Source organism: Tropicimonas aquimaris (assembly GCF_042676185.1).
GTDB lineage: Bacteria > Pseudomonadota > Alphaproteobacteria > Rhodobacterales > Rhodobacteraceae > Tropicimonas > Tropicimonas aquimaris.
This window is the reverse complement of record NZ_JBHTJT010000012.1, coordinates 169,600-226,276: the sequence shown is the minus strand read 5'-3', so window position 1 is coordinate 226,276 and position 56,677 is coordinate 169,600. Positions and strand designations below refer to the sequence as shown.

Sequence of the window (56,677 nt, the reverse complement as noted above, 5' to 3'; positions counted from 1 at the left end):
AACGAGATCGGGCTGCCGGAGGGCGACATTCCCGCGGCGCTTCTGGCCTTCAACCTCGGGGTGGAAGCCGGCCAGATCGCCTTTGTCGCGGGCATCCTGATGGCGATCACGTTCCTGCGGTTGGCGCTGCCGCGTCTGCTGGAGGCCGCCCGCGCCCCGCATTCCGTCACCACGAATGCCATGGGCTATGCAATCGGCTGCGTGGCCACGATCTGGCTCGCGCAGCGGGTCGCGGCTTTCTGATCCACGCAAAAGGGCGCCCGAAGCCGGGCGCCCTGATGCTCAAGCAGCGTAAGCTCAGCCCTCGGGCGTGAACCAGATCGGCGAGGTATAGGCGCGCTCCTGGTGCACGGTCTCGGCCCCTTCCGGGATCTCCACGCCGAACCGCACGGCGTCATAGACCACCCAGCGGGGCGTCGGGATTTCCAGCACACGCGCGTAGTAGAACGCCTTCTGCAACGGATCGAACTCCGGGTCGGTCCAGACAGCCGCAAGCTCCGCCGCGCCGATGGTATTGCTGTAGCCGGCCGCTTCAAGATCCACCGTATTGCCGACATCGGGCAGCTTGCCGTCATCGCCCGGTGCACGGTCGCCGGACCAGGCGACGTCAAACACCTTCTCGTTCAGCGAACCATCGGCATTCATCCAGCCCTTGACGATCTGGATGCGGTCGAGGTTTGCGCCGATCGGGTCGCGCAAGGCATAGGCCATGAAGGTCGGCGCCGTCGCGCCATCCGGCGCGGCCCGCAGGTCGCCGCCCATCGGCACGCCGCGCCCGTAGCCGGCAAAGGCCGGTTGACGGGAGCGCAGGTCGTTCTCGGTGAAGTCCCAGCCACCGAAGAACCGCACCATCATGCGTGGACCAGTGGTGGCATAGGTCTCGCGCCGCTGCATCGCATCCCAGAGGGCATGGCGGGTGTTCTCTTCGGCCCAGACACCGGTATAGCCGGAGGCCACCAGCTGGTATCCCTCGAAGGCGCCGATGTCGGTCTTTGTAAACGGATGCGACATCCGCGTCGGCGAGGGTTCGGCATTGGTTGCCTTGCCGAAGAAATTATCGGAATCGGCCGTCGCCAGCGACGTGTGGCTGTCGGTCGAGCCGATAGCGCCGAACTTGTAGGGGTTGATGCCGAGCTTGGTCTCGAGCGCCATCCCCTGTTTCAGCGCCTCGCGGGCGTATTCGTGCTTGAGCATGTCCGGCGTCTTGGCCTCGGTCAGATCTAGGTTGCCGACGTCCCAGGTCTCGTAATCGGCGAATTCATCGTCGGGGCTCAGCGCGGGGTGCGTCTCGCCGTCGCCCTTGATCTGGGTGTATTCGTAGAGCGGCTCCCATCGCGCGCGCAGGTTAACGTAGTTCTGGTCAACCGGCGCGCCGGTATACTGCTGCTCGGTCGGGAACATCAGTCCGTTGGACAGGTTGCCGTTGTGTGCAATCGCAAAGGCCCGGCCGCCTGTCTTGTCCTCGTAGGTTTGCAGCCACGAGTATAGATCTAGCGGGTCGGTCGACCCGATGGGTGCCTGCGTGACCATCGGTTCGACCATCAGCGCCCGGTCGCCATTGTCGCGCATGACCACGTTGCGGTGCAGGTTGTTGCCCTTGACAAGTGAGGTCCACTCGTACCCGATAAAGGCGGTGAAGGTGCCCGGATCGTTGTATTCCTCGGCCTTCTGGACCACCGTCTCCCAGATCGAGGCATAGATCGTGGAGCCGGGCGAATACTGCGCCATCAGCTCGGGGTCTATCGCGGCCTGAGAGAATGTGGTGATCAGGTCGAGCGCTGCGGCGGCACTGGCCTCGCCCCCTTCGGCCAACCCCTCGGCCCAACGGCGGCTCTGGTCGAAGCCCATGATGTTGGGCTTCTGTTCCTTGATGTCGAAGATCATGCCCATGCCGTCGGAATGGTCGGCCAGCACCAGCCAGTCGAGCGGCCGGGCAAGCTTCACCGGTTGGCCGGAGGCTGCCATCACCTGCTCGCCGCGGGCAAAGCGGTAGGCGGTGTCATGGCCGGTGGTGTTTCCGAAGAGGCCGGCATCCACCGAGTAGCCCGTGTGCAAATGGGTATCGCCCCAGAAAACCCGGCTCGGGAAGGCCCGCTCGGCATAGGGCGAATAGACCTTTCCGGGATACAGTCCTTCTATGGAAGCCTCTGATGGAATGAACTGGGCGGCCGCTGGCAATGCCGTGAAGGCGAGACAGACGGCGGCAGATGCGCGAAATAACATGAACTCCTCCCGATTAGCTCATACTCAGGCTACGAAGAAGACTCACGCCTAACCCCGGGACCATCCATAGCTTATCATGGACTCAGCAGTCTGTCGGCCCCGGCAATCGGGACCGACCGTCGCGCTACGGCGGAGACAATGGATGTCTGGGATCAGCCCAGGTGGCTGGCCACAGCTCGTGCGATCACGCGCTCCTCGTCCGTCTGGACCACCAGCACCTTGACCGGGCCGGTGCCGATGCTCTCGGTCCCCCGGGTCTGGTTCGCGCCGGCGTCGATGGTCACGCCGAGGAACTCAAGCCCTTCGCAGACGCGCTCGCGGATCTGCCAGGCGTTCTCGCCAATGCCGCCGGTAAAGACCAGCGCGTCGATGCCGCCGCCCATGGCGGCAAGGGCGCCGATCTCGCGCTTCACGCGGGCGACGAAATAATCCACCGCCTCCTTTGCGCTCTCGGCGTCGGATTCCAGCAGCGTCCGCATGTCGTTGGAGATACCCGACATGCCCAGCAGGCCGGATTTCTTGTAGATCAGGTCCGAGATGTCCTTGCTCGCCATCCCGTGGTTGTCCATCAGGTAGAGGATCACCGACGGGTCGATCTGGCCGGTGCGGGTGCCCATGGGCAGGCCGTCGACCGCCGAGAAGCCCATCGAGGAGGCGATGGAGCGGCGTCCCTTGACGCAGCACATCGAGGCCCCGTTGCCGAGGTGGGCGATCACGACGCGGGCGTCCTGCAGGTCCGGGTAGGTCTCCTCGACATAGCCCGAGACGTAATCGTAGCTCAGACCGTGGAAGCCGTAGCGGCGCACACCCTCTTCGAAGAACTTCCGCGGGAGCGCATAAGTGTCGTTCACGAAGGGATGGGAGCGGTGGAAGGCGGTGTCGAAACAGCCGACCTGGATCGCATCCGGAAAGGCCTCCATGGCCGCGCGGATCCCGGCGAGGTTGTGCGGCTGGTGCAGCGGCGCCAGCGGCTCGAGCCCGGCAAGTTCCGTCAGGATCTCGTCGTTGAGCACCGCGGGGGCGAGGTGCCCTGTGCCGCCATGCACGACGCGGTGCCCGACGCCGGTGACCGCATTGTCCCCCAGGATCGGCTGGATCGCATCGAGGATCGCCTTGAGACCGGCCTTGTGGTCGGCCTGGCCAAGATCCGTCACGGCCTTGGTGCCGTCATGCTTGAGGATCAACTTCGCTTCGGGACCGAGGCCGTCGATCTGACCGACAGCGACTTCCTCCGGCTCTCCGCCACCATCGCCCTCTCCGCGCAGATAGACGGAAAACTTGATGGAACTGGACCCGGCATTCAGGGTCAGGATTGCGGACATCGGCTGTCTCCTTTGCGGCGGCTCGCGCGGCAAACATACCCGGCGAACACGAAAATCCTCCCCTGCCCTCCGATTACTGTGCCCCACCCTGGACGGCAACGCCGCCGGGGCCGGATCGGATGCGTTGCATCATCGCACGTGCGGCCCGCCGCTAGCCGGCTGTCGGGTGCTCCAGCGCGAGATTGAGGAACTTGTTCTCGGCGGTGATCGGGCGAGACCAGAGCCAAGCGAAGGTCTGTCGCAGGTCGGCCCCGGCGTGCAGGATGTCGTGCACCGCGCGGCTCACCGGCATCGCGACGCCGATCCGGTCGGCGAGGTCGATCACCGAGATCGCGTTCACTTCGCCCTCCACCACCACCGGATTGCCTTCGAACACGTTCTCCCGCGCGATCCCCTCCCCGAGCTGCACGCCGAAATGCATGTTGCGCGACGTCGTCGAGGAGCAGGTCAGCGTCAGGTCGCCGATGCCCGAAAGGCCGGCGATAGTCTCGCGCCGCCCGCCAAGCGCCTCGGCCATAGTCTTCATCTCGTCGATCCCCCAGGTGATGAGCGCGGCACGGGTGTTCTCGGCAAAGCCCGCGCCGGTCATCATCCCACAGGCGATGGCGATCACGTTCTTGACCGCGCCGGCCACCTCCACGCCCACGAGATCGTCGCTCACATAGGGCCGGAACGCGTCCGAGCCGAGCGACAGGGCCAGTCGGGAGGCCGGCGCGGCATGGGGCGCGCGCCGGTCGGCCTGCGCGAAGGGAAAGGCGAGGGTCACTGCGGTGGGATAGTTGAGCGCGGTCTCCCGCGCAAAGGTCGGCCCGGAAAGAGCGCCGATCGCGTGCCGGGGCAGTTCCTCGCTCGCCACCTCGCTCAGGAGCTTGCCGGAGCCCGTCTCGATCCCCTTGGCGCAGAGCACCACCGGCGCGGCAGGCTCGATATGCGGCGCGACCTGGCGGCAGATCTCGCGCAGGGTCACCGAGGGCGTGACCAGCAGCACGCAATCGGCGCCCCTCAGCGCTTCGGCCATGTCGGACGTGGCCACGATCCCGTCCGGCAGGTGGATGCCGGGCAGGTAGCGCAGGTTGACCCCGGTCTTGCTGATCGTGGCGATATCCTCGGGATTGCGTCCCCAGAGCCGGACGCGGCGCCCCGCCCGCGCGGCCACCAGCGCAAGCGCCGTGCCCCAGGCGCCGGCTCCGATCACGGCAATTGTGCCGTAGGGGCCGGTCGCGGCATCCCCTGCCGGGGTCTCGCCAGCTGCGACGCGCGATATCATGGCCACACTCCTTGCTTGCGTAAGCTCCTGATCTTCCCTTCTTGCGCGGCTTGCGGCGCTCCGCAAGCGTGGCCGGTCCGCCCCTTTCCGAAAGCGTCCCGAATGCTATGGTGCCACCAGCCCCTATCGAGGGCGACACACGCCCGAGGGGCAGACCGCTCACCACGCCCGTATCCAAACCCGCCGGAGGCCGCTTCCCCGTGTTTCAACGCCTGCGCAAGACCCTGTCGCTCCTCGGAGCCATCTTCAACGGGATCGGCACCCGCCACCTCGGCTTGATCGCGGCGGGGGTGGCCTTCTATGGGCTGCTCGCGATCTTCCCGGCGATCACCTCCATCGTCACGCTCTGGGGCTTCTTCGCCGATCCGGACCTCGTCGAGCAGGAGCTCGCGACCTACCGGGAGGTGATCCCGGAAGCCGCCTTCGGGATCATCGACGCGCAGGTCAGCGCCATCGCCTCCGGGCCGAAGGAGGTGCTGGGCTGGGCTTCCGCAGTGTCGATCGGCGCCGCTCTCTGGGCCAGCCGGGCCGGCGTCGCCGCGATGATCGGCGGGCTCAATGCTGTCTACCAGACCCCGCCGCGCGGCGGGCTACGCTCGATGGCCTTTGCGCTGCTGCTGACCGTGGTGCTGATCGCCGTTGCGCTCGTCGCGATGGCGACCGTGGTCGTCACCCCCGTCCTGCTCGCCTTCCTGCCGCTCGGGCCGTTCACCGGGCTGGTGCTGGAAATCCTGCGCTGGCTGATCGGCGGCGGGGTGGTTCTGCTGGGCATCGGGCTGCTCTACCGGCTCGGACCAAACCGCGACGGCCGGCGCAGCGACCTGCTCTCCCCCGGCTCGATGCTGGCGGTCGTGCTTTGGGCGCTCGTCTCCTGGGGGTTCTCGACCTACCTGGAGAACTTCAACCGCTACAACGAGATCTACGGCTCGCTCGGCGCGGTGGTGGCGATGCTGATGTGGTTCTATCTCAGCGCCTTTGTCGTCCTCCTCGGCGGGCTGACCAACGCCGAGATGGAGGCACGGGTGATAGAGGCGTCTCCGGAAGCCGCGCCCGGGGAGCCGTCGGAACCCGCTCCGCAAACAGCTCCGCTCGAAATCGACGAAGACCGCAGGACCGACAGCCAGCCGGCAGAGGCAACTTCCTGACACGCCCTTGCCCGAGGGATGCAGAGCGCGTAAGCCGCGCCCGACCGACCGACGGAGCCCAGAATTGGTGTTCACCTATCGCCTCGCCCTGACCCTCGCGGCCCCGCTCGCCGCGGGATATTTCGCGCTCCGGCTGGCCCGCGGCCGCGAGACGCTGGCCGACCTCCGCGAGAGGCTTGGCCGCGGCGCATCCGGCGAGGCCGCGGCCGGCCCGTTGATCTGGCTGCACGGCGCCTCCAATGGCGAGCTGACCTCCGCCCGCGACCTGATCGAGACGCTTCTGCGCGAGGCGCCGGATTGCCGGATGGTCGTCACCTCCAACAGCCTCACGGGGCGCGACATGGTGCGGGGATGGGGGCTGGACCGGCTCGAGGCGCGGCTCGCGCCGCTCGACTACCGCCCCTGCCTCGCGGCCTTCCTCGACAACGAACGCCCGTCGCTCCTGATCCTGCTGGAGGGCGATCTCTGGCCGAACCGCATGGAGATGGCCGCAAAGAGGGGGATCCCCGTGGCGATGATCTCGGCCCGCATCTCCGAACGCAGCGCCGCGAAATGGCATCGCCGTCCCGGCATGGTCAGGCGCCTGTTCGAGCCGGTCCGGCTGTTCTCGGCGCAGGACGCGGCCTCAGAGAGCAAGTTCCGGGAGCTTGGCCTGCCGCCCGAGCGCATTGTCGCGCCGGTGACGCTGAAGGCCTCTGTCCAGTTGCCCGCGCCGGACGCAGACCTGATGACACAATACCGGGAGGTGTTCCCGCGGGAGGATACCTGGCTCGCGGCCTCGACCCACGAGGGCGAGGAAGGACAGGTGCTGGCCGCCTTCGAAATCGCCCGCCGCGCCCGGCCGTCGCTGCGGATGATCCTCGCCCCGCGGCACCCCGCACGCAGCGCCGAGGTCCGGGCGCTGCTCGAGCGCACAGGGCTGCGCTTCCGCACCCGTTCCGCCGGAGACGCCCCCGACAAGGGGAGCGACGTCTACCTCGCCGACACCCTTGGCGAGATGCCGCTGTGGTATGCCCTCAGCGGCCAATGCTTCGTCGGGGGATCGCTCGTGGCGAAGGGCGGGCATACGCCCTATGAGCCGGCCCAGTTCGGCAGCGCGATCCTGCACGGACCGGACCTGCGCAATTTCGCCGAAACCTACGCCGCGCTCGATGCGGCCGGCGGCGCCATCAAGGTCGCCGATGGACCAGCCCTGGGCGAGGCGCTCGCCCGGCTCGATCCACCGGCGCTGGATTCGCTCGCGGAAAGGGCGACGGCCGCCTTGGCAGGCGGTACCGGAAAGGGAATGGACAGCCTTGTCGAAAAGACGCTGCGCCTTGCCGGGATCGACCGCCGTAATTGACGGGCGTTCCGGAAGGACGCCGCGCGGCCCGTATCAGGGCGCGTTCACATCGGACAGCACGGCCAGCACGCCCAGCAATACGAGAATGCAGATGGCCAGCGCCGTCATCCAGTTGCCTATCGCGATGGTCAGAACTTCGGCACCTGCGCCAAACTGGTAGACAGCGATCCCGATGAGCGCGGCGAGAAAGCTCGCAAGCGCCACCAGCAGCGGAATAAGGGTTTTCTCGATCAGGTTGCGTCCAACCAGGCGCGGCCCGAGGCGCTCGGCCCCCGAGTCCCTTTCGTCGAGCGGCCGGCGAAATGCGCCGTCTGCTCCGGTGGGGCCGGCATCACGGCCGGCAATCCCTTGAAATCGGTTAGTCATCTATCAAACGTCCTTGGCATTCTGCGAACACGAGGGCCGCACGTCTCTCATCGGTCAAACGCTGCTCAACGCTCGACCGGTGGTGTAAGGCGACAGACTTGGTCTTGCTCGCTCCTATGTAGACGAAGGATTGGCGGCGGATACGTCCGCCGCGCACCGACCGCACAACTGATGCATGTTCGCATCTGTTAACGGACAAGATGTAGCGGGATTCCGCCGGGTCAGCGAAAGATCAGCAGGTTTCCACCCAAACTGCCCATGCTCGGATTCCGGGCTTTGCACAGCGACAAGGCAGACGGTCGACAAAGGCTTCGAAATCGACGTTCGACGAGAGGGGATACAAGCGCTTCGGTGTCAAGCGCGCGACGGACGCAGGGCACGGTGCGAAAGGCAAGCCGGGCGCTGATGCGGGAACTTCGGGGCCGGCCGGGGCTGCTGGCCCGTCCCTCCGCCGGGTGTTCCGGCGCGCACCGGGCGGGAAAAACGGAACTGCCGGCCAGTGGCCGGCAGGTCAGGAGACGGAATATCTTGTCCCGTTCCAGAGCCCCCGGCCAACGCCGGGGGTCGGACGGCTCAGAGCTGCGCTGCAACCTCGTCGGAGACCTCGAGGTTGGCGGTGACCCGCTGAACGTCGTCGTCGTCCTCGAGCGCCTCGATCAGGCGCATCAGTTTCTGCGCGGTCTCGAGGTCCAGTTCGGTGGTGGTGGTCGGTTTCCAGACCAGCTTGGTCGATTCGGATTCGCCCAGCGAGGCTTCCAGCGCGGTGGAGACCTCGTTCAGGTCGGTATCGGCACAATAGATGATGTGCTCGTTCTCGTCGGATTCCACGTCCTCGGCACCGGCCTCGATCGCGGCTTCCATCACGGTGTCCGCGTCGCCGGCGGAGGCGGGATAGGTGATCTCGCCCTTGCGCTCGAACATGAAACCCACCGAGCCGGTCTCGCCGAGGTTGCCACCGTTCTTGGAAAAGGTGGAACGCACGTTGGAGGCGGTGCGGTTGCGGTTGTCGGTCATCGCCTCGACAATGACGGCCACGCCGCCGGGCCCGTAGCCTTCGTAGCGGATCTCTTCGTAATCGTCCCCGTCACCCGCCACGGATTTCTTGATCGCGCGGTCGATCACGTCCTTGGGGACGGAGTTCGACTTGGCTTCCTTCACCGCCAGGCGCAGGCGGGGGTTCTTTTCGGGGTCCGGGTCGCCCATCTTTGCGGCGACGGTGATTTCCTTCGAGAGCTTGGAAAACAGTTTGGAGCGGGCAGCGTCCTGACGCCCCTTGCGGTGCTGGATGTTCGCCCATTTTGAATGGCCGGCCATGGGTCTTCTCCGTTCGGATCAATGCTTGGATCGGTTTGCGCGTCCATAGCCCATTGGCCCCACCGGGGGCAATCCCATGGTATGTGCTCCCGGCTTCGGCTCGCCGCTCAGAGCGGCCAAAGCAACGGGATCAGGAAGGAGGTCATGAGACCCATCGAGAGGTTGAGCGGGATGCCGACCTTGAGGAAGTCCGCGAAGCGGTAGCCTCCGGGGCCGTAGACCATCATGTTGGTCTGGTAGCCGATGGGCGTCGCGAAACTGGCCGAGGCCGCGATCATGACGGCGATCACCAGCGGGCGCGGATCATAGCCGAGCGCCGCCGCCATGCCAATTGCGACCGGGGTCACCACCACCGCCACGGCGTTGTTCGACACCAGTTCAGTCATGATCGAGGTCAGCAGGTAGATCGCCCAGACCACGAGAAACGGCGGCAGCGAGGCGAGCGCCGGCGACACCGCCTGCACAACCAGCTCGACCGCGCCCGAGGCATCGAGGGCTGCGCCAACGGCGAGCATCGAAAAGATCAGCGCCAGCAGCCGCCCGTCGACAAAGGAAAACGCCTCGTCGGCGTCGATGCAGCGGGTAATGAAAACCAGCGCCACGGCGAGGAAGGACAGCAGCAGTATCGGCGCCACGCCAAGCGCCGCCAGCAACACGATCGCGATCAGCGCCGCGATGGCGACCGGCGCACGGTCGCGGCGGAAGGCACGGGCCGACGGGCGGGCGATGTCGACCAGCCCCATGTCCTGCGCCAGCCGCCGGATATCCTCCGGCGCGCCTTCGAGCAGCAGCGTGTCGCCCACGCGCACCACGAGATCGTCGAGCTGGCGGCCGATGTTCTGGTTCCGGCGATGCACCGCCAGCGGGTAGACACCGTAGCGGCGGCGCAGGCGGAGTTGGCCGAGGGTGCGGCCCACCATGCGGGCGCCGGGGGAGATCAGCACCTCCACCGTCTCGGTCCGCACCGAGCTCAGCTTGTCCACGGTGCGCAGGTTCTTGTTTTCTTGGAGGCTCAGCAGCTCGCTCATCTGGGTCCGCAGAACCACCCGGTCCCCCGGCTCCAGCTCCACCGACCGCAGATCGCGCCGGAGCGAGGCATCGCCGCGCAGCACGTCGATCACACGCACGCCCTCGCGCTTGAAAAGGTCGATCTCCATCACCTTCTGGCCGATCAGCCCGCTGTCCTCGGGCACCGCCAGTTCGGTGAAGAACTTCATCCGCGTCTTGTCGGAGAGCACGTCCGCCATGCTGTCGCGGTCCGGCAGCAGCCGGGGCGCGATGAAACGCAGGTAGATCATGCCCCAGGCGACGACGAAAACCGCCAGTGGGGTAACCTCGAAGATGCCGAATGGGGCCATGCCGTTGGCGCGGGCCACACCGTCGACCAGCAGGTTGGTCGAGGTGCCGATCAGCGTCAGCGTGCCCCCCATGATCGCGGCATACGAGAGCGGGATCAGCATCTTGGAGGCCGGCCGCTTCAAGGTGCGCGCGATCTGGACCACGACGGGGATCATCACCACGACGACGGGCGTGTTCGAGACGAAGGCCGAGGCCGTCACCACGAAGCCCATCAACGTGCCGATCGCGAGCTTCGGGTTCTGCTCCGCCTGCCGTTGAGCGATCTGGGTAAACCAGTCGAGCGCCCCGGTCCGCACCAGCGCGCCCATAACCAGAAACATCATGGCGATGGTCCAGGGGGCCGGGTTGGACAGCACGGTGAGCGCATCATCGTAGGGCAGGATGCCGGTGACCAGCATCACCGCTGCACCGATGATGGCGACGACCTCGGCGGGGAAGACCTCGCGCGCGAAGAGCAGGAACATCACCGCCACGACCATCAGCGCCAGCACTGCCTGTCCCGTTGCCCCGAGGAGAAAGAGTTCCATTCACCGCCCTGCGATTGCCACGCGCGCCATCCTTAGCGCCGCAATCCCCCGGTGCAAGGGATCATTGCCCCCCTGCCCGTCCGGGACCGGCAGCACGCGGACCTGCCCGGCTTTGCGGCAGATGCGCGCAAATCGCATTCCGAAAAGACGGTTTTCCTGCTGACGAAGAGTTCATGGGGGCGCAATTGGCGGATCGTGGCATGATGCTCCCATTGCCTGACGTTCCCGAAACCACCGAGGAGACTTTGATGCGCAATTTCGTCCGCCACATTGCCCGGCTCGCCCTCGCCTGCCTGCTCCTGCCCGGCATGGCAATCGCCCAGTCCGAGGCCGACCGGCGCCCCTCCCACTGCATCGCGCTGGTGGAGAACGTCCCGGGGCTCGAGGTGATCTGGCGCGCCGGCTACCGCGACCCGCTGCCGGAACATACGGTGCGGCTGAACTACATCGACCACTCGATGTACCTGCTCCAGACCCCGGGCGGCCTGAACGTGATCACCGATTACAACGGATTCACCGGCCCTGCCGCGCTGATCCCGGACGTGGTGACCATGAACCATTCGCACACGACCCACTGGACGGCCAACCCCGACCCGGCCATCCCGCACGTGCTGCAGGGATGGGACGACACCGGCGCGCCGGCCGATCACCACCTCGATCTCGGCGAGATGCTGGTGCGCAACGTGCCGACCGACATCCGCTCGCGTTACGGCAGCGGGGTGGAGCCCGACGGCAATTCGATCTTCATCTTCGAGGTCGCCGGGCTTTGCATCGGGCATCTCGGCCACTTGCATCATGAACCCAACCCGGAGCAATACGCCGCCATCGGGCGACTCGACGTGGTGATGGCGCCGATCGACGGCGGGATGACCTTGCCGACGGAGGTGATGATCCGGGTCCTGCAGCGGTTCCGCGCCTCGATCGTGCTACCGATGCACTGGCATTCGGGCAACTCATTGGACCGCTTCCTCGCCGGTGTCGCGAATGATTTCCGGATCGAACGTCGCGAGGAGCGGATGCTGGAGGTATCGCTTCGCGACCTGCCCTCCGAGCCGACGGTCATCGTCCTGCAGCCGCGTTTCCTCGGATTCAACGACGAGGGCCAGTGACTTGCGCCACTGAGCGACGCGCCCCACCTTGCACCGACCTGCCTCGCGTGATTGATCGACGCAGGAGGTGACAGGATGCTGAACCCGGTATCTGCCGAAATCGAGGCCGCGCTGCACGCCGAACTGCCCCGTTCCGCGTTCCGGCCGCTGGAGCCGCGCTATCTCGAGGAACCGCGCGGGCGGTTCCACGGCGCCGACGCGCTGCTGGTGATCCCCTCCTCGGTCGAGGAGGTCACACAAGTCATCAGAATGGCCGCCGCGCACCGCGTCGGCGTGCTGCCCTATGGCGGCGGCACCGGGCTGGTCGGCGGGCAGGTCGCCGGAGATCTGCCGCGGCCGATCCTGTTGTCGCTGGAACGCATGAACCGGGTCCGTGGCGCCTATCCGGCCGAGAACGTGCTGGTGGTCGAGTCCGGCGCCATCCTTGCCGACGTGCAGCAGGCCGCCCGCGACATCGACCGCATGTTCCCGCTCTCGCTTGCCTCGGAGGGCTCGGCCCAAATCGGCGGGCTGCTCGGGGTCAACGCCGGCGGCGTCAATGTGCTGCGCTACGGCAACAGCCGCGACTTGTGCCTTGGGCTGGAGGCGGTCCTGCCGGACGGGTCGATCCTGCGCGGGCTGAAACGCCTGAGGAAGGACAACACCGGCTACGATCTCCGCAACCTGCTGATCGGCTCGGAAGGCACGCTTGGCGTGATCACCGCCGCCAGCCTGCGTCTCTACCCCCGCCCGGCCGAAAAGGGCGCGGCCTTCCTGGTGGTGGACACGCCGGCCGCGGCCGTGCAGCTTCTGGCAATGGCGCAGCGGCGCATGGGCGATGCTGTCTCCGCTTTCGAACTGATCAGCGGCATGGGGCTCGAATTCCTGCATCAGAAGATGCCCGACGTGCGCCAGCCCTTTGCCCCCCGTCCCGCCTGGATGGTGCTGATCGGGCTCGGTGTGACCGGCGGCCAGACCGCCGAAGCGGAGTTCGAAGGGCTATTCGAAGAGGCCGCCGAGGCCGGGCTCGTCCGGGACGGCGTGATCGCGCAGAACGAGACGCAGCGGCTGGCCTTCTGGCATGTTCGGGAATCCATTCCGGAGGCGAACCGCCGTATCGGCGCGGTCTCTTCGCACGACATTTCAGTGCCGATTTCCGCGATCCCCGATTTCATTGCGCGTGGGCGCGAGGTGGTTGCTGACCTCGGGGATTTCCGGATCAACTGCTTCGGCCACCTCGGCGACGGCAACCTGCATTACAATGTCTTTCCGCCCGACGGGGCGGCCGCCAGCGACTTCGCCGCTCAACGTGGGGCCGTCACCGCTGCGCTGCACGACCTGGTGGAAGAATTCGAGGGCTCGGTCAGCGCCGAACACGGGATCGGACGGCTCAAGGTGGGGGATCTCGAGCGCTACGGCGACCCCACGAAACTGGCCGCGATGCGCGCCATCAAGGCAGCCCTCGACCCGCACGGCATCATGAACCCCGGCGCGGTCCTGCGCATGGGGTGAGCCGGCTCACGGCTCCGCAGGTTTATTCCCTGTGTCGAAGGGCGGACCGGGGCGCTGCCCCGGACCCCGAGGTATTTGGCTTCCAGGAGAAGCTGGGCGCGTCGTGACCCTCAGGCGCCCTCGAATTCGCAGAGCGCATGGACGTCCATGCCGAGCGCCTCGAGGCGTTTGCGGCCGCCAAGCTCCGGCAGGTCGATCACGAAGGCGCAGCCGACGACATCGCCGCCCAGCCGTTCGACCAGCCGGATACCGGCCTCCGCGGTGCCGCCCGTCGCCAGCAGGTCGTCGACCACCAGGACGCGGGCACCGGGCTCGATGGCGTCGTCGTGGATCTCCACCACCGCCTCGCCGTATTCCAGCGTGTAGGCCTCCGAGATCACCGGACCGGGCAGCTTGCCCTTCTTGCGGATCGGCACGAAACCGACCGAGAGCTGGTGCGCCACCGCACCCCCGAGGATGAAGCCCCGCGCCTCCAGCCCGACGACGCAATCGATTGGCGTGCCGGCATAGGGGTGCAGAAGCTGGTCGACCGCGATCCGCAGGCCGCGGGGATCGGCAAAGAGCGTGGTCACGTCGCGGAACATGATCCCTTCATGGGGAAAATCGGCGATGGTGCGGATATAGTCCTTGACCGTCTTGTGGCGCGCCATGGGTGTTTCCTTCTGACTGTCGACATTTCCCGAAGTGCAGTTCGCACCTCACCCGATCGATCATGGCCGGGGCAAGGCCGGCGTGGCGCCAAACCACGCGGACGTGCCATCTTGCCGCGTCCGATCCGCTGCAAGGGCTAGATTCCGAGCAGCCGCGCGCCCCGCGCGCGGCCGCGCCCAACGGGAGGAGGCGCATCTGCGATGCGTCGACGACGGGCGGGAGCCCATGGCCTAACGCACTTCCGTCCGACCCCGGCGATCCGCCCGGAGGTTGGAATAGAGCACGTGGTTCCGCCAACGGCCCGCGATCTGCAGGTAGCTCTGCGCCACCCCCTCGTACTTGAAGCCGCATTTCTCCAGGCAGCCCCGCGACGCCGCGTTTTCCGGCAGGCAGGCGGCCTCGATCCGGCTCAGGTCCAGCGTCTCGAACGCGTGATGCGTCAGCGCGGTGATCGCCTCCCGCATGTACCCGCGCCGGGCGAAGGGTTCGCCGATCCAGTAGCCGAAGGTGCCGGCCTGGGCCGGTCCACGGCGAATGTGGTCGAGCGTGATGGCTCCCATCAGCGCATCGTCGTCACGCCGGACCAGGAAAAGCGGCAGCGCCGTGCCCGCACCGAGCGACCGCTGCGCCCAGTAGACCCGGTTGGTGAACGCCTTCCGGCTGAGGTGATCGGGCGCCCAGAGCGGCTCCCACTTTTCCAGAAAGGCGCGCGAGTCCCGCCGCAGGCAGCTCCAGGCCCGGAAATCGCCGTGCATCGGCGGGCGCAGGACCATCCGCTCGGTCACGATACGCACCTTTTTCCGGCCAAGCCGCATCAGGCCGCAAGCCTCTCCTGTAACTCCGCCAGTTCCGGGGCGCTTTGCGCCGGACCGTAGAGCGCAAGCGCGGTGCGTCCGGCGCCTGCGAGATCGGCGGCAAAGCGGGCGATGCTGGCGCGGTCGACGGCTTCGATCCGTTCCACCGTCTCGTCGAGCGGGGGCACCCTGTCCCAGATCGCAACCATACGGGCGAGGCGCTCAGCCCGTGCCGAAGGGCTCTCCAGCCCCATCAGCAGCCCGGCCTTCATCTGCGCCCGGGCGCGATTGACCTCTTCCTCGCTCACATCGTCCGCCACGCGGCGCAACTCGTCGATGGTCAGCTTCGCGAGCTGGCCGATCTCCTCGGCGGACGTGCCGGCGTAGATCGTCATCATGCCGGTGTCGGCATAGGCGCCCGCTTGCGCGAAGATCGTATAGCAGAGCCCGCGCTTCTCCCGCACCTCCTGAAACAGGCGGGAAGACATGCCGCCTCCGAGGAGGGTCGAATAGACCTGCGCGGTGTAGACATCGGGATGCGAGTAGAACGGGCTCTCCAGGGCCAGCGCGAAATGCACTTGCTCGAGCTTGCGAAGCTCGCGCCGCTCACCACCGTGGAAAACGGCCACGTCATGTGTGCTGAGCTGGACCGGCGAGAGATGGCCGAAGAGCTTCTCGGCGAGCCGGACGATCTCGTCGTGGTCCACGGCGCCGGCGGCAGAGAGAACCATTTGCCCCGGCCCGTAATGCTCTGCCACGAAACCGGCGAGGTCCTCGCGCTCGAAGCCGCTGACCCGTTCCGTGGGCCCAAGGATCGTGCGGCCGAGCGCCTGGCCCGGATAGGCGGCCTCCTGCAGCCAGTCGAAGATCACGTCATCCGGCGTGTCGAGCGCCTGGCCGATCTCTTGCAGGATCACCCCGCGCTCGACCTCGATCTCCTTCTGCTCGAAGACCGGGTTCAGCACGATGTCGGACACCACGTCGAGCGCCAGTGGCACGTCAGCCTTCAGGACCCGCGCGTAATAGGCCGTGGCCTCGCGCGAGGTGTAGGCGTTGATGAACCCGCCGACATCCTCGATCTCCTCGGCGATCTGCAGCGCGCTGCGCCGCTTCGTCCCCTTGAAGGCCATGTGCTCCAGGAAATGGGCAATGCCGTTCTGCTCGATCCGCTCGTGCCGTCCGCCAGCATTGACCCAAAGCCCGACGGCCGCGCTCTCCAGCCCGGGCACCGTCTCCGTGACGACGCGCAAGCCATTGGCAAGTCTCTCAAGATTCACGCTCAACCGGCGCGCCTTTCCCGTATCAGATCTTCGATGGCGCCAAGGTCGTTGGCGACCCGCGACACCCGTTCCGATCGCTCATACAGGTCCGCCATGCGATTGGGAAGAGGCGGGCGGAGACCTGTGGCGGCCTCGACCGCGTCGGGGAACTTGGCCGGATGGGCGGTCGCGAGCGTGATCATCGGCGCAGTCCCGAGGTGTTCTTCGGCCACTTTCACCCCCACGGCGCTGTGCGGGCAGAGGATCTCGCCGGTCTCCGCGAAGAGGCGCGCGATGGTGGCGGAGGTCTCGTCCTCCGAGGCGCGTCCGGAGGCAAATGTCTCCTGCAAGGTCTGCAGCGCGCCCTGGCTGATGTGGAAGCCGCCGTCGGACTTCAACTCGTCCATCAGTTGCGCCACGGCGGCACCATCGCGGCCGTAGGCGTCGAACAGCGCGCGTTCGAAATTCGAGCTGACCTGGATGTCCATCGAGGGACTGATCGAGGGGGCGACCTCGCTGGTCATGTAGCCGCCGGTGCTCAGCGCCCTGTGCAGGATGTCGTTCTGGTTGGTGGCGACCACCAGCCGCTCGATCGGCAGCCCCATGCGGCGCGCGATATAGCCGGCGAAGATATCGCCGAAATTGCCGGTGGGCACGGTGAAGGAGACCGCGCGATGCGGCGCGCCGAGCGCCGTGGCGGCACTGAAGTAATAGACGACCTGCGCCAGCACGCGCGCCCAGTTGATCGAGTTCACGCCTGCGAGCGCGACCGCGTCCCGGAAGGCGAAGTCGTTGAACATGTCCTTCACCCGGGCCTGGCAATCGTCAAAATGGCCATCGAGCGCGAGGGCGTGGACATTGGCCTCGGACGGCGTGGTCATCTGACGGCGCTGCACCTCGGAGACGCGGCCATGCGGGAACAGGATAAAGACATCCACCGCGTCGAGCCCGCGGAACGCCTCTATCGCCGCGGAACCGGTGTCGCCCGAAGTCGCGCCGACGATCGTGACCCGCTCGCCGCGCCGCTTCAAAGCCAACTGGAAGAGCTGGCCGATGAGCTGCATCGCGAAGTCCTTGAAGGCCAGTGTGGGCCCGTGGAACAGCTCGAGCAGGAAATGGTTGGGGGCGAGTTGCACCAGCGGCGCGCGGGCGGCATGGCCGAAGCCCTCGTAGGCGCGTGCGATGATCTCGCGGAACTCTTCATCGGTGAAGCTCTCGCCGAGGAACGGCTGCATCACCCGAAAGGCGATCTCCTCGTAAGGAAGGCCGGCGAGCGCGGCGATGGCCTCGGGGGGCATCTGCGGAATGTTCTCGGGCACGTAGAGTCCGCCGTCACGGGCGAGCCCAGTGAGCATGGCCTCCTCAAAGGACAGAACGGGCGCCTTGCCGCGGGTGGAGATGTATTTCATTGCGCCTCTCTCGTGTCTGCGGAGCGCCTGGGCCCGGCGATGCACCGATGGCGCTTGCGGGAGCCTCCGGCGGGGATATTTCTGGACAGGTGATGAGAGCGGTTACCCTTTCCCATCAGCGCTGCGACGGTCGCCGCGTGAGATACGCCAGAGTTGCAGCGCTGTCATCCCCAACCACACAAGCGCGAGGCCGAACCACGTCACGGCATAGCCGAGGTGGTCATTCGGGATGCCGGAGCTGTCCACCGGCAGCGGGGTGATCGAGGCGTCGGAGCCGGAGCTCATGCGGGCGATCACGAGGATCGGCTCGGTGCCCAACTCGTCGGCCATCACGTCGACTTCGCGGGCGTACCAGTAATTCGTCGCCGGATCGTTCTCCGGCGTATAGCGGTCGCGCTCGTCAGGCCAGTGCAGGTTGCCGGTGATCATGAGCGTGGCCGCCGGCCGTCCCGCGTCCTTCCGGTCCGCAGCCACGAAGCCCCTGTCGAGCAGGATTCGACGCCCCTCTTCGGTGGTGAAGCCAGTGATGATCCGGAAGCCGGCTCCGAGCTGACGGGTCGAAACCAGGACATGCAACTCGCGCGGGTCGGTGCGCCCAGAGACCTCGACTGGCAGGAACCGGTCCTGCTCGGGATCGGGCGTGGCCGGCAGCGGAACGGGATCGGCCGCGATGCGCTGGTCGATCTCCTCCAGGATCGCTTCCTTCCACTCCAGGCGCTGAAGCTGCCAGACGCCAAGCCAGATCAGGATCGCCGCGCCGACCAGTCCGATTGCCAGCGGTGCCAGATAGCGTCGCACCTGCGCGCCCTCCTTCAATGAGAACGGGGCCCGGTCAGTCCCGCGCCCCGCTTCTTCTTGGATCAAATACCCCCGCCGGAGGCAAGCGGCCTTCCGGCTCAGCCGCCCCAGATGTAAACGGCGGTGAACAGGAACAGCCAGACGACGTCCACGAAGTGCCAGTACCAGGCGGCGGCCTCGAAGCCGAGGTGGCTTTCCTGGGTGAAGTGGCCGGCCCGCACCCGCAGGTAGCAGACAAACAGGAAGATGGTGCCGATGATCACGTGCGCTCCGTGGAAGCCGGTCGCCATGAAGAAGTTGGCGCCATAGATGTTGCCGGAGAAGCCGAAGGCGGCGTGGCTGTACTCATAGGCCTGGAAGAAGGTGAACAGCAGACCGAGTGCCACGGCGAGGATGAGGCCGGTGGCCATGTCCTTGCGGTTGTTCTCGTGGACGAGGGCGTGGTGTGCCCAGGTGGCTGCGCACCCCGAGAGCAACAGGATCAGCGTGTTGATCAGCGGCAGGTGCCAGGGATCGAACGTCTCGATGCCCACCGGCGGCCAGACGCCGTCTACGGCCGGGCTTTCGGGGCCCATCGGGTACATGGCGTGCTTGAAGAACGACCAGAACCAGGCGGCGAAGAACATCACCTCGGACATGATGAAGAGGATGAAGCCGTAGCGCAGTCCGATCAGCACCACCGGCGTGTGATCGCCTGCATGCTCCTCGGCGATCGTCTCGGCCCACCACGCGTACATGGTGTAGAGCACCAGCACGAGGCCGATGAAGAACAGGAACGGGGTGATGGAGTGCATCCACAACACCGCGCCGAACAGCATGATGAAGGCCCCCACCGCGCCCAGGAACGGCCAGATGGACGGCTGCAGGATATGGTAGTCGTGGTTCTTTTCGTGAGCCATTGGAAGTCCCTTGCGCGTTATTCGTCGGCGATCACAAGCGCCGCCTGCTCTTCGGGCAGGTCAATCTCGTAGAAGGTGTAGGAAAGGGTGATCTGCGGCGTGTGCTTCGCGTCGCGATCCTCGAGGATCTCCGGATCGACGTAGAAACTGACCGGCATCTGCACCGTCTCGCCCGGCTGCAGGACCTGCTGCTCGAAGCAGAAGCAGTCGATCTTGACGAAGTAGTTCCCGGCGTCGAACGGAGCGACATTGTAGCTGGCCGAGCCCGCCACGGGGCGATCGGTGGGATTATGGGCCTCGTAGAAGGCCAGACCGGTCTCGCCGAGGCGGATGGTCATTTCCCGCTGCATCGGCTTGAAGCTCCAGGGCATGCCCCGCTCGAGCGAACCGTCGAAGCGCACCTTGATCGTCTCGTTCAGGACAACATCGGAGCCCGCGTCGGCGGTGTTCGTCGTGCCGCCGTAGCCGGTGACCTTGCAGAACATGTCGTAAAGCGGCACCGACGCCCAGGCGAGCGAGCCCATGACAAAGACCACGCTCAGGGTCTGGGCGAGCGTCCGCTTCGGGCCTGTGAGGTTGCGAAAGATCACTGTGACACCTCCCCCGCGACCATACCCGTTCCCAGCACGTCCTCGCCATTGCCGATCTTGACGATGGTCATGCCAAAGACGATGCCGACAAAGGCGAGCAGCAGGATCCCGAGCCCGAGATTGCGCCCCTTGCGGCGCTCGTGCAGTTCATGGGTCGCCCGGATCATGCCCAGCCTCCAAACACTCCGAGGGCGCGCAGCGTGGCGTCGGCCAGCAGCGCCGAGAAGTGGAGGAAGAGATACCACAGCGACAGCTTGAAGAACCGCTTTTCTTCGCCATAGGCGTCTGCCTCGGCTTGCGGCGTGTTGCGCTTCCAGATTTTCCAGGCGCCCACCAGGAACCGGAAGTTCAGCACCAGCGCGGCGACGAGATAGACCGGACCGCCGATCGAGGTGACGGCGAGGCCCAGCGAACAGGCGGCCAGCAGCACCGTGTAGGCGAGGATGTGGCGGCGGGTGGCGTCGTGGCCGTGGGTCACGGTCAGCATCGGCACGCCGGCATCGTCGTAGTCGGACTTCATGAACAGCGCCAGCGCCCAGAAGTGTGGCGGCGTCCAGATGAAGATCAGCGCGAACATCAGCACCGATTCGACCGAGATCCCGCCCGTGGCGACCGCCCAGCCGATCATCGGAGGGAACGCACCGGCTGCACCGCCGATGACGATGTTCTGCGGCGTCCAGCGCTTGAGCCACATCGTGTAGATCACGACATAGAAGAAGATGGTGAAGGCCAGCAGGCCGGCGGCGAAGAGGTTGGCTGAAAGCGCCAGCATCATCACCGATAGGCCGGACAGCGCGACTCCGAGGCCGAGCGCCTCGCCTTCGGTCACCTTGCCAGCCGGGATCGGACGCTTCGCCGTACGGCGCATCACCCGGTCGATGTCGGCATCCCACCACATGTTCAGCGCCCCGGATGCCCCGCCGCCGATGGCGATGAACAGGACCGAGGTGAAAATGATGAAGGGATGCACAGGCACCGGCGCAACGAGCAGCCCGACCAGCGCCGTGAAGACCACCAGGGACATCACCCGCGGCTTGAGCAGGGCGAAGTAGTCCTTCAGCTCCGGCTCGGCGCTGCGGGGGACGCTGTGCAGGCTCGTGTCAGACATGGTTCACCTGTCGGCTCCTAGAGACCCGGGGCCTTACTCGGCCGAAGCCACGTCGAGGGTGCGCGGCTTGCCGGCATATTCCTCGATGGCGCTGTCGAGCCAGGCTTCGTAGGCCTCCTCGCTGACCACCTTCACTGTGATCGGCATGTAGGCGTGGGCGATGCCGCAAAGCTCGGAGCACTGACCGAAGTAGACACCTTCTTCCTCTGCCTTGAACCACAGCTCGGCAAGCCGGCCCGGCACCGCGTCCTGCTTCACACCAAAGGCCGGGATGGTCCAGGAGTGGATCACGTCGGCCGCCGTCACCTGAACGACGATGGTCTTGTTCACCGGAACCACCACCGCGGTATCGGTCGCGAGCAGGAAGTGCTCCTTCTCGTAGCCGGCCTCGATCAGCTGCGCCTCGACCTCGGGGGTCAGCTTGTTCTGGGCATCGGCGCCGATCATGTAGCTGTCGAAGGCGAACTCGTGGTCGGGGTACTCGTAGGACCAGTACCACTGGTTGCCGATCGCCTTGATGGTGACGTCGCCCTCGGGGATGATCTGCTGCTTGAAGAGCACCGGCAGCGAGAACGAGCCGATGAAGATAAGTATGATGATCGGCACCACCGTCCAGGCAATCTCGAGCGGCGAGTTGTGGGTGAAGCCCGCGGGCTCGGGGTTGCTCTTGCGGTTGAACCGAACGACGACCCAGCCCATCAGCGCGATCACGAAAAGCACGATGGCGGCGATGATCACGTTGATCATCCCGTCCAGCCACTGCAGGTCGCGCGCCAGTTCGGTCACCGCCGGCTGGAAGCCCAGCCCGCCCGGCGTCGGCGCGCCCTTCACCTCGAGATCGCCAAGCGCGTCCTGCGCAAGTGCGGCGCCGGATACAGTCAGACCGGCAAGGGCAGCCGGCAGGCCGCTCTTCAGCGTCGAAAATCGCATCAGTTATATGTCCCGTTCGCTAGTCGGCCGAAGCCGTAACGGACTCCCCCCCTGGCGGCCGCAGCCTCCGGGCGAAAGAGCCCGTTGTGTCCTGCGGTCTAGAGACCATATTACGAAAAACTGCACAACCCGGTGATTTGCGTCATCAAGTCACTTGCGAATATGTCGACAGACAGGAGCATCGCCTTGACCTCCACCGAAAATGCGCCTTTTCGCCCCTTCGAGACTCTTCTCGACAGGGAGTCCGCCCTCCGTACGCTTCAGGAAGCAACGCTCGGCGCCGACGACGGCGAAATCTTCCTGGAGCGTCGGCGGTCGGAGGCGCTGGTCTTCGATGACGGCCGCCTGAAAACGGCGAGCTACGATGCCTCCGAGGGGTTCGGGCTGCGTGCGGTGCGTGGCGAAACCGCCGGCTACGCGCATTCCACCGAAATCTCCGAGGCGGCGCTGCAGCGCGCCGCCGGAACGGCCAGGCTGGCCGTCGGCGCGGGCGGCGGCACGCTGGCAGAGGGGCCCGCGGCGACGAATCAACGGCTCTATCGCGATGACAACCCGATCTCGGACGCCGAATTTCCTTTAAAGATCCAGACCTTGCGCGAGATCGACGCCTTCGCCCGCGCCCTCGACCCGCGTGTCGTGCAGGTCTCTGCCACCCTCGCCGCCTCCTTGCAGGAAGTCACCATCCTGCGCCCCGACGGCACCATCGTGGCCGACAGCCGCCCGATGAGCCGGCTGAACGTGAGCGTGATCGTCGAGCAGGACGGGCGGCGCGAACAGGGCGGAACCGGCGGCGGCGGGCGTGCGGGCCTCGATGGCCTGCTCGACCGCACCCACTGGGAGGGCGTGACCCGCGAAGCCCTGCGCATCGCGCTGGTCAATCTCGAGGCGGAACCCGCCCCTGCCGGGGTGATGGACGTGGTGCTCGGCCCCGGCTGGCCCGGCATCCTGCTGCATGAGGCCATCGGTCACGGCCTGGAGGGAGACGCGAATCGCAAGGGCACCTCCGCCTTCGCCGGTCTGATGGGGCAGCGAATCGCCTCGCCCGGCGTCACCGTACTCGACGACGGCACGATCCCGGACCGCCGCGGCTCGATCACCGTCGATGACGAGGGCACCCCCTCGCACCGCAACGTGCTGATCGAGGACGGCATCCTCGTGGGCTACATGCAGGACCGCCAGAATGCTCGGCTTATGGGCGTCGCGCCCACCGGCAACGGCCGCCGCGAGAGCTATGCCCACGCCCCGATGCCGCGGATGACCAACACCTACATGCTCGCCGGCGACGCCTCGCCTGAGGAGATATTGTCCGAGCTGAAGGACGGTCTCTATGCCGTCGGCTTCGGCGGCGGCCAGGTCGATATCACGAACGGCAAATTCGTCTTTTCCTGCACCGAGGCCTACCGGGTGAAGGACGGAAAGGTCGGCGCGCCGGTCAAGGGCGCCACCCTGATCGGCGACGGTCCGACCGCCCTGTCGCGAATCACCGCCATCGGCAACGACATGTCCCTCGACCCCGGAATCGGCAATTGCGGCAAGGCCGGGCAATGGGTGCCGGTCGGCGTCGGCCAGCCGACCTTGCGCATCGGCGGCCTGACCGTGGGCGGCTCGGCTGCCTGACGGGTTGACGCACTGCCGGTAACGGAGGCGAGTTGGCGGGCCGAACGTTCCGGCTCATCGGCCCCTCTATGATCCGGTCTGGAATTCCGATCCGCGTTTACGAGCGATTAACCGTTTCCCCTGTAGCCATGGTGCCAGCAAGAGACGGAGCGACGACGGTTTGGATTTGTTTTCTTCCCCACCCCCCCTCGCACCACCCACCTCGGAAGGAACCCGACAGTCCTGGCTGCGTCTCTTGCGATCCCATCGGGTCGGCACCGCGACCTTCTACAGGCTCATGGCGGAATACGACGGCGACGCGGAGGCGGCTCTGGAGGCACTGCCCGGAATAGCGGCCGCGGCCGGTGTTGCCGGATACCGCCCCTGCCCCCTGGAGATCGCGGAACGGGAACTGGCCGCAGGCCGCAGCGTCGGGGCGACGCCGGTCTTCGTCGGCGAGCCTCACTACCCGTCGGCCCTTGCAGAGGTCACCGATGCGCCGCCGCTTCTTTGGGTTCGGGGGCAGGTGGCAATGAGCCGACGGGAAGCCGTTGCAATGGTCGGTGCGCGAAACGCTTCCAGCATCGGTCGCCGCACTGCTGCCACCATCGCACGCGGCCTCGGGGAAGCCGGACTTGCAGTCGCCTCCGGCCTCGCCCGCGGTATCGACGCCGAAGCCCATGCCGCAGCGCTTCCGACCGGCACAGTCGCGGTCGTCGCCGGCGGAGTCGACGTCGTCTACCCGAAGGAAAACGCCACACTCACTGCCCGAATCGCGGAGACCGGGCTGATCGTCTCGGAAATGCCGCCAGGAACCCAGCCACAGGCACGCCATTTCCCGCGCCGGAACCGCATCATATCCGGAATCGCCCGTGCCGTGCTGGTGGTGGAGGCGGCGACGAAATCGGGCAGCCTGATCACTGCCCGGGACGCACTCGACCAGGGCCGGGAGGTGCTGGCCGTTCCGGGTCATCCCTTCGATGGCCGCGCGTCGGGCTGCAACCTGCTGATTCGCGACGGCGCGACACTGGTGCGGAATGCCGATGATGTCCTCGACGCCCTCGGAGCCGCGCCTTCCAGCCGGCCTGGGACGCACCGCGCGCCAGTCCGGCGCGGCCCGGGCAGGCGCCTCGACACGGAACCCGCTCCTGCCGCGCCCGACGGCAACAGGCCGCCTCGGCTCAACCGCGACGCGCAGCATGCCGCAGTGCCGGGCGATCCGTTGCGCAACCGGATTCTGTCCTTTCTCGGACTGACGCCTCTTTCCGAGGATCAACTGCTTCGCGATCTTTGCCTGCCGGCGCCCGCCGTGGCTGAAGAACTCCTCGCGCTGGAGATGGACGGTGCCGTTGTGCGTCACCCCGGCGGACTGCTTGCCCGCAGCGCCTGATCGGCGGCGCCATCCAGAAACGGCATGCAATTCGACGCGTCCACGGGACCGCTGCGCCGCCGCATTGACAAGCCCCCGAAGGCACCACATCTTCCGCCGCCAATTGATCGAACCCTTTCAAAAGGCCATCCGTATGCCCGTCGTCGTCGTCGAATCGCCAGCCAAGGCCAAGACAATCAACAAGTATCTGGGCGGCGACTACGTTGTTCTGGCATCTTACGGGCACGTCCGCGATCTGCCTCCCAAGGACGGATCGGTAGATCCTGAGCACGAATTCGAGATGACCTGGGAGGTCGGCAACGATTCTCGCAAGCATGTGAAGGCAATTGCGGATGCTCTGAAGGATGACAACGAGTTGATCCTCGCGACCGACCCCGACCGTGAGGGAGAGGCGATCAGCTGGCACCTGGAGGAGACACTTCGCAAGCGCCGGGCGATCCGAAAGGATACCGCAGTGTCGCGGGTCGTGTTCAACGCCATCACCAAATCCGCCGTGACAGAGGCGATGAAATCGCCCCGCCAGGTCGATCAGCCGCTGGTCGACGCCTATCTTGCCCGCCGGGCGCTGGATTATCTTGTAGGTTTCAACCTCTCCCCGGTGCTCTGGCGCAAGCTGCCCGGATCCCGCTCCGCCGGGCGCGTGCAGTCGGTTTGCCTGCGACTGATCGTAGAGCGGGAGATGGAGATCGAGGCCTTCCGCGCTCAGGAATACTGGACGGTCAAGGCGCTGCTCGAAACGCCGCGTGGCCAGACCTACGAGGCCCGGCTCACCGCGCTTGCCAGCAAGAAGCTCGACAAGTTCGACATCGCCAACGAGACCGCCGCCGAACTGGCCGTGCAGGCGATCACCTCGCGCGATCTGACCGTCTCCGAGGTGGAGGCCCGCCCGGGCAGCCGGAACCCGTCGGCGCCGTTCATGACCTCGACCCTGCAACAGGAGGCGAGCCGCAAGTTCGGCATGGGCGCCCGGCAGACGATGAACGCCGCCCAGCGTCTCTACGAGGCCGGGCTGATCACCTACATGCGGACCGACGGCATCGACATGGCCCCCGAGGCCGTCGCCGCCGCGCGCGACGCAATCAAGGACCGCTACGGCGCCGAATACGTGCCGAGCGCACCGCGGATCTACAAGAACAAGGCCAAGAACGCGCAGGAAGCGCACGAATGCATCCGCCCGACGGACATGACGCGGGACGCCGCGAGCCTGAAGGTCTCGGAAGCCGACCAGCGCAAGCTGTATGACCTGATCTGGAAGCGGACCCTCGCCAGCCAGATGGAAGCGGCCCGCTTGGAACGGACCACCGTGGACATCACCAGCGCCGATGGGCAGGTCGGCCTGCGCGCCACCGGGCAAGTCGTGCTCTTCGACGGATTCCTCAAGGTCTATGAGGAAGGGCGCGACGACGTCGCCGAAGACGAGGACGGCAAGCGCCTGCCCGCGATCATGCAGGGCGAGCCGGCCAGGAAGCACGAGATCACGCCCGAGCAGCATTTCACCCAGCCGCCGCCGCGCTACACCGAGGCCACGCTGGTCAAGCGGATGGAAGAGCTCGGTATCGGCCGGCCCTCGACCTACGCCTCCATCGTCACTACGATCCAGGACCGCGGCTACGTCCGAAAGGACAAGAACCGGCTGTTCCCCGAGGACAAGGGCCGGCTCGTCATCGCCTTCCTGATGAACTACTTCCGCCGCTACGTGAGCTATGACTTCACCGCCGGGCTGGAGGAGGAACTGGACCACGTCTCTGCCGGAGAGGCCGATTACAAGGACGTGCTGGCGCGGTTCTGGCGCGATTTCTCCGCCGCGATCTCCGAGACCTCGGAGCTGCGGATCACTGACGTGCTGGAAAAGATCAACGAGGTGCTGGAGCCGCACCTGTTCCCGCCGACCGAGGATGGCAGCGACCCGCGCGCCTGCCCGAACTGCGGAAACGGCCGGCTCTCGATGCGCACTGCGCGGTCGGGCGGCGCCTTCATCGGCTGCTCGAACTACCCCGAATGCCGCTACACCCGACCCTTCGGCCCGCCGGGCACCGAGGAATCCGGGATAGGGCCGGACGGGAAGCTGCTGGGCTACGACAACGAGGACAAGATCACCCTGCGCGACGGCCGTTTCGGCCCCTACGTGCAGCGTGGCGACGCCACCGAGGAAAATCCCAAGCCGCCGCGATCGAGCCTGCCCAAGGGCTGGCGCGCCGAGGACATTGACCTCGAGAAGGCGCTGACGCTTCTGAGCCTGCCCCGGGAGATCGGCGAGCACCCCGAGGGCGGGATGATCACATCCAACTTCGGCCGCTTCGGCCCTTACATCGCGCACCAGGCGCCGGGCGACGAGAAGCCGGTCTACGCCAACCTCAAGGACCCGGCCGAGGTGTTCGAGGTCGGCATGAACCGGGCCGTGGAGATGCTGGCCGAGAAACGGTCGAACCCGCGCGGCCGGGGCGCGGCGGCCGCCAAGCCGCTCAAGGAGCTGGGCGAGCACCCCGAGGAGGGCGGGCCGATCAATGTCATGGAAGGACGCTACGGGCCTTATGTGAAATGGGGCAAGATCAACGCGACCCTGCCCAAGGACACGGAGCCGCAATCGCTCACCATGGAGCAGGCACTGGCGTTGATTTCCGAGAAGTCTGCCAAGAAGGGCGGTCGCAAGAAGGCCGCGGCCAAGAAACCGGCCGCGAAAAAGACCGCCACCAAGAAGAGCACGGCGAAAAAGGCACCAGCCAGGAAGGCTGCGGCGAAGGCCGAAGACGACGGCGTGATCGAGTGATCCGAAAACGACTGCGCCGGGCCAATCGCCCGGCGCTTTCGTGTTCAGGGGATCCAGAACGGCTTGCGGATTTCCTGATCCGCCATGTCCGGCGTGATCCCGATGTCCTTGAGCTGATGCGCTGTCAGGCGGGTCAAGGCCTGGCGTGACCTGTGGCGGCAGTCCCATTTGACCACGCCCGCCGCCGCCCAGAGCGCGATATCGGCCAGAAGCGGCAGCGATTGGCGGGCGCTCAGGCTTTCCAGCCTGGGGTCGGATGCGGGCGAGATCTGTGCCATGGGACTCTCCTATTGTATTGAAACAATTATAAATAATTCGATACAAATATGGATACATTTGCAATGTACCCTGGTCCAGGAGAGTAATGTGTCGGATACAAAATGGGTGGAGGGAGTGCAGCTCGCGGGCCGGGCCAAGTATAGGGCCCTTGCCGATCACCTCGTGTCCGAAATGGACAAGGGCACCCTGCCCGTCGGCCATCAGCTCCCCCCGGTTCGGCAACTCGCCTGGGCGCTCGGCGTGACCCCGGGCACGGTTGCCCGCGCATGTTCGCAGCTGACCGATGCCGGCCGGCTCGAGGCTGTCGTCGGGCGCGGCACTTTCGTTGCGCCGAAGTTGCGCAACGTCGCCGACGATGTCTGGCCCCGAACGCTTCCGCAGGAGCCGGGCAAGATCAACCTCTACAGCCAGCGCCTGCCGGACATGGGCCAGGTCGCCGCGATACGGCACGGGTTGCGTGCCGTGGCCGAGGGGCCGGAGGAGGATCTCGTGGAATATCCCAACCGCGAGGGGTTCCGGCCCGCCCGGGAGGCGGTGATCGACTGGCTCTCTGACGTCTCTCTCGGCGCGGTCGGGCACAAGGATGTCGTGCTGAGCCACGGCGGGCAGAGCGCCATCTCGCTGGTGCTGCAGTCCGCCCTGCGGGGCGCGCAGCCGGTGATTCTCGTCGAGGAGCTGTCCTATGCAGGTTTCCGGCGTGCCGCCGAGATGCTGCGGATCGAGGTCGTGGGCGTGCCTTCGGATGAGCGGGGGCTGGTTCCGGAAGAACTCGAACGGATCGCGCTGCGGTCCGGGGCGCAGATGCTCTGCACCTCGGCCGAGGTCCACAACCCGACCGGCCTGCATACCCCGCTGGAACGGCGGGAGGAAATTGTGGCCGCCTGCCAGCGCGCCGGTGGCGTGCAGATCCTCGAGGATGATTGCTACCGCATCGGGCCCGCGCGCGCACCGAGCTACCGCGCGCTCTGGCCCGAGGGCGCCTGGTACGTCTCCTCCATTTCCAAGACGCTCACGCCGGCGCTGCGCATCGGCTTTGCGGTCGCCGCAGAGGGCCGCTATGCCGACCTGCGCAGGGCCGCGGAATACGCTTTTTTCGGCCTCGCCCGGCCACTGGCCGAGATGGCACGGCTCACCCTAGGCAACCCGGAGACCCGGCGCATCGCCGGGCAGGTGCGCGATCGCGTGGGCGATTACATTCGTGCCGCGGTGAACGCACTCGGCCGCCACGAGATCGCCTGGCGCGAGGACGTTCCCTTTCTCTGGCTGACCCTGCCGCGCGGCTGGCGGGCCGCCGAATTCGTGCTCGCCGCGGAGCGCCAAGGGATCCAGATCCGGTCCGCCGAGGAATTCACCCTCCGCGAGGACCGCGCGCCCCATTGCATCCGCATCGCAGTCAACGGGCAGGTGCCGCTGAAACGCTTCGAGGCCGCCATGACCACTCTGCGCGAGCTGCTGGACAATCCGCCCGAGGCGATCTCGGCCTGACGTCGGCACCCCGCGGTGGCGCTTTTCCCGGTGCCAGGGCGCCGCGACGCAGCATTCGTTTGACACACGCCTTCCCGAGCGTCAGAAACCTCCCTTAAAGGGTCTATGGGAGGTACTCCATGAAGAAGATTTACGGCAGCGCGGCGGAAGCGCTGGACGGGCTGCTGCACGACGGCATGCTGATTGCCGCGGGCGGCTTCGGCCTCTGCGGCATTCCGGAACTGCTGCTCAACGCGATCAAGGACAGCGGCGTGAAGGACCTGACCTTCGCCTCCAACAACGCCGGGGTCGATGATTTCGGCATCGGAATCCTGCTGCAAACCAAGCAGGTGAAGAAGATGATGTCGTCCTACGTGGGGGAGAACGCCGAGTTCATGCGCCAGTACCTCTCGGGCGAGCTGGAACTCGAGTTCAACCCGCAGGGAACGCTGGCCGAGCGGATGCGCGCCGGCGGCTGCGGCATCCCGGGCTTCTATACCAAGACCGGCGTCGGTACCGTGGTGGCCGAGGGCAAGGAGCACAAGGAGTTCAACGGCGAGACCTACATCCTCGAAGAGGGGATCTTCGCCGACCTGTCGATCGTCAAGGCCTGGAAGGCCGACCCGACCGGCAACCTTGTTTTCCGCAAGACGGCCCGCAACTTCAACCCGCCGGCGGCGATGTGCGGCAAGGTCTGCGTCGTGGAGGTCGAGGAGATCGTCCCCACCGGCTCGCTGGACCCCGACACGATCCACCTGCCCGGCATCTACGTCCACCGCCTGATCCAGGGCGAGCACGAGAAGCGCATCGAACAGCGCACGACCCGCAAGAAGGAGGACGCATAATGCCCTGGGACCGCAACCAGATGGCCGCACGGGCGGCGCAGGAGCTGGAAGACGGAATGTATGTGAACCTCGGCATCGGCATCCCGACGCTGGTGGCCAACTACATTCCCGACGGCGTCGAGGTGACGCTGCAATCCGAGAACGGCATGCTCGGCATGGGCCCCTTCCCCTTCGAGGGCGAAGAGGATCCTGACCTGATCAACGCCGGCAAGCAGACCATCACCGAACTGCCGCAGACCGCCTATTTCGACAGCGCGACCAGCTTCGGCATGATCCGCGGCGGCAAGATCGCCATGGCGATCCTGGGCGCGATGGAAGTGGCCGAGAACGGTGACCTCGCCAATTGGATGATCCCCGGCAAGCTCGTGAAGGGCATGGGCGGCGCGATGGACCTGGTGGCCGGCGTCGGACGCGTGGTCGTGGTGATGGACCACACCAACAAGAAGGGTGAGTCCAAGGTCCTGAAGTCCTGCACCCTGCCGCTCACCGGCACCGGAGTGGTCGACCGGATCATCACCAACCTCGGCGTGCTGGACGTTACCCACAAGGGCCTGCACATCCAGGAACTCGCCCCCGGCGTGACCCGCGAGGAACTGATCGCGTCCACCGAGGCGACGATTGTCTGAACCTTCGGGGGCGCGGCGAAAGCCGCCCCCTTGCCTCCCGCCGGCATGGACCCATGGCCATTTGGCAATGATCGTCGGCTCTCCCTGCGTCACCCCCTCAAACTGGAAACAGTTTCACAATGACGCCCAAATTGGTTGCTAGGCCAGCGCCAATGAAACCCTTGACCCAAGCCCCTCCCCTGGTTGAAGCCCCCCGGCTGCGCTCCCGGCGCCTGCGGGACCTGTTGCTGATCCTGGGCCTCCTGATCCTGTTCCTTGCCGGCATCGGCGTCCTCGCCGCGGCGACCGGCTGGGAGGAAACGCTGCACCAGCTGAGCCGCCTGACGGCGCTGCAGGTTGCGGTGCTGCTGGGGCTTTCGTTGGCGAACTACCTGTGCCGCGGTACCCGGTGGCACCTGTTTGCCCGGACCCTCGGGCTGCCCACCCATTTCCGCCAGGACCTGCGCCATTTCATCGGCGGCTTCGCGATGACCGTCACACCCGGCCGGGTGGGCGAGCTGATCCGAATGCGCTGGCTTCGGCGCGAGACCGGCTGGAGCGTCGATCGCACGGCGCCGCTGGTTCTGGTCGACCGCGCCTCCGACCTCGCCGCCATGGCGATCCTGCTCGGGCTGGCCATCGCGCTCTCCGCCGCCGGCATCAGCGGCGCGATTCCGGTGGCCCTGCTGGCGCTCGGCACGGCCTATGTCGCCACCCACCCGCGCCTGCTTGCCTGGTGCGTGACACAGGCCTACCGCGTCATCGGCCGCTGGCCGCGCCTGTTCGGACGCTTTCGCCAGACCGCGCGTTCGCTGCGCGCCTTCTCTCAGCCCGGCGTCCTGTCGACCGCGCTTGCGCTCGGCGCCTGCGGCTGGCTCGCCGAGGGCTTCGCGCTGCATCTGCTTCTGATCTGGATGGGAGCCGATATCGGCTTCTGGAGCGCCGTCGGCATCTTCCTTTTCTCCACCCTCGCGGGCGGCCTGACCGGCGCTCCCGGGGGCGTCGGCGGCGCCGAGGCCGCGATGATCGCCCTTCTGAAACTGCAAGGCGTTCCGCTTGAGGTTTCCGTGCCCGCCACGGCAGTGATCCGGTTGACCACGCTGTGGTTCGCCATCCTGCTCGGGCTGGCCGTCTTCCCATTTGCGGAACGTTGTTCGAAAAAGGCCGCGCATGACCTGGAAAACCGTTGAATACGCCGGCTGGGGCCGGTTCTACCGAGCAAAGGGCGAACTGGCGCGCCCGGAGCGCGCCAGCACGCTGGACCAGCTCGTCCGCGAAACCCCTTGCCCCGCGATCGGCCGCCGCCGCTCCTATGCGGACGGCTGCCTGAACACTGAGCGGCGCGCCATCGACACGGCGCGGCTCGACAGGATCCTTTCCCTCGATGAGGAGGAAGGCATCCTCGAAGTCGAGGCCGGCTGCCAGCTGGGCGAGATTGTCCGGCATATCGGGCCGAAGGGGTGGTTGCCGATGGTCCTGCCGGGCACGGGCTTTGCCACCGTGGGCGGCGCAATCGGCATGGATGTGCATGGCAAGAACCACCACCACGCCGGCAGCTTCGGCCAGCACGTGGAGGCGATGACCCTTCACCTGCCCGAGGGCCGGCGGAAGGTCACGCCTGCGGACCCGCTCTTCAAAGCCACCGTCGGCGGGATGGGCCAGACCGGTCCGATCGGCACGGCGCGACTCAGGATGCAGCGCACCAAGGGGCCGGTGATGATGGTCACCGAACGCCGGGTGCCGGATCTCGACAGCTATCTCGAGCTCTTCGACAATTCCGAGGCGACATATACCGTCGGCTGGATCGACGCCACAGCGACCGGCGCCTCGCTTGGCCGGGGCATCCTCGAAGAAGGCGAGACCGGCGCAGGCCTCGTGCCGCCGGCCAAGCGCGGCCGGCGCATCCCGATGGACGCCCCGCATTTCGCCCTCTCCGGACCGATCGTGCGCGGCTTCAACGCCACCTATTTCCGCCGCATCCCCGAACGCGGGCGGACCGTGGTGAAACCGCTCGAGGACTTCTTCTTCCCGCTCGACAAGATCCACGAGTGGAACCGGCTCTATGGCAAGCGGGGTTTCCATCAGTTCCAGTGCGTCGTGCCGCTCTCGGCTCGCGAGGTGCTGCGCGACATGCTGAAGGCAGTCGGCGAGTCCGGCCTCGCCTCGCCGCTCGCGGTGCTCAAGCGCATGGGTCCGGGGCGTGGCGGGATGATGTCCTTCCCCACCGACGGCTACACGCTCGCCATCGATTTCCCCGCCCGTGACGAGGCTCCCGCGATGATCCGCCGGCTGATCGCCATGGCAGTCGAGGCCGGCGGCCGGGTCTACCTGGCCAAGGACGCCTTTGCGCAGCCCGAGCAGGTGGACGCCATGTACCCCGAGCGGGAGACCTGGGCCGAGATCTGCAACAGCCTCGATCCGGACGGCGCCTATGCGACCGACCTTGTCCGCCGGCTGAACCTGAGGAACCTGTGATGACCACACCCACCCGGACCGGCGACGCTGGCGAATGCTGGCTGATCCTAGGCGCGACCTCCTCGATGGCGCGCGCTCTCTCCCGCAAGCTTGCCGAGCGTGGCGCCAGCCTGCTGCTGGCAGGGCGCGACATGACCGATCTCGAGGCGAGCGCCGCCGACTGCCGCCTGCGCGGTGCCGCGATGGCCGAGGCCGTGCGCTTCGATGCCCGCGACCCGGACACTTTCGAACCGATCCTCGAGCGCATGGCGGCGACGAGCGGCACCCTGAACGCCGCGGTCTTCGTGGGCTCCATGCCGCCCCAGGCCGAGATCGACGCAGACCCCTCGATGATCGAGGGCGTCGTCTCCGACAGCTTCACCGGCCCCGCCCGACTTCTGCAGGCGCTTGCACCGATGCTGGAGGAACGCGGCAACGGCACCATCGTCGGGGTGGGCTCGGTGGCGGGAGATCGCGGACGGGTCGGCAATTACGTCTACGGCGCAGCAAAGGCGGGCTTCCACACCTATATGTCGGGGCTGCGCAACCGGCTCACGCGCTCCGGCGCCCACGCGATCACGGTCAAGCCCGGCTTTGTCGACACGGCAATGACCTGGGGCCTCGACGGCATGTTCCTGGTCGCGCCGCCCGAGGCCGTGGCCGATGCCATCCTGAAGGCGGAACGCAAGCGGCAGAACGTGATCTACACACCCTTCTTCTGGCGCTACATAATGATGATCATTCGCGCGGTGCCCGAGCCGATCTTCAAGAAACTGTCGATCTGACGGGCGGCGGGGTCAGTTCGCGGCGCTGGCCAGCGTCTGCGAGCCCCTGCGGAACACACATCCGTCCGAGACGAGTTGCGGCGGCGACAGGCAGAGCCCCTTGGCGACGCTCCACGCCGCCACGACCTTTGGCACGTAGTCACGCGTCTCGGCATAGGGCGGGATGCCCTGGTGCTTGCGCACCGCGTTCTCGCCCGCGTTATAGCCGGCGAGCGCCATCAGCGGATCGCGTTCGAAATGATCCAGCAGCCAGTCGAGATAGGCGACGCCCCCTTCTATGTTCTGGACCGGGTCGGTGCGATCGGAGACGCCGAATCGTTCGGCCGTCGCCGGCATGAGCTGCATCAGCCCCGTCGCGCCGGCCGAGCTGACCGCCGCCGTGCGCCCCGCGCTCTCGACCGAGATCACCGCAAGGGCCAGCGCCGGCGACACGCGCGTCCCCACCGTGGCCTTGAGGATCTCGGCGCCGTGGGTGTCGGCGATCTTCTGCAACGTGGCAAGCCGCGGCGCCGTGACCGATTTCCCTCCCGGCCCGTTGCGCAGCGCGGCAACGGCCGTCTCCATCCGCCCGGAGGCGCTGTCCGACAGGCTCGGGGAGATCAGGTCCCAGTACCATGCGTAGTGCGAATCGACCGGCTTGCGCGGACCGGAATCGGCTGGAACATCGCTTTCCTCGCCTGCCTCGCGCGGAGTGTCGGGCCAGGGCACCAGCGGCGCCGGCGGGATCGCGGGGTTCAACGCGAGGATGCGTTCCTGCTCCTTCGGGTCGATCTGTACGAGGATCCGCTTGGCCCCGGTACTGGGCGCACCGACCTTCACACGCTTGAAGGTGAAGTCCTTGGCGGACTGCTCCTGCGCACTCAGCACGACCGGCGCGCATAGCAACGCCGAGGCAACGGCAATGGCTCCCGCCCATGGCCGGGCGCGCCTTCGAAGTATCATTCGCTTGACCTGCTCGATCTGCTTTTTTGAAATCGTTGCAGAATTCCGGCAGCCGGGCCAGCAATCCCGCCCGATTTCGAACGTTTTTTTTCCGACCGGGTTCTGACGCCACAGGTCGAACGTGTGTTGCGCAACAGGCATCAAGACCCCTGAAATGTCATTAACACCCCTTACCGATGCCTCAACACATCGTACGAAAATGGAACTACCTGCGCCCAAGTCTCGCCGCATTCGAAGTGCCTATTCGGGTCATGCCGAACGGGAAACGGTTGTAGATGATCTGCACCCGCGGAAACCGAAGAGGCCGGATCGCAACACGCATTCACCATACCTGGAGCACCACCATGAAACTCTTCACCCTGATCAAGACCTTCCGCAACGACGAAGACGGCGCCGTGACCGTTGACTGGGTCGTGCTGACCGCCGCCATCGTGGGCCTCGGCATCGCCGTTCTCGCTGCTGTTTCCGGCGGTGTGTCCGACCTGTCCAACGACATCTCGAGCCAGCTGGCCCAGTCGCAGATCAAGACGACCTTCTGATCTCTCTGCACACAGTTTGACCGGCCATGGGTCGCGTTCCGAAAGGAACGCGACCTTTTCCTTTGCATCGGCCCCTGCACCGACGAGGCCCGCAGATTTCCTTTCAGAAGTACCGAATTCGTACGATACCCGCCAGAATTCCGCCCGGATCAGGGGGTTATCTCTCACTCAAGCCAAGTCGGACGCCGCTTCAAACAGTGACCCCACCGAAGCAACCGAGGCGGCGACCACTAAACTAGAACCACTCACCTGGAGATCCAAAATGAAACTCTTCACCCTGATCAAGACCTTCCGCAACGACGAAGACGGCGCCGTGACCGTTGACTGGGTCGTGCTGACCGCCGCCATCGTGGGCCTCGGCATCGCCGTTCTCGCTGCTGTTTCCGGCGGTGTGTCCGACCTGTCCAACGACATCTCGAGCCAGCTGGCCCAGTCGCAGATCAAGACGACCTTCTGACCGACCTTTTTTCAGATTACCCTTGGCAATGGGCCGTGTTTCAAAAAAACACGGCCCATTCCATTTTTTAGACAACTGTTCACGCCCGAGAAACTTCCCTAAAGAATCTCCCTTACATCGCTACAGATTCGTTCTTTGAGCGCCCAAATCTCGCCCGTTTCCGAGTTCTTAATTATTTCATGCCGAGACGGGGATCGGGCCATTGAGAGCCGGCCCGAAGCGATCCGAATTGGCCGGACAAACTGAGTGAAACTATCTTTCTGGAGAATACCTATGAAACTGTTCAACCTGATCAAGACTTTCCGCAAAGACGAAGACGGTGCCGTGACTGTTGACTGGGTCGTGCTGACCGCTGCCATCGTGGGCCTGGGCATCGCCACCCTCGCTGCTGTCTCCGGCGGCGTCTCGGATCTGTCGAACGACATTTCCAGCCAGTTGGCTCAATCGCAGATCAAGACGACCTTCTGATCCGAACGAGACCAATTCGGAACAAAAGCCGCGTCCACTCTGTGGGCGCGGCTTCTCGTTTCGCACAAAGGATCATCGGAAAAAGACCGTTTCGGGTCGATGTTAAAGAGTCCGGCGTCCTGGTGGCCGTTTACCACTTTTTCGCCACATTCCTGCTAGAGACACGCGGACACCATTCAAGGTGTCAGGCGTGTTGGTTGCCTGGCGCGGGGATGGAGCGGGAGTGGTATTATGATGCGATTGACACAAAGGTTTCTGAACTCGGAAGACGGCGCCGTTACCCTGGACTGGATTGTTCTGACGGCCGGCGCGATCGCCCTCGCCCTCGGTGCCACCAGCATGATTCTGGACGGTACGCAGACACAGACAGGCACGTTGGCGACGACGATCTCGGAGCGTCCAGTCGGGAACTGAGTTCCCGAAACGGCCGCAACGCCGTAATCGCCCCGACCGTCAAAAAGGCAATGGGTTTCACGCGGGCTCCATGCAGGAGCCTTCCTTATGCCGCATTTCGAGTCGAACATCGAAACAGAAGCGGCGCAGGGATCTTTTGTCGACCTGTGAGAAAGAATGACGGAAAGGGAATGACATGCGGATTGTCTTTGCGCTCGTCCTGATAGTTGGACTGGGACTGGCCGGATTCGCGGTTTACATGGCCCAGGGCTTCATGTCGCGCATGAGCGCGGAACGTGACGAGCTTCTGGCGGCCCAGTTGGCCGCGCCTCCGATGGTAGACGTTGTCGTCGTCACGACGGACAAGGCCTACGGACAAAGCCTGACCAAGGATGATGTGAAGTGGATGCGCTGGCAGAAGGATAGCCTTCCCGTTGGTGCGTTCGTGCGCGACCCGGCGGAGGTTCCGGATGCCGATGTGGCGGACGGATCACAGCTCTTCCCGGAGGGACAGGCGGAACGCTATGTGATCACCGCGATGCAACAATTCGAGCCGTTGCTGGCCTCCAAGGTGACCGAACCGGGTGAGGACGCCGGGATCACCTCGCGACTCGGCAAGGGGATGCGCGCCTATGCAATTCGGGTCGACGTCGCGTCTGGCGTCTCCGGCTTCCTGCGACCGGGCGATCGCGTTGATGTCTATTGGACAGGCGCCTCGGTTGCAGGCTCGGAAACCTTTGGCGACATCACAAAGTTGATCCAGACCAACATCAAGCTGATCGCAGTCGACCAGATCGCGGACAAAGCGCGCCTTGCCCCGGTGATCGCGCGTACGGTGACGATCGAAGCGACGCCGCAGCAAGTGGCCGCCCTCGCCCAGGCGCAGTCCACCGGGCGACTTTCCCTATCGCTGGTCGGCGCCGAGGATGACACCGTGGCCCAGGTCAGCGAGGTCGACCAGCGGTCGCTTCTTGGCGTGGTCGAGCAGGCCCCCGAGATCATCCAGCAGGAACGCATCTGCACGACCAAGATCCGCAGGGGGGCGGAAGTCATCGAACAGGAGATTCCGTGCATCAACTGATGCGTCCATTTTCTCATTGCCTTTCAGAGGCATAGACAACACAAGACCCGCAGCAGCCCCCGACTGTTGCGGGTTCACTACATCAGGAAGCACCGCCAAATCCCTGATTCTTGCAATAAAAAGCAATTGCAGGCAGTGTATCTCAAGATGCGGGCGAAAAGACCCGACCATATATCGTGATCGAGAGGCAGGGTCACCATGACACTCAAGACGCTTGTGCAAGCGGGTCTACTGGGCCTTGCAATTGCGAGTACAGCATACGTTCCCCAGGTTTCCGCCGAAACGCTCCGGGTCTCCGGTGGCACAGTTCAGAGGGCTCTGAAGGTCCCGATGAACCGGGCTGTCGTGGTTGAAAGCGACGTGGCATTCGCGGAACTCTCCATCGCCAACCCCGGAATCGCAGACATCTCGACGTTGTCGGAGCAGTCGATCTATGTGCTCGGCAAGGCGCCGGGCCGGACCACGCTGACGCTGCTGGCTCCGGATGGATCGCTCATCACCAACGTCGAGGTCCAGGTGACCGCCGATGTGGGTGAACTGAAGGAGCGGCTCCGGGAGGTGCTCCCGGGCGAAGCGATCGAGGTTCGCCCGGCCAACGACGGCATCGTGCTCTCCGGCACCGTATCGAGCGCAATGGCGCTGGACCGGGCGCTGGACCTGGCCAACCGTTACGCGCCGGATCGGGTCTCCAACCTGATGATGGTCGGCGGGACGCAACAGGTGATGATGAAGGTCCGCTTTGCGGAGATGAGCCGCTCGGTGCGCAAGTCTCTCGGCTTCTCGGCCGGGGTGCAGGGCACCGGTGACAATGGCAGCATCGGCTTCCAGGGTGGCACCGGCGGCTATATCGGGTCGAGCGTCAGCAACGGCCCGAGCCTCGACACCGATTCTCAGGGCGCCTTCCAGATCGGCTTCGGCTACGGCGATGTCGAGTTCGCCATGCTCATCGAAGCTCTGGAATCCAAGGGCTTCGTGCGAACCCTCGCAGAGCCGAATCTGACCTCGCTGTCGGGCCAGGCCGCGAGCTTCCTCGCCGGTGGTGAATACCCGGTGCCGGTTCGCGACGACGACGGCAACGTCTCGGTGACCTTCAAGCCCTTCGGCATCGTGCTCAACATGACCCCGCGGGTCATCGGCGAGAACATCAACCTGAACCTCAAGGCGGAAGTCAGCCAGATCGACACCTCGATCGGCATCACCGACGCAGGCTTCTCGATCTCGGGCTTCTCGACCCGCAGCACCGAAAGCACCGTGGAGATGCGGGACGGCGAGAGCTTCGCAATCGCCGGCCTGCTTCAGGACGACTTCACCGACCTGAGTTCGCAGGTGCCGTGGCTCGGCGACGTGCCGGTGCTCGGCGCGCTCTTCCGCAGCGCCGATTACCAGCGCGAGCAATCGGAATTGGTGATCATCGTCTCGGCCCACCTTGTGACCCCGACGCGCGGCGATGCTTTGGCATTGCCGACCGACCGGGTCCGCCCGCCGAGCGAGAACCAGCTCTTCTTGCGCGGAATCACCGCCGTGACCGATCGCCCGATTTCCGGCGGTGCGGGTGAGGTTGCCCGGCAGGACTTCACCGGCTCCTACGGCTATGTGATGGAGTGAGACACATGAAAACCCCCCTCACCCTCCTGACGCTCGGAACCGTGATGGCCCTTTCCGGCTGCGCCTACTTCAACGAGGAGGCCGGCGCCTTTCTCGACCAGGGAGAGTTCGGCAACGCGACGATGAACAACCAGCTTGCGCAGACCTGTCGCAAGCTGACCCCGGCGAACGTAACGAAATACGGGACGCCGCTGGCATCGAACTGCCCCGGTCGCCTGCAGGATGGCAAATACGCCATGTTTGCCTACGAAGAGACGATTACCAGCGCCACCGAGCAATCCTCCGCTGCGGTGGAAGGCACCGAAGAGATCAGCGTGGAATAAAAGCCCGCGGCCAATCCTCGCGGAAGACCGACGGCGTCGCCTCTCACAGGCGGCGCCGTTTGCTTTAGGGGCGTCGTGCGAAAGCATCCTTGCCGCTCGTGGCGCAGCGCGAGACGCCCGCCCCGCAGGGAGCGACTAGTTCTCATGGCGAAACAGAACGTCATTCTTGTAGCGACAGGACCGGCATTCCGCACAAATTCGATAATGTGGCCCAATTTTCGCCGGGTTTTCCGAACACACAGGACAACAGGAGTAGTGCGAGCAACAGGTTCGCACGAGCGACGTGATCGACAGACGGTCTCGCGGGGCTATTCCGCTCATGCGGCGGACCGGTCGGACATGTCTTCTGAAGAAGGGCGACGAGAGAATGAGTAGTAGTGTGGCATTGCAACCTGAGCCTGCACCGGTCACCGCCTGCACGGTCAGCCGCGACGTTCAGGCATTCGACCTTCTGATCGAGGATATGGAAACCGAGCTCGGCGAAAGCTGGGGCGATCTTTCCTTCGACGACGCGATCGCATTTCTCGAACAGCCGGACTCCAACGCCTTGGAATTCTTCGCGATTGCCATGGACGCGCAAGACGAAGGTGAGCTGATCCTGATTGGCGAACTGATCGCGCTGTCCAAGGAACGCGGAGTAAAGGTCATCCTGATCGCAGAGGACGTCAGCCCGACGGTCCTGCACCAGTTGCTCAAGACCGGCGCCAACGATTTCCTGCCCTATCCGCTTCCGGAAGGCGCCCTGCACGAGGCGATCGAACGCCTGCGCGCACCGGAACCGGTCGCGCCGCTTCTCGCCGAGACCGGGCATGCGGCCCCCGCACACGGATCACGTGGCAAGCATGACGGCGCGATTCTCGCTGTGCACGGCCTGGCCGGCGGCGTCGGTGCGACCACTTTTGCGGTGAACCTGGCTTGGGAACTCGCCATCAAGGACAAGAAGGACGGGCCGCGGGTCTGCCTGCTGGATCTCGACTTCCAGACCGGCTCCACCTCGACCTATCTCGACCTGCCGCGGCGCGAGGTCGTCTACGAATTGCTGTCGGACACCTCTTCGATGGACAACGACAGCTTCCTGCAGGCGCTTCAGACCTTCAACGACAAGCTGCATGTCCTCACGGCCCCGGCCGACATGCTGCCGCTCGACATCGTCGGGCCGGACGACATCACCACCCTGCTGAACACCGCGCGCGCCAATTTCGACGTGGTCGTGGTCGACATGCCCAAGACGCTGGTGGCCTGGACCGAAACGGTGTTGAGCAACTCCCATGTCTATTTCTCGGTGATCGAGCTCGACATGCGATCAGCCCAGAACGCCCTCCGATTCGTCCGCCTGCTCAAGAGCGAGGACCTGCCCTACGAAAAGCTGCGCTTTGCCCTCAACCGGGCGCCGCGCTTCACGGACCTTCAGGGCAAGGCTCGCGTCAAGCGAATGGCGGAGAGCCTGGACATCGACATCGAACTGATGCTGCCCGACGGCCAGCGCCAGGTGACGCAGGCCTGCGACCACGGTCTGCCCCTGTCGGAAACCGCCGGCAAGAACCCGCTCCGCAAGGAGATCGCAAAGCTTGCAGCGTCGCTGCACGATCTGATCGCAACCGAAGTCGAAGACGGCTGATACGAAACCGGCACGAGTGAAAGGCTTTTCAGGATGTTTTCGAGATACAAGAAACCAGGCGGCTCCGGCACGGGAACTCCGGCTCCACGCCCCGAGATCGCCTCGCACGCGCCGACAGAGCGTGCCGCCCGAAAGGCTCCCAGCGCTCCCAAGCCCAAGGCCGCGGCACAGCCGGCCCCGGTCGACAAGGAAGCCAAGCGCAAGGAACGGCTCGCGGAGATCAAGGTCGAACTGCACAAGCTGCTGCTCGACAATCTGAACCTCTCGGCGCTGGAATCCGCGAGTGATCAGGACCTCAAGCAGGAGATTGCTTCGATCGCCGCTGAGGGGTTGGAGGAGATGTCGGTCGTCCTCAACAAGGACGAGCGCTCAAAGCTCAATCAGGAACTCTATGACGAAGTGAAGGGCCTCGGCCCGCTCGAGCCGCTGCTGCAGGACGAGACCATCAACGATATTCTCGTCAACGGCCCCAAGCAGATCTTCATCGAACGCTCCGGCAAGCTGGAACTCTCGACGATAACCTTCAAGGACGAGCGCCACCTTCTGCGGATTATCGACAAGATCGTCTCCGCCGTGGGCCGCCGCGTCGACGAATCGAACCCCTATGTCGACGCCCGCCTCGCCGACGGCTCCCGTTTCAACGCGATGGTGCCGCCGATCGCGGTGGACGGCTCGCTGGTCTCCATTCGTAAGTTCAAGAAGGACAAGCTCGGCGTCGACGACCTCGTGAAATTCGGCGCCTTTACCGAGGAGATGGCCGCCTACCTGCAGGCAGCCGTGGCCTGCCGGCTCAACGTCATCGTCTCCGGCGGTACCGGTTCCGGCAAGACCACCACGCTCAACGCCCTCTCGAGTTTCATCGACAACTCCGAGCGCATCCTGACCATCGAGGACACCGCGGAACTCCAGCTCCAGCAGACGCATGTCGGCCGGATGGAGAGCCGTCCGGCCAACGTAGAAGGCAAGGGCCGCGTCAGCCAGCGGGATTGTCTGAAGAACGCCCTGCGGATGCGTCCGGACCGGATCATCGTGGGTGAGACCCGCGGCGAGGAGGTCATCGACATGCTGCAGGCCATGAACACCGGCCACGACGGCTCGATGACCACGATCCACGCCAACTCCGCCCGCGACGCCGTTTCCCGTCTGGAAAACATGATCGCCATGGCCGGCATCGAGATGCCGCTCAAGGCCGTCCGCAGCCAGATCGCCTCGGCGGTGAACCTGATCGTTCAGGCCAGCCGCTTGCAGGACGGTTCGCGCCGTATGGTCTCGATCACCGAGATCACCGGCATGGAGGGCGAGGTGATCTCGATGCAGGAGGTCTTCCGCTACGAACGTCTGGGCGTACAGCCCGACGGCAAGATCATCGGCCGCTTCAACGCGAACGGTGTCCGTTCCTACTATTCCGACCGGTTCAAGCAGTGGGGCTACGATCTGCCAGCCGCCATCTACGAACCGATCGCTGCGGAGTAAACGCACATGGAAATCTCTGCCGAGCCGCTCATATACGGACTGATCTTCGTCGCCGTCCTGGTGCTGGTCGAGGGCATCTACCTCACCGCCTTCGGCAAGTCGATCAGCCTTAACAACAAGGTGAACCGCCGCCTGGAATTGCTCGAGAAGGGCGGCGGGCGCGAAGAAGTGCTGGAACAGCTCCGCAAGGAGATGACACAGCACATGAACTCGGGGGGCATCCCGCTCTACTCGATCCTCGCCGACAAGGCGCAGAAGGCGAACATCGCGTTCTCGCCGTCTCAGTTGGTGATGATCATGTTCGTCCTGTCCGGGGTCGCCTTTGCCGGCCTGACGGTGGCGACGGAAGCCGGCCTCGCGGTTCGGATCGTGGTCGCCGTGGCGATGGGTGTGGGCGGCGTCTACATGTGGGTCAATTCCAAGGCCAAGAAGCGCCTCGCCCTGATCGAGGAGCAGCTTCCCGACGCCGTGGAACTGATGGTGCGCTCGCTGCGCGTCGGTCACCCGTTCTCCTCGGCCGTGAACATCGTGGCCCGCGAGGTCCCCGACCCGCTCGGTTCCGAATTCGGCGTGATCGCGGATGAAAGCGCCTATGGCCGCGACATCTCCGACAGCCTGAAATCGCTCGCCGAGCGGATGGACATGCAGGATCTTCGCTTCCTCGCCGTCGCCGTAACGATCCAGCAGCAGTCGGGCGGCAACCTCGCCGAGATCCTGGACGGACTGGCAAAGGTCATTCGCGCCCGCTTCAAGCTGTTCCGCCGCGTCAAGGCGATCACCGCGGAAGCCAAGTGGTCGGGCATGTTCCTGTCGGTCTTCCCGATCCTTGCCCTCGTCGGGATCAACGTGATCCAGCCAGACTACTACGAAGACGTCAAGGAAACGGCAGCTTTCATCCCGGCCTGTCTCGTGGTCGGCACCTTCCTCGCTGTGAACGTGGTCTTCATGAAGATCATGGTCAACATCAAGGTCTGAGAGGCGAACATGGAACTCCTTCTTTCCGCCAACGACTGGTTGATCGAGAACTTCGGCGAACTCGGGCCGCTCTACGCGGTCGGCGTTCTCGGCATCCTGCTGATCGCCCTGACGCTGCCGGTCTTGATGAAGCGGCGTGCCGATCCGTTGGATAAGCTGAAAAAGCAGACCTCCAGCAACTTCGGCAAGGGCAAGACCGAGAAGGCTGCGCTGCGCTACGACAGCGGCCGCGCGGACAAGCTCAACAAGTTCGCCAACTTCCTCGAACCCCAGGACGAGGAGGAGATGTCGTCGGCTCGGCTCAAGATGCTCCGGGCCGGGTATCGCTCCAAGTCAGCGGTGCGGACATACCACTTCGCGCAGTTTGCGCTCGGGATCGGCTTCCTGATCCTCGGCATTCTCTACGCGATCGTCACGTCCGCCACCGGCGAGGTCACAACCCAGGCCCTGGTTCTCTCGATCATCATTCCGGGCGCCGTAGGTTACTACATCCCGAAATACTGGGTGAACCGCCGGCTTCAGAAGCGCCAGGAAGACATCACCAACGGTTTCCCGGATTCGCTCGACATGATGCTCGTCTGCGTCGAGGCGGGTCAGTCTCTGGAGCAGTCGATTGTCCGCGTGTCCAAGGAACTGCGCGCCGGCTTTCCGGCCTTGGCGGAAGAATTCGAGATCGTCGCCCACGAGATGAAGGCCGGCAAGGAAAAGATCCAGGTCCTCAAGGACATGGCGGAGCGTGCCGGCGTGCCGGACGTGGCCTCTTTCGTGACCGTGCTGATCCAGTCGGCGAGCTTCGGTACCTCGATCGCCGAGGCTTTACGGGTCTACGCCTCCGAGATGCGAGACAAGCGCGTGATGCGGGCCGAGGAAAAGGCCAACGTGCTTCCGACGAAGCTGACGCTGGGCACCATGATGTTCACCGTTCCGCCGCTGCTGATCATCCTGATCGGGCCGTCAATCTACAACATCTACACGACGCTCTCGTCGTCCAACTTCTGAGGACCTCTCCCGGGCCAGCGGCCCGGGAGTCTGATTTGCCACACCTCGGATGGATCGTGCCGACGATCCCCCGCCCCCCCTTGGAGCGGCCTTGCGAACCGGCAAGACTGGCAGCCAAAGCCAGCCACCCGCCCCCGAGGCCACCCAATGTATCGTCTAGCCGCGCCGTTCCTCGCGATTGGCCTCGCTCTTGCGGGCTGCGCCCAGGATTCGCGCCTCTCCCCCCTCAACGAAGGCCCGCCTGCACCGCCCGGCGTTGAAACCGTCGAGGATGCGGTCGACGGGCTGATTGTCGGGCACCGGCTGATGGCTGCCGGCGAATACGAACTCGCTCTCCGGGAATACCTCCGCGCCGGATCGGAACAGGGGCTGAACGCGGACGTCCTCTCCGCCCTCGGCTCGGCCAACCTGCGCCTCGGCCGCCTGGGGCAGTCCGAGAAGCTGCTGCGCCGCGCCATCGAGGAGGACGAGGACTTCGCCGCCGCCTGGAACAACCTTGGCGTCGTGCTGGTGGAACAGGGCGAGATCGGCGAGGCGGCGCAGGTGTTTCGCGTCGCCTTCGCGCTCGACAGTGGCGGAAGTGCCGAAATCCAGCAAAACTTGACCTCCGCGCTCGCCAAACTCGAAAATCCTGCTTACACTTCCGAAAACACAACAAACTTCGACCTGGTGCGACGGGGGAGCGGTACATACCGCCTTCTGAGCACACCCTGAGGCAGACCGAGCAGAAAAGGACGCGAAATGCGCCACTCCACCCTTGTCATGCTGTGCCTTGGCAGTGCCATGGCTCTCTCCGCCTGTCAGAAGGCGGGCGAAACCGATGTCGACCGCGCGATCCAGTCGGTCAACGCGATCGAGGACAACGACATGAGCGACGTCATGCTGACAGTCGCCGATCCCAACGAGGCCGTGAACTATTTCAAGCGGACGTCGGCGGAGCATCCCGACCGGATCGACCTGCAGCGCAACCTCGCCAAGAGCCTGGTGCGTTCCAAGCAGAACACCGAAGCCGCCGCGGCCTGGTCCAAGGTGGTGGCGCATCCCGAGTCCACCAGCGAAGACAAGGTGGATTACGCCGATGCGCTGATCCGTGCCGGCAACTGGGAGAAGGCCGAGGCCACGCTCGACAGCGTCCCGCCGACCTACGAGACCTTCGACCGCTACAAGCTCGAAGCGATGATCGCCGACGGCAACAAGGAGTGGAAGAAGGCCGACAGTTTCTATGAGACCGCGGTCGGTCTGACCACGCGGCCCTCCAGCACGCTGAACAACTGGGGCTATTCCAAGCTGACCCGCGGCGAATACCGCGAAGCGGAGCGGCTTTTCGGCGAGGCGATCCAGTATGACCCGAAGCTGTTCACCGCCAAGAACAACCTGGTTCTCGCACGCGGTGCGCAGCGCAACTACCAGATGCCGATCGTCGAGATGACACAGGTAGAACGTGCCCAACTGCTGCACACGATGGCCCTGACCGCTATCAAACAGGGCGACGTCACGATGGGACGTTCGCTGCTGCAGGACGCGATCGATACCCATCCGCAGCATTTCGACGCCGCCGTTCACAGCCTGAACGCACTCGACGCCACGAACTAGGCGTTCCATGACCCTTGAGATCCCGGCCAGCGCCGCGCTCTGGTTCCTGCCCTTCGCCATTCCCGTCGGCCTCTGGGCGGCGTGGAACGACATGGCCTTCATGAAGATCCCCAACAAGTCGGTGATGACTTTGGTGGGGATCTACGCGGTGATCGGACCGCTGGCGCTGCCGTTCGATCTCTATCTCTGGCAATGGCTGCACCTCGTGGTGGTTCTGATTATCGGCTTCGTGATGAACATGGGCGGGTTGCTGGGGGCTGGCGACGCCAAGTTCGCCGCTGCCATGGCCCCCTTCGTCGCGCTCGGCGATGTCGGAACCCTTTGCTACCTCTTTGCCGCGGTCCTGCTTGCATCCTTTGTCTGCCACAGGGCGGCGCGAAGGATTCCCGCTATCCGCGGCGCAGTGCCCGACTGGGAGAGCTGGCAGCGAAAGAAGGACTTTCCGATGGGCCTTGCGCTTGGCGCGCTGCTTATCCTCTATCTTGCGCTCGGTGCGCTCTACGGCGCCTGAAGCTCCAGCAGGATGTAGCCTTCGGTGCGGTAGCGCTCCACCAGCCCGTAGCCTGCCGCATCCAGAGCATCGAGGGTGCTCGTCCGGGAACGGCGGTCCAGAGGGCAGAGCGGCACCACGATGTGGCTCGCGTGCTCGATCCCCGGCAGGCCGTCGTAGCGCCAGGGCGCGCCACCTTGGAGACGCGGAAAGTCCCCGAACAGCCAGTAGCTCGTGAGCAGGTCGGCCCCGTAAAGAGACGCGCCGGCAAAGCCTGCGGCCTCGATATCGCGGGCCATCCCATCGTAGATGGTGATCGTGCCGCCCGCCAACTCGCATTCCGGCAAGGTCTCGCCCAACAGGATCGCGGGCGGAACGGTTTCCTCGGGCTCTGGCAGATCGAGGCCGATCACCGGCCGTTCCACCGTTCCGGTCGGTTTGGCATTGCGGGACGTCAGGACAAAGATGTCGTCCTGCTTCTCGCTGCGCGGAAACATAGGCTGGTAATTCTCGGCGTTCGCGAAGAAGTGGCGGAACGGGCTGAATCCGAGGTTCAAGGCCGACGGCAGGCCCAGCATGAACACGGCGCAGCCCGCCAGCGCCAGCGCCTGGCGCATCTCCCAGCCGAAACCGTTGCGGGTGCCGGGTTCCGGGCGCAGGGCAAAGAGCAGCACGCCCAGAAGGTAGAGCCATTGCGGGTCGTTGCCGAAGTTCTGGTAGGTGACATAGAAGAAACCGGGCACCAGCAGAAGCAGCACCAGCCCGGCATCGTGCCGTCCCGCCTGTCGCAGCAGGACAACCGAGGCCAGCGCCGCAATGGACCCACCAAGATAGGCCGGCGCAGCAATCACGCCGTTGAACTCGTGACCCGGATGCGGCCGTGTTTCAGACCCGGTCACCGTCAGCAGATCGCCCAGATAGGCACCCCAGAAGGCCGGACCTGCCGCGAGCGTTACCGCAGCGACCACGCCAAGACCCGCGGCGACGGCAACCCCGAGCGCCGTCCAGTCACGCCGAAGCAGCAGCGCGACTACGATGGCCGGCAGGAAGGCCGCGACATAGGTGACCTTGATCAGCGCCAGCGCCGCGACGCTCAACCCCATCACGAGCCCGTCGGCAACGGAGGACTGGCGGTTCACCGGCGGCAGGATCGCCGTGGCTATCGCCATGAAGGCCAGCGCCCATGCCCAGCGGTTGTAATGCATCGAGACCGAGAGCGACGGCTGCGGTTCGCCATGCACCAGCGCCAGCGAAAGCCCAAGGCAGATCGCGCCGAACACGAAAGCCCAGCCGGTCTGCAGCCGCGAGGCACCAACCCACCAGATCGGCAGAAGAAACAGCCCCGCGACAAGCACCTGCGCGCCCAGCATCGCCATGCCGACGCCCCAGCCCAAACCGACCAGCGCGGCGATGGGCGCGGTCGCGAGCAGGCCGATCGGCGTCATGAAATCCAGGTGCGGCCATTCCCCGTCGGCCTGCCGCAACACGATGTCGATCAGATGCATCGTGTCGCCTTCGTGCTTGGCGATATAGAGCCCTCCCTTGGCGAGGAGCACGACACTCAGAACCGCCCAGGCGACAATCAGAACCCCCGCAAAAACGGCTGCACCCTGTCTCTGCATCACTGCTCTCTTTCCCTTTTTTGGCCACAATACCACGGCATGTTTCAGGCTGTCTGTGCAATGGCAGGCGTTAATGTCGAATTCCGGGCGAAAACGGCAAAAATGCATGAGGCAAATGGGCTGGTGAAGTCATGAATATGGATGTTGGAAACGTAATCGCTCCTCCCGCGCCCAGGCGCCTCGAGGAGATGAAGCTTCCTCTCGTGATGATGCGGGACATCATTCTCAAGACGATGTTCCGCAAGAACACGGAACAGGTGAGCGACCTGGCGCGGGCTGTCTGCCTGCCGGTTCCGGTGGCGCAGGAGCTCGTGGACCTGGCGCGCGATCAGAACCTGATCGAGGCGACCGGCACGCTGCTCGCGAACTCCGGCAACGAGATGGGATATCAGCTCACCGATGCGGGCAAGGCCCGCGCGCTCGATGCGCTGGCGCAGTCCGAATACTACGGGGCGATGCCGGTTCCGCTCGAGGTCTACTCTGAACAGGTCAAGCGCCAGTCGATCCGCAACATCCAGATCACCCGGGAGCAGCTGACCGGCGCGATGGGCCACCTCGTGCTGCCCAGCAACCTGCTCGACCAGCTCGGCCCCGCGGTCTCCGCCGGCCGCTCGATCCTGATGTATGGCCCGCCGGGCAACGGTAAATCGACCATCTCCAACGGCATCCGCGACGCGATGGGCGACAAGATCTACATCCCCCGCGCCATCGAATACGCGGGCCAGGTGATCACCGTCTACGACCCGATCGTCCACTCTGCGGCCGAAGAGCAGCTCGACGATCCGAATTCGCTGCGCCGGAGCTCCAACCGCTTCGATACGCGTTACGTGAAATGCGAGCGCCCGACCGTTGTGACGGGCGGTGAACTCTCGCTCTCCATGCTCGACCTGGTCTACAACCCGACCGCGCGCACCTACCAGGCGCCGCTGCAGCTCAAGTCCACCGGCGGCATCTTCATCGTGGACGACCTTGGCCGTCAGGCCGAGCCGCCACAGGCGCTGGTCAACCGCTGGATCGTTCCGCTCGAAGAAAGTCGCGATATTCTTGCCCTGCAATCGGGCGAGAAGTTCGAGGTTCCTTTCGACACGCTGGTGATCTTCTCCACCAACTTCCATCCCAACGAGATCTTCGACAAGGCGGCCCTTCGCCGGATCTTCTTCAAGATCAAGATCGACGGGCCAAACCAGGAAGACTTCCTCAAGATCTTCGCCATGGTGGCCAAGAAGCGGAAGATGCCGCTGGATCAGGACGCGCTGATCCACCTGCTCAAGAACAAGTATCCCACGATCGACAACATCTATGCGAACTATCAGCCGATCTTCCTGATCGACCAGATGATCGCCACCTGCGAGTTCGAAGGCATCCCGCGGCAGATGTCGCCGGAGCTGATCGACCGCGCCTGGGAGAACATGTTCGTGAAGCAGGAGCACATCGAACACTGACCCTTTCCGCGGCATTCCCGGGATGCTGCGGATTCCCCCGTTGTAAAATGCCTGCATCTGGTGGCAGCGGCGGCGCATGCCCCCTAGATTGGGCGCATGGAACACCCCCTGCCCCCGGTCTTTCAGAAATGGTTCGATGCCCGCGGCTGGAGCATCCACCCGCATCAGCAGGCCATGCTGGAACGGGCCGCGGCGCCCGCCCTGCTGCTCGTCGCGCCGACCGGTGGTGGCAAGACGCTGGCCGGTTTCCTGCCGACCCTCGCCGAGCTCTCCGACGGTGGCCACGAAGGGCTGCACACGCTCTATGTCTCGCCGCTCAAGGCGCTCGCGGCCGACATCAAGCGCAACCTCGCGACGCCGGTGTCGGAGATGGGCCTGCCGATCCGGATCGAGGACCGCACCGGCGACACCTCCGCCACCCGCAAGAAACGCCAGCGTGCCGACCCGCCGCACATCCTGCTGACCACGCCGGAATCCCTCGCGCTGCTGACCTCCTACGAGGACGCGCCGAGGATGTTCGCCGGCCTCTCCCGGGTGGTCCTCGACGAGATCCACGCGCTGGCGGAATCCAAGCGTGGCGACCAGCTGATGCTGTCGCTGGCGCGGCTGTCAAAAATCGCGCCGGGCCTGCGACGTGTCGGGCTTTCGGCCACGGTCGATGACCCGCAGGCGATTGGCCGCCTCATGGCGCGCCACCCCGATCCCGTGGAAATCCTCCATGCCGACCCCGGCCCCGCCCCCGACATCGCGATGCTGCACACCGAGACGCCGCCGCCCTGGGCCGGTGGCGGCGCGCGCTATGCGATTCAGGCCGTGCTCGAAGAGGTGCACCGCCATCGCACCACGCTGATCTTTCACAACACCCGGGCGCAGGCCGAGATCTTCTTTCACCACCTGTGGCTGGCCAACGAGGAGGGGCTGCCGATCGGCATCCATCACGGCTCGCTTTCCCGCGAACAGCGCGAGCGGGTGGAGGCGGCGATGGTCGCGGGAGAGCTTCGCGCCATCGTCTGCACCGGCTCGCTCGACCTCGGGATCGACTGGGGTGACGTGGACCTCGTGATCCAGGTCGGCGCGCCCAAAAACGTCAAACGCCTGGTCCAGCGGATCGGCCGCGCCAACCACCGCTACAATGCCCCTTCCAAGGCGCTGCTGGTGCCCGCGAACCGGTTCGAGATCGTCGAATGCCAGGCCGCGCTCGATGCCGTGCGCGAGCATGACCTCGACGGCGCCCCTCGCGGCCGCGGCCCGCGCGACGTGCTCTGCCAGCACATCCTGATCGCCGCCTGCGCCGCTCCCTTTTCCGCGGATGCACTGTACGACGAGATGACGACAGCCGGCGCCTACGCAGACCTGACCCGCTCCGAGTTCGATGCCTGCCTCGAGTTCTGCGCCACCGGAGGCTACGCGCTGCGCGCCTACGACCGTTGGCAGCGCCTGCAACAGCGCCCGGATTGCCTGTGGCAGCTCCGCGACCCACGCAGCACCCAGCGGATCCGCATGAATATCGGCACGATCCAGGACACCGACACGCTCAAGGTCCGCCTGCGCGGCCGCGGCGGCCAGCCCCTGGGCGAGGTCGAGGAGGCCTTCGCGGCCTCGCTCACCCCCGGCGACACCTTTCTGATCGGCGGACGGATCGTGCGCTACGAGGGGCTGAGGGAGATGACCGTCGAGGTCTCCCATCACGCCGCGCAGAAGCCCAAGGTGGCGGTCTTCGGCGGCACCAAGTTCGCCAGCTCGATGCGCCTGATGGACCGGATCCTCGCCATGTTCCGCCAGGGCGACTGGCCGGACCTGCCCGCGCATACCCGCGAATGGCTGCAGCTTCAGCGCGACGTTTCCCGCCTGCCGGAGCGCGACCGGCTGTTGGTGGAGAGTTTCCCGCATGACGGCAAGGCGCACAGCTGCATCTACGGCTTCGCCGGGCGCAACGCGCAACAGACCCTCGGCCTGCTTCTGACCCGCCGGATGGAGGATCAGGGCCTGCAACCGCTGGGCTTCGTCGCCACTGACTACGCCACGCTGATCTGGGGGCTGGAGCCGCTGCAGGACCCGGCGCCGCTCTTCGCCCGCAACACCCTGCTCGACGGGCTGGAAACCTGGCTGGCGGGCAACGCGGTCATGAAACGCACCTTCCGCACCAGCGCCACCATCGCTGGACTGATCGAACGCAATACCCCCTCGGCGCGCAAGTCCGGGCGGCAGGCGACCTTCTCCTCGGACATCCTCTACGACACATTGCTGAAATACGACCCGGACCACCTGCTGATGCAGATCACGCGGGAGGAGGCGATGCGCGGCCTAGTCGATTTCGGCCGGATCGAAGAGATGATCGACCGGGTCGGCGACCGCATCGACCACATGCGCCTGGACCGGATCACCCCGCTCGCCGCGCCGCTGCTGCTCGAAGTGGGCAAGGTGCCCGTCGCCGGCGCGGGACAGGAGCGGCTCGTCGCCGAGGAAGCCGCGCGCCTGATGAAGGAGGCCGGGCTGGAGATGTGAGCCGCCCGCCAAGACCGTGACCGCGCAAATCTGGCCAGGACAGAATCGGGGTATTTTTGCCAAGAAGATGCTGAGATCGCACCCATTCTTCTTGGCTCAAATACCCAGATCCCGGCAGCTCATCCGGGCGCGTCGCCGGATCAGAGCATCGACGGCACAACCAGATCCGGCGGGCGGTGGCCGTCGTCGAAGGTCTTGATGTTGATGATCACCTTCTCGCCCATCTCGATCCGCCCCTCGACCGTGGCCGAGCCCATCTGGGGCAGCAGCACCACGTTCTCGAGGTCGCGCAGGCGCGGGTTGATGTCCGTTCCGTGCTCGTAGACGTCGAGCCCCGCCCCGGCGATCTCGCCCGCCCGCAGCATCCGGGTGAGCGCGTTCTCGTCCACCACTTCGCCGCGGGAGGTATTCACCAGCACCGCGGAGGGCTTCATCAGCTTCAGGCGGCGTGCGTTCATCAGGTGAAAGGTGGAGGGCGTGTGCGGGCAGTTGATGGAGATCACGTCCATCCGGCTGACCATCTGGTCCAGGCTTTCCCAGTAGGTCGCATGCAGTTCCTCCTCGACCTGCGGACGCAGGCGCCGGCGGTTGTGGTAATGAACCTGCATTCCGAAGGCGTTGGCACGGCGGGCGACAGCCTGGCCAATCCGGCCCATTCCGAGGATGCCGAGCCTGCGGCCTCCGACCCGCCCACCGAGGAAGGCGGTCGGCGCCCAGCCTTCCCAGCGGCCAGCCTGCATCACCGCGAGCCCCTCCGGGATGCGCCGCGTGACGCCTAGAATCAGTGCCATCGCCATGTCGGCGGTGTCCTCGGTGGTCACGCCGGGCGTGTTGCTCACGAGGATCCCGCGCTGGCGGGCGGTCGAGACGTCGATGTTGTCGACCCCGGCACCGTAGTTCGCGATCAGCTTCACCCGTTCGCCCGCATGCGCCAGCATCGCCGCATCGATCTGGTCGGTGATCGTCGGCACGAGCACGTCGGCCCGCGTCATCGCCTCGATCAGCTCGTCGCGGGACATCGGCGTGTCATCGGTGCGCAACTCGGTATCGAACAGCTCGGTCAGCCGAGCCTCGACCACGTCCGGCAACCGTCGCGTGACGACAACACTCAGGCGTTCCTTCGGCATACTGACCCTCCTCACATCTTTCCAGCAATCCACGTCGCTGGCACATTGGCGAGCAAAACGGCGCGCGACAAGCGCCCCCCAGAAACGAGCGACAAAAAGACATGGGACGACAGGCAACCAGATCCCGATTCCGCGGGGTTTTCACCGCTATTGCGGCGATTCTGCTCGGAATGGCGATCTCGTTGCCACCGGCCCTGGCGCAGGAACAGGATTCGCAGGGCACGCGCGGGACGGTGACCAACCTGCCCCTACCCCGCTTTGTCTCGCTGAAGTCGACGGAGGGCAATGCCCGTCGCGGCCCGTCGCTGAGCCATCGGATAGACTGGGTCTACAAGCGCCGCGCCATGCCGCTGCAGATCACCGCCGAATACGGCCACTGGCGGCGGGTGCAGGATCGCGACGGCGCGGGCGGCTGGATGCATTATTCGCTGCTCTCGGGCGTCCGCACCGTTCTGGTGGAGAAGGACATGGCGGCACTGCACGCGCGACCGTCCGAGGATGCCGAGGTGCTGGCCAAGGTCCAGGCGGGTGTCGTCGCCCGGCTCGGGGAATGCACGCTGAACTGGTGCCGGATTACGGCCGGAGGCTCCCGCGGCTGGACGCAGAAATCGGCGCTCTGGGGAGTTTCGGCCGACGAGATCCGGGAATGACGCGCGCCGCGGGGCGCGGCGCGCGAAATGTCAGGCGGCGGTGTCGAGCCCCCGGCCCTTGAGCAGCGCCTCCACCCCCGGCAGACGCCCGCGGAAGGCGGTGTAGAGCACATCGGGCTCCTGCGAGCCGCCGGCGGACAGCACGTTTTCGAGCAGGGACGCCGCCACCGCGGGGTCGAACGGGCTGCCGGCTTCCTCGAAAGCGGCGAAGGCGTCGGCGTCCATCACCTCCGACCACATGTAGCTGTAATAGGCCGAGGCGTAGTAACCGCCGGAGAAGACGTGCGCGAAATGCGGCGTCGCGTGGCGCATTCGGATCGCCCGAGGCATGCCGATGCCTTCCAGCACCTCCGCCTGCTTCTGCATCGGGTCGGAAGGCGCGGAACCGGTATGGAATTCCAGATCGACGATGGCCGAGGCGATGAACTCCACGGTCTGGAATCCCATGTCGAAGGTCGCGGCGGCCAGCACCCGCTCCAGCATCTCCTGCGGCATCGGCTCGCAGGTCTCGGCGTGGGTGGCGAATTCCGCCAGCACCTCGGGCACTTCCAGCCAGTGTTCGTAGAGCTGGCTGGGCAGTTCGACGAAGTCGCGCGGAACCGATGTGCCGGAGATACTCTCGTAGGTCACGTCGCTCAACATCTGGTGCAGGGCGTGGCCGAACTCGTGGAAGAGCGTCCGCGCATCGTCGTAGGAGAGCAGCGCGGGCGCGCCGCCCGACGGTTTGGCGAAGTTGCAGACGTTGATGACTTGCGGGCGGATGTCGCCGGCGAGCTTCTGCTGGCTGCGCAGGGCGGAGCACCACGCGCCCGAGCGCTTGCCGGACCGGGCGAAGTAGTCGCCGATGAAGACCGCCAGGTGCTCGCCGTCGCGGGTGACCTCCCAGGCGCGGGCGTCGTTGTGGTGCAGCGGCAGGTCCAGCCGCGCAAACTCCAGTCCGAACAGCCGGTTGGCGCAGGCGAAGGCGGCCTCGATCATCCGGTCGAGCTGCAGGTACGGCTTGAGCTCTGCCTCGTCGAGGTCATGCTCGGCCTTGCGACGCTTCTCGGCATAGTAGCGCCAGTCCCACGGGCTGAGGGGCATCGCGCCGTTGTCCGCAACCAGCATCCGCTCCAGCCAGGCGGCATCGGCATCGGCGCGCGCCTTGGCGGGCTCCCAGACCGCCATCAGAAGCTCGCGCACGCGCTCCGGCGTGCGGGCCATCTCGGTCTCCAGCTTGTAGGCAGCGTAGGAGTCGTAGCCGAGCAGCTCCGCCTGCTCCGCCCGCAGGCGCAGCATCTCGGCGGCAATGGCGTGATTGTCGGTCTCGCCTCCGTTCGCACCGCGGGCGCACCAGGCCTCGTAGGCGCGTTCGCGCAGGTCGCGGCGGGGCGAAAATTGCAGGAAAGGAACGATCAGCGAGCGCGAGAGCGTCAGCACCGGGCCGTTCGCCCCCTTCTCCTCGCCTGCCGCGCGGGCGGCGTCCACGACGAACCCCGGCAGCCCTTCGAGCGCGGCCTCGTCAAGTTCCATGAACCAGTCGCGCTCGTCGGCGAGAAGGTTCTGCCCGAAGCTGGTGCCAAGCTGAGCCAGCCGGGTGTTGATCTCGCGCAGCCGCGCCCGGCCCGCCTCGTCCAGCGCCGCACCGGCGCGCAGGAAGCCGCGGTGGCTGAGGTAGAGCACCCGCTGCTGCTCCGGCGTCAGATCGAGCGTGTCGCGCTGCTGCCAGAGCGCATCGACCCGGGCAAAGAGCGACTTGTTAAGGGAGACATCGGTGGAATACTCGGCCAGCCTGGGCGAGAAATCGCGTTGCAGCGCCTCGCGGGCCGGGTTCGAATCCACGGATGCGAGCGTGTAGAAGACCGACAGGACGTCGCTCAGCTCCTTGCCGGCCAATTCAAGCGCCTCGATCGTGTTGCCGAAGCTGGGCGGCTCGAGGCAATCGGCGATGGCGTCGATCTCGGCGCGCGCCGCGGTCAGAGCCTGCTCGAAGGCCGGCGCGAAATCCTCGTCGGAGATCGCCGGGAAATCCGGGAGGTCGAAGGGGGCGGTGCGTTCGGCAAGCAGCGGGTTGGTCACGTCTCGGCTCCGGTCTGATGGGTCACGCGGAACCTAGTGCGCGCCGCCCCCGGTTGCCAGAGCTACTCGACCGTGATCGTGATCACCTCCGACACCACCGGCGGGTCATGCGGCACATGGTTCTGGTCTCCCAGGACCAGTTGCAGGGTATGCGCGCCCGGCGCCAGCTCAAGGGTGACCTCGGTCTGACCGCCGCCGAAGTGGATGTGGTTGTCATCAGCCGGCAGGC

Annotated in this window: 53 protein-coding genes (2 of these 53 running past the window's edge); 31 read left to right on the top strand and 22 right to left on the bottom strand. The window is 65.5% G+C overall.

Features of this window, described 5'->3' with window-relative positions; translation table 11 throughout:
* On the top strand, nucleotides 1-243 hold the 3' portion of the coding sequence (locus tag ACFQ2S_RS11460) for a HupE/UreJ family protein (protein WP_386074584.1). Its footprint begins 771 nt before the window's first position; only the last 243 of its 1,014 coding nucleotides appear in the window; its start codon lies beyond the left edge, outside the window; it ends in the stop codon at nucleotides 241-243.
* A gap of 54 nt (nucleotides 244-297) precedes the next feature.
* Here the strand turns inward: ACFQ2S_RS11460 and ACFQ2S_RS11455 are convergent, their stop codons facing one another.
* From ACFQ2S_RS11455 to ACFQ2S_RS11445, 3 genes are all read right to left on the bottom strand, one after another.
* A complete protein-coding gene (locus ACFQ2S_RS11455; protein ID WP_386074583.1) occupies nucleotides 298-2,223 on the bottom strand; it encodes a DUF3604 domain-containing protein in 1,926 nt (641 codons plus the stop codon).
* Nucleotides 2,224-2,375: 152 nt separating this feature from the next.
* Nucleotides 2,376-3,545, bottom strand: coding sequence for an acetate/propionate family kinase (locus ACFQ2S_RS11450; protein WP_386074582.1), 1,170 nt, complete (start codon nucleotides 3,543-3,545; stop codon nucleotides 2,376-2,378).
* Nucleotides 3,546-3,696: 151 nt separating this feature from the next.
* Complete coding sequence (locus ACFQ2S_RS11445; RefSeq protein WP_386074581.1) at nucleotides 3,697-4,812, bottom strand: NAD(P)H-dependent glycerol-3-phosphate dehydrogenase; 1,116 nt, start codon at nucleotides 4,810-4,812, stop codon at nucleotides 3,697-3,699.
* 200 nt (nucleotides 4,813-5,012) lie between these two features.
* On the opposite strand from ACFQ2S_RS11445, the gene ACFQ2S_RS11440 reads away from it, so the two are divergent.
* Both ACFQ2S_RS11440 and ACFQ2S_RS11435 read left to right on the top strand, forming a co-directional pair.
* Nucleotides 5,013-5,957, top strand: coding sequence for a YihY/virulence factor BrkB family protein (locus ACFQ2S_RS11440; protein ID WP_386074580.1), 945 nt, complete (start codon nucleotides 5,013-5,015; stop codon nucleotides 5,955-5,957).
* A gap of 67 nt (nucleotides 5,958-6,024) precedes the next feature.
* Complete coding sequence (locus ACFQ2S_RS11435) at nucleotides 6,025-7,299, top strand: 3-deoxy-D-manno-octulosonic acid transferase (RefSeq protein WP_386074579.1); 1,275 nt, start codon at nucleotides 6,025-6,027, stop codon at nucleotides 7,297-7,299.
* Nucleotides 7,300-7,332: 33 nt separating this feature from the next.
* Here the strand turns inward: ACFQ2S_RS11435 and ACFQ2S_RS11430 are convergent, their stop codons facing one another.
* From ACFQ2S_RS11430 to ACFQ2S_RS11420, 3 genes are all read right to left on the bottom strand, one after another.
* Nucleotides 7,333-7,665: a hypothetical protein gene (locus ACFQ2S_RS11430; RefSeq protein ID WP_386074578.1), complete on the bottom strand. Its 333-nt coding sequence runs from the start codon at nucleotides 7,663-7,665 to the stop codon at nucleotides 7,333-7,335.
* A 573-nt stretch (nucleotides 7,666-8,238) separates the two neighbouring features.
* A complete protein-coding gene (locus ACFQ2S_RS11425) occupies nucleotides 8,239-8,979 on the bottom strand; it encodes a YebC/PmpR family DNA-binding transcriptional regulator (RefSeq protein ID WP_386074577.1) in 741 nt (246 codons plus the stop codon).
* Between the two features lie 107 nt (nucleotides 8,980-9,086).
* Nucleotides 9,087-10,865, bottom strand: a complete 1,779-nt coding sequence (locus ACFQ2S_RS11420) for an SLC13 family permease (RefSeq protein ID WP_386074576.1) — start codon at nucleotides 10,863-10,865, stop codon at nucleotides 9,087-9,089.
* A gap of 248 nt (nucleotides 10,866-11,113) precedes the next feature.
* Here ACFQ2S_RS11420 and ACFQ2S_RS11415 point away from each other — a divergent pair, with 248 nt between their 5' ends.
* Entirely contained in the window at nucleotides 11,114-11,974 is an 861-nt protein-coding gene (locus ACFQ2S_RS11415) for an MBL fold metallo-hydrolase (RefSeq protein WP_386074575.1), read from the top strand.
* Nucleotides 11,975-12,049: 75 nt separating this feature from the next.
* Complete coding sequence (locus tag ACFQ2S_RS11410; RefSeq protein ID WP_386074574.1) at nucleotides 12,050-13,465, top strand: FAD-binding oxidoreductase; 1,416 nt, start codon at nucleotides 12,050-12,052, stop codon at nucleotides 13,463-13,465.
* Between the two features lie 110 nt (nucleotides 13,466-13,575).
* On the opposite strand, the gene ACFQ2S_RS11405 is transcribed toward ACFQ2S_RS11410, so the two are convergent.
* From ACFQ2S_RS11405 to coxB, 10 genes are all read right to left on the bottom strand, one after another.
* Nucleotides 13,576-14,115, bottom strand: a complete 540-nt coding sequence (locus tag ACFQ2S_RS11405; protein WP_089234347.1) for an adenine phosphoribosyltransferase — start codon at nucleotides 14,113-14,115, stop codon at nucleotides 13,576-13,578.
* Between the two features lie 231 nt (nucleotides 14,116-14,346).
* Nucleotides 14,347-14,931 (bottom strand): GNAT family N-acetyltransferase, encoded by a 585-nt coding sequence (locus ACFQ2S_RS11400; RefSeq protein WP_089234348.1) that lies wholly within the window; start codon nucleotides 14,929-14,931, stop codon nucleotides 14,347-14,349.
* On the bottom strand, nucleotides 14,931-16,193 hold the full coding sequence (locus ACFQ2S_RS11395; RefSeq protein WP_386074573.1) for a M16 family metallopeptidase: 1,263 nt from the start codon (nucleotides 16,191-16,193) through the stop codon (nucleotides 14,931-14,933). The genes ACFQ2S_RS11400 and ACFQ2S_RS11395 overlap by 1 nt, the downstream gene beginning before the upstream one ends.
* Entirely contained in the window at nucleotides 16,190-17,578 is a 1,389-nt protein-coding gene (thrC, locus tag ACFQ2S_RS11390) for a threonine synthase (protein WP_386074572.1), read from the bottom strand. Before thrC ends, ACFQ2S_RS11395 begins: the two co-directional genes overlap by 4 nt.
* 102 nt (nucleotides 17,579-17,680) lie before the next feature.
* On the bottom strand, nucleotides 17,681-18,376 hold the full coding sequence (locus ACFQ2S_RS11385) for an SURF1 family protein (RefSeq protein WP_386074571.1): 696 nt from the start codon (nucleotides 18,374-18,376) through the stop codon (nucleotides 17,681-17,683).
* 98 nt (nucleotides 18,377-18,474) lie between these two features.
* Nucleotides 18,475-19,275 (bottom strand): cytochrome c oxidase subunit 3, encoded by an 801-nt coding sequence (locus ACFQ2S_RS11380; RefSeq protein ID WP_089234351.1) that lies wholly within the window; start codon nucleotides 19,273-19,275, stop codon nucleotides 18,475-18,477.
* A gap of 17 nt (nucleotides 19,276-19,292) precedes the next feature.
* The gene (locus ACFQ2S_RS11375; RefSeq protein ID WP_281251221.1) at nucleotides 19,293-19,865 is read right to left on the bottom strand and encodes a cytochrome c oxidase assembly protein; all 573 of its coding nucleotides are present in this window, start codon (nucleotides 19,863-19,865) and stop codon (nucleotides 19,293-19,295) included.
* Nucleotides 19,862-20,032, bottom strand: coding sequence for a hypothetical protein (locus ACFQ2S_RS11370; protein WP_386074570.1), 171 nt, complete (start codon nucleotides 20,030-20,032; stop codon nucleotides 19,862-19,864). The genes ACFQ2S_RS11375 and ACFQ2S_RS11370 overlap by 4 nt, the downstream gene beginning before the upstream one ends.
* A complete protein-coding gene (cyoE, locus tag ACFQ2S_RS11365; RefSeq protein WP_386074569.1) occupies nucleotides 20,029-20,973 on the bottom strand; it encodes a heme o synthase in 945 nt (314 codons plus the stop codon). The genes ACFQ2S_RS11370 and cyoE overlap by 4 nt, the downstream gene beginning before the upstream one ends.
* A 33-nt stretch (nucleotides 20,974-21,006) precedes the next feature.
* On the bottom strand, nucleotides 21,007-21,903 hold the full coding sequence (gene coxB / locus ACFQ2S_RS11360; protein WP_386074568.1) for a cytochrome c oxidase subunit II: 897 nt from the start codon (nucleotides 21,901-21,903) through the stop codon (nucleotides 21,007-21,009).
* A gap of 186 nt (nucleotides 21,904-22,089) precedes the next feature.
* Here coxB and tldD point away from each other — a divergent pair, with 186 nt between their 5' ends.
* The 3 genes from tldD to topA all read left to right on the top strand — a co-directional run bounded on the left by tldD (nucleotide 22,090) and on the right by topA (nucleotide 27,656).
* Nucleotides 22,090-23,520, top strand: coding sequence for a metalloprotease TldD (gene tldD / locus ACFQ2S_RS11355; RefSeq protein WP_386074567.1), 1,431 nt, complete (start codon nucleotides 22,090-22,092; stop codon nucleotides 23,518-23,520).
* 166 nt (nucleotides 23,521-23,686) lie between these two features.
* Nucleotides 23,687-24,889, top strand: coding sequence for a DNA-processing protein DprA (gene dprA, locus ACFQ2S_RS11350; RefSeq protein WP_386074596.1), 1,203 nt, complete (start codon nucleotides 23,687-23,689; stop codon nucleotides 24,887-24,889).
* 133 nt (nucleotides 24,890-25,022) lie between these two features.
* On the top strand, nucleotides 25,023-27,656 hold the full coding sequence (gene topA / locus ACFQ2S_RS11345) for a type I DNA topoisomerase (RefSeq protein WP_386074566.1): 2,634 nt from the start codon (nucleotides 25,023-25,025) through the stop codon (nucleotides 27,654-27,656).
* Between the two features lie 44 nt (nucleotides 27,657-27,700).
* Here the strand turns inward: topA and ACFQ2S_RS11340 are convergent, their stop codons facing one another.
* A complete protein-coding gene (locus ACFQ2S_RS11340; protein WP_386074565.1) occupies nucleotides 27,701-27,934 on the bottom strand; it encodes a DUF1127 domain-containing protein in 234 nt (77 codons plus the stop codon).
* Nucleotides 27,935-28,022: 88 nt separating this feature from the next.
* Here ACFQ2S_RS11340 and ACFQ2S_RS11335 point away from each other — a divergent pair, with 88 nt between their 5' ends.
* The 6 genes from ACFQ2S_RS11335 (at nucleotide 28,023) to ACFQ2S_RS11310 (ending at nucleotide 34,088) form a co-directional block, all read left to right on the top strand.
* A complete protein-coding gene (locus ACFQ2S_RS11335) occupies nucleotides 28,023-29,420 on the top strand; it encodes an aminotransferase-like domain-containing protein (RefSeq protein ID WP_386074564.1) in 1,398 nt (465 codons plus the stop codon).
* A 119-nt stretch (nucleotides 29,421-29,539) separates the two neighbouring features.
* Nucleotides 29,540-30,244, top strand: a complete 705-nt coding sequence (locus ACFQ2S_RS11330) for a CoA transferase subunit A (protein WP_089234357.1) — start codon at nucleotides 29,540-29,542, stop codon at nucleotides 30,242-30,244.
* Nucleotides 30,244-30,870, top strand: coding sequence for a CoA transferase subunit B (locus ACFQ2S_RS11325; protein ID WP_089234358.1), 627 nt, complete (start codon nucleotides 30,244-30,246; stop codon nucleotides 30,868-30,870). Before ACFQ2S_RS11330 ends, ACFQ2S_RS11325 begins: the two co-directional genes overlap by 1 nt.
* 152 nt (nucleotides 30,871-31,022) lie before the next feature.
* Nucleotides 31,023-32,039 carry a lysylphosphatidylglycerol synthase transmembrane domain-containing protein gene (locus ACFQ2S_RS11320; RefSeq protein ID WP_386074563.1) on the top strand — a complete coding sequence of 339 codons (1,017 nt, stop codon included), beginning with the start codon at nucleotides 31,023-31,025 and terminating at the stop codon, nucleotides 32,037-32,039.
* Nucleotides 32,020-33,324 carry an FAD-binding protein gene (locus ACFQ2S_RS11315; RefSeq protein WP_386074562.1) on the top strand — a complete coding sequence of 435 codons (1,305 nt, stop codon included), beginning with the start codon at nucleotides 32,020-32,022 and terminating at the stop codon, nucleotides 33,322-33,324. Before ACFQ2S_RS11320 ends, ACFQ2S_RS11315 begins: the two co-directional genes overlap by 20 nt.
* Nucleotides 33,324-34,088, top strand: coding sequence for an SDR family NAD(P)-dependent oxidoreductase (locus tag ACFQ2S_RS11310; protein ID WP_386074561.1), 765 nt, complete (start codon nucleotides 33,324-33,326; stop codon nucleotides 34,086-34,088). Before ACFQ2S_RS11315 ends, ACFQ2S_RS11310 begins: the two co-directional genes overlap by 1 nt.
* 12 nt (nucleotides 34,089-34,100) lie before the next feature.
* Here the strand turns inward: ACFQ2S_RS11310 and ACFQ2S_RS11305 are convergent, their stop codons facing one another.
* Nucleotides 34,101-35,030, bottom strand: a complete 930-nt coding sequence (locus tag ACFQ2S_RS11305; protein ID WP_386074560.1) for a lytic transglycosylase domain-containing protein — start codon at nucleotides 35,028-35,030, stop codon at nucleotides 34,101-34,103.
* 344 nt (nucleotides 35,031-35,374) lie between these two features.
* Here ACFQ2S_RS11305 and ACFQ2S_RS11300 point away from each other — a divergent pair, with 344 nt between their 5' ends.
* The 14 genes from ACFQ2S_RS11300 to ACFQ2S_RS11235 all read left to right on the top strand — a co-directional run bounded on the left by ACFQ2S_RS11300 (nucleotide 35,375) and on the right by ACFQ2S_RS11235 (nucleotide 47,065).
* Nucleotides 35,375-35,569: a Flp family type IVb pilin gene (locus tag ACFQ2S_RS11300; protein ID WP_386074559.1), complete on the top strand. Its 195-nt coding sequence runs from the start codon at nucleotides 35,375-35,377 to the stop codon at nucleotides 35,567-35,569.
* Between the two features lie 262 nt (nucleotides 35,570-35,831).
* Entirely contained in the window at nucleotides 35,832-36,026 is a 195-nt protein-coding gene (locus ACFQ2S_RS11295) for a Flp family type IVb pilin (RefSeq protein WP_386074559.1), read from the top strand.
* Between the two features lie 273 nt (nucleotides 36,027-36,299).
* Nucleotides 36,300-36,494, top strand: coding sequence for a Flp family type IVb pilin (locus tag ACFQ2S_RS11290; RefSeq protein ID WP_386074558.1), 195 nt, complete (start codon nucleotides 36,300-36,302; stop codon nucleotides 36,492-36,494).
* Nucleotides 36,495-36,725: 231 nt separating this feature from the next.
* Complete coding sequence (locus tag ACFQ2S_RS11285) at nucleotides 36,726-36,908, top strand: hypothetical protein (protein ID WP_386074557.1); 183 nt, start codon at nucleotides 36,726-36,728, stop codon at nucleotides 36,906-36,908.
* Between the two features lie 175 nt (nucleotides 36,909-37,083).
* On the top strand, nucleotides 37,084-37,968 hold the full coding sequence (cpaB, locus tag ACFQ2S_RS11280; RefSeq protein WP_386074556.1) for a Flp pilus assembly protein CpaB: 885 nt from the start codon (nucleotides 37,084-37,086) through the stop codon (nucleotides 37,966-37,968).
* Nucleotides 37,969-38,166: 198 nt separating this feature from the next.
* Nucleotides 38,167-39,573 (top strand): type II and III secretion system protein family protein, encoded by a 1,407-nt coding sequence (locus ACFQ2S_RS11275; protein ID WP_386074555.1) that lies wholly within the window; start codon nucleotides 38,167-38,169, stop codon nucleotides 39,571-39,573.
* Between the two features lie 5 nt (nucleotides 39,574-39,578).
* Entirely contained in the window at nucleotides 39,579-39,896 is a 318-nt protein-coding gene (locus ACFQ2S_RS11270) for a hypothetical protein (RefSeq protein ID WP_386074554.1), read from the top strand.
* Nucleotides 39,897-40,263: 367 nt separating this feature from the next.
* Nucleotides 40,264-41,514, top strand: coding sequence for an AAA family ATPase (locus ACFQ2S_RS11265; RefSeq protein WP_386074553.1), 1,251 nt, complete (start codon nucleotides 40,264-40,266; stop codon nucleotides 41,512-41,514).
* Nucleotides 41,515-41,547: 33 nt separating this feature from the next.
* Entirely contained in the window at nucleotides 41,548-42,987 is a 1,440-nt protein-coding gene (locus ACFQ2S_RS11260) for a CpaF family protein (RefSeq protein ID WP_386074552.1), read from the top strand.
* Between the two features lie 6 nt (nucleotides 42,988-42,993).
* Nucleotides 42,994-43,962, top strand: coding sequence for a type II secretion system F family protein (locus ACFQ2S_RS11255; RefSeq protein ID WP_386074551.1), 969 nt, complete (start codon nucleotides 42,994-42,996; stop codon nucleotides 43,960-43,962).
* Nucleotides 43,963-43,971: 9 nt separating this feature from the next.
* Entirely contained in the window at nucleotides 43,972-44,961 is a 990-nt protein-coding gene (locus ACFQ2S_RS11250) for a type II secretion system F family protein (protein WP_386074550.1), read from the top strand.
* A 147-nt stretch (nucleotides 44,962-45,108) separates the two neighbouring features.
* Nucleotides 45,109-45,675, top strand: a complete 567-nt coding sequence (locus ACFQ2S_RS11245; protein ID WP_089234373.1) for a tetratricopeptide repeat protein — start codon at nucleotides 45,109-45,111, stop codon at nucleotides 45,673-45,675.
* A gap of 27 nt (nucleotides 45,676-45,702) precedes the next feature.
* Nucleotides 45,703-46,554, top strand: a complete 852-nt coding sequence (locus tag ACFQ2S_RS11240; protein WP_386074549.1) for a tetratricopeptide repeat protein — start codon at nucleotides 45,703-45,705, stop codon at nucleotides 46,552-46,554.
* Between the two features lie 7 nt (nucleotides 46,555-46,561).
* Nucleotides 46,562-47,065, top strand: a complete 504-nt coding sequence (locus ACFQ2S_RS11235; protein ID WP_386074548.1) for a prepilin peptidase — start codon at nucleotides 46,562-46,564, stop codon at nucleotides 47,063-47,065.
* On the opposite strand, the gene ACFQ2S_RS11230 is transcribed toward ACFQ2S_RS11235, so the two are convergent.
* Nucleotides 47,053-48,666, bottom strand: a complete 1,614-nt coding sequence (locus ACFQ2S_RS11230) for a glycosyltransferase family 87 protein (RefSeq protein ID WP_386074547.1) — start codon at nucleotides 48,664-48,666, stop codon at nucleotides 47,053-47,055. The genes ACFQ2S_RS11235 and ACFQ2S_RS11230 overlap by 13 nt on opposite strands.
* A gap of 131 nt (nucleotides 48,667-48,797) precedes the next feature.
* Between ACFQ2S_RS11230 and ACFQ2S_RS11225 the strand changes: the two genes are divergently transcribed.
* Nucleotides 48,798-50,108 carry an ATPase gene (locus tag ACFQ2S_RS11225; protein ID WP_386074546.1) on the top strand — a complete coding sequence of 437 codons (1,311 nt, stop codon included), beginning with the start codon at nucleotides 48,798-48,800 and terminating at the stop codon, nucleotides 50,106-50,108.
* Between the two features lie 96 nt (nucleotides 50,109-50,204).
* Nucleotides 50,205-52,613, top strand: a complete 2,409-nt coding sequence (locus ACFQ2S_RS11220; protein ID WP_386074545.1) for a ligase-associated DNA damage response DEXH box helicase — start codon at nucleotides 50,205-50,207, stop codon at nucleotides 52,611-52,613.
* A gap of 140 nt (nucleotides 52,614-52,753) precedes the next feature.
* On the opposite strand, the gene ACFQ2S_RS11215 is transcribed toward ACFQ2S_RS11220, so the two are convergent.
* Nucleotides 52,754-53,740, bottom strand: coding sequence for a 2-hydroxyacid dehydrogenase (locus ACFQ2S_RS11215; protein ID WP_386074544.1), 987 nt, complete (start codon nucleotides 53,738-53,740; stop codon nucleotides 52,754-52,756).
* Between the two features lie 101 nt (nucleotides 53,741-53,841).
* Here ACFQ2S_RS11215 and ACFQ2S_RS11210 point away from each other — a divergent pair, with 101 nt between their 5' ends.
* Nucleotides 53,842-54,390: an SH3 domain-containing protein gene (locus ACFQ2S_RS11210; protein ID WP_386074543.1), complete on the top strand. Its 549-nt coding sequence runs from the start codon at nucleotides 53,842-53,844 to the stop codon at nucleotides 54,388-54,390.
* Between the two features lie 30 nt (nucleotides 54,391-54,420).
* Here the strand turns inward: ACFQ2S_RS11210 and ACFQ2S_RS11205 are convergent, their stop codons facing one another.
* Both ACFQ2S_RS11205 and ACFQ2S_RS11200 read right to left on the bottom strand, forming a co-directional pair.
* Entirely contained in the window at nucleotides 54,421-56,448 is a 2,028-nt protein-coding gene (locus ACFQ2S_RS11205) for a M3 family metallopeptidase (protein WP_386074542.1), read from the bottom strand.
* 62 nt (nucleotides 56,449-56,510) lie between these two features.
* Nucleotides 56,511-56,677 carry the final stretch of a DUF4399 domain-containing protein gene (locus ACFQ2S_RS11200; protein ID WP_089234382.1) on the bottom strand. It continues 265 nt past the right edge of the window, so the window shows 167 of its 432 coding nt (coding positions 266-432); the start codon falls outside the window, past its right edge; the stop codon is at nucleotides 56,511-56,513.

Coding starts and splice junctions, on each gene's coding strand:
- ACFQ2S_RS11455 (WP_386074583.1), bottom strand. CDS start 2,223: ATGTTATTTCGCGCATCTGCCGCCGTCTGTCTCGCCTTCACGGCATTG.
- ACFQ2S_RS11450 (WP_386074582.1), bottom strand. CDS start 3,545: ATGTCCGCAATCCTGACCCTGAATGCCGGGTCCAGTTCCATCAAGTTT.
- ACFQ2S_RS11445 (WP_386074581.1), bottom strand. CDS start 4,812: ATGATATCGCGCGTCGCAGCTGGCGAGACCCCGGCAGGGGATGCCGCG.
- ACFQ2S_RS11430 (WP_386074578.1), bottom strand. CDS start 7,665: ATGACTAACCGATTTCAAGGGATTGCCGGCCGTGATGCCGGCCCCACC.
- ACFQ2S_RS11425 (WP_386074577.1), bottom strand. CDS start 8,979: ATGGCCGGCCATTCAAAATGGGCGAACATCCAGCACCGCAAGGGGCGT.
- ACFQ2S_RS11420 (WP_386074576.1), bottom strand. CDS start 10,865: ATGGAACTCTTTCTCCTCGGGGCAACGGGACAGGCAGTGCTGGCGCTG.
- ACFQ2S_RS11415 (WP_386074575.1), top strand. CDS start 11,114: ATGCGCAATTTCGTCCGCCACATTGCCCGGCTCGCCCTCGCCTGCCTG.
- ACFQ2S_RS11410 (WP_386074574.1), top strand. CDS start 12,050: ATGCTGAACCCGGTATCTGCCGAAATCGAGGCCGCGCTGCACGCCGAA.
- ACFQ2S_RS11405 (WP_089234347.1), bottom strand. CDS start 14,115: ATGGCGCGCCACAAGACGGTCAAGGACTATATCCGCACCATCGCCGAT.
- ACFQ2S_RS11400 (WP_089234348.1), bottom strand. CDS start 14,931: ATGCGGCTTGGCCGGAAAAAGGTGCGTATCGTGACCGAGCGGATGGTC.
- thrC (WP_386074572.1), bottom strand. CDS start 17,578: ATGAAATACATCTCCACCCGCGGCAAGGCGCCCGTTCTGTCCTTTGAG.
- ACFQ2S_RS11380 (WP_089234351.1), bottom strand. CDS start 19,275: ATGGCTCACGAAAAGAACCACGACTACCATATCCTGCAGCCGTCCATC.
- ACFQ2S_RS11370 (WP_386074570.1), bottom strand. CDS start 20,032: ATGATCCGGGCGACCCATGAACTGCACGAGCGCCGCAAGGGGCGCAAT.
- cyoE (WP_386074569.1), bottom strand. CDS start 20,973: ATGTCTGACACGAGCCTGCACAGCGTCCCCCGCAGCGCCGAGCCGGAG.
- coxB (WP_386074568.1), bottom strand. CDS start 21,903: ATGCGATTTTCGACGCTGAAGAGCGGCCTGCCGGCTGCCCTTGCCGGT.
- topA (WP_386074566.1), top strand. CDS start 25,023: ATGCCCGTCGTCGTCGTCGAATCGCCAGCCAAGGCCAAGACAATCAAC.
- ACFQ2S_RS11340 (WP_386074565.1), bottom strand. CDS start 27,934: ATGGCACAGATCTCGCCCGCATCCGACCCCAGGCTGGAAAGCCTGAGC.
- ACFQ2S_RS11330 (WP_089234357.1), top strand. CDS start 29,540: ATGAAGAAGATTTACGGCAGCGCGGCGGAAGCGCTGGACGGGCTGCTG.
- ACFQ2S_RS11325 (WP_089234358.1), top strand. CDS start 30,244: ATGCCCTGGGACCGCAACCAGATGGCCGCACGGGCGGCGCAGGAGCTG.
- ACFQ2S_RS11320 (WP_386074563.1), top strand. CDS start 31,023: ATGAAACCCTTGACCCAAGCCCCTCCCCTGGTTGAAGCCCCCCGGCTG.
- ACFQ2S_RS11315 (WP_386074562.1), top strand. CDS start 32,020: ATGACCTGGAAAACCGTTGAATACGCCGGCTGGGGCCGGTTCTACCGA.
- ACFQ2S_RS11310 (WP_386074561.1), top strand. CDS start 33,324: ATGACCACACCCACCCGGACCGGCGACGCTGGCGAATGCTGGCTGATC.
- ACFQ2S_RS11305 (WP_386074560.1), bottom strand. CDS start 35,030: ATGATACTTCGAAGGCGCGCCCGGCCATGGGCGGGAGCCATTGCCGTT.
- ACFQ2S_RS11300 (WP_386074559.1), top strand. CDS start 35,375: ATGAAACTCTTCACCCTGATCAAGACCTTCCGCAACGACGAAGACGGC.
- ACFQ2S_RS11295 (WP_386074559.1), top strand. CDS start 35,832: ATGAAACTCTTCACCCTGATCAAGACCTTCCGCAACGACGAAGACGGC.
- ACFQ2S_RS11290 (WP_386074558.1), top strand. CDS start 36,300: ATGAAACTGTTCAACCTGATCAAGACTTTCCGCAAAGACGAAGACGGT.
- ACFQ2S_RS11285 (WP_386074557.1), top strand. CDS start 36,726: ATGATGCGATTGACACAAAGGTTTCTGAACTCGGAAGACGGCGCCGTT.
- cpaB (WP_386074556.1), top strand. CDS start 37,084: ATGCGGATTGTCTTTGCGCTCGTCCTGATAGTTGGACTGGGACTGGCC.
- ACFQ2S_RS11275 (WP_386074555.1), top strand. CDS start 38,167: ATGACACTCAAGACGCTTGTGCAAGCGGGTCTACTGGGCCTTGCAATT.
- ACFQ2S_RS11270 (WP_386074554.1), top strand. CDS start 39,579: ATGAAAACCCCCCTCACCCTCCTGACGCTCGGAACCGTGATGGCCCTT.
- ACFQ2S_RS11265 (WP_386074553.1), top strand. CDS start 40,264: ATGAGTAGTAGTGTGGCATTGCAACCTGAGCCTGCACCGGTCACCGCC.
- ACFQ2S_RS11260 (WP_386074552.1), top strand. CDS start 41,548: ATGTTTTCGAGATACAAGAAACCAGGCGGCTCCGGCACGGGAACTCCG.
- ACFQ2S_RS11255 (WP_386074551.1), top strand. CDS start 42,994: ATGGAAATCTCTGCCGAGCCGCTCATATACGGACTGATCTTCGTCGCC.
- ACFQ2S_RS11250 (WP_386074550.1), top strand. CDS start 43,972: ATGGAACTCCTTCTTTCCGCCAACGACTGGTTGATCGAGAACTTCGGC.
- ACFQ2S_RS11245 (WP_089234373.1), top strand. CDS start 45,109: ATGTATCGTCTAGCCGCGCCGTTCCTCGCGATTGGCCTCGCTCTTGCG.
- ACFQ2S_RS11240 (WP_386074549.1), top strand. CDS start 45,703: ATGCGCCACTCCACCCTTGTCATGCTGTGCCTTGGCAGTGCCATGGCT.
- ACFQ2S_RS11235 (WP_386074548.1), top strand. CDS start 46,562: ATGACCCTTGAGATCCCGGCCAGCGCCGCGCTCTGGTTCCTGCCCTTC.
- ACFQ2S_RS11230 (WP_386074547.1), bottom strand. CDS start 48,666: ATGCAGAGACAGGGTGCAGCCGTTTTTGCGGGGGTTCTGATTGTCGCC.
- ACFQ2S_RS11225 (WP_386074546.1), top strand. CDS start 48,798: ATGAATATGGATGTTGGAAACGTAATCGCTCCTCCCGCGCCCAGGCGC.
- ACFQ2S_RS11220 (WP_386074545.1), top strand. CDS start 50,205: ATGGAACACCCCCTGCCCCCGGTCTTTCAGAAATGGTTCGATGCCCGC.
- ACFQ2S_RS11215 (WP_386074544.1), bottom strand. CDS start 53,740: ATGCCGAAGGAACGCCTGAGTGTTGTCGTCACGCGACGGTTGCCGGAC.
- ACFQ2S_RS11210 (WP_386074543.1), top strand. CDS start 53,842: ATGGGACGACAGGCAACCAGATCCCGATTCCGCGGGGTTTTCACCGCT.